Source organism: Aliagarivorans taiwanensis DSM 22990, assembly GCF_000429505.1.
Lineage (GTDB): Bacteria > Pseudomonadota > Gammaproteobacteria > Enterobacterales > Celerinatantimonadaceae > Aliagarivorans > Aliagarivorans taiwanensis.
Map to the genome: position 1 here is coordinate 1 of NZ_AUBZ01000017.1, position 57,671 is coordinate 57,671.

Consider the following 57,671-nt stretch of genomic DNA (forward strand, 5'->3'; position numbering starts at 1 on the left):
GAGTTCCCCGCACCCGCGGGGCTAAACCGCAATTAGGCAACTTCGCCTTCCAACGTAACGTGAGTTCCCCGCACCCGCGGGGCTAAACCGGTTCGTTAAGCTGCTCGCATTCGTCTTCGTCTGAGTTCCCCGCACCCGCGGGGCTAAACCCGATAAACAATACGTAGAAATGTCGCTGTTGCGTTTAGGGCAAAAAGTAAAAATACTTATATATATCATGCTCCTATGAGAAAGGTTCAGAATAGTCGTTCAAGTTAACACCCTTGTATTCGCCGGTCTCGCAAATAGCCGCGGCGCTATTATGTCGCAACTGATGCGCCTCTGTGCTTCATGATTGTCGACGCCCACAACTCAGGTAGTAACCAATTAGCATCAACCATGGTCGCATGGCTGTGCTCGTTCGGTTGCCGTGAGTAACCTGAATACTCAGCGCGCCGGCCGGTAACTTGCTACCCATAATGTTCAACTTGGGGAACCATTTTTGCCAGGTCGTGTGGTCAATGCGGGTGTTGCTGTTGTTATGGCACACCGTAGCGGAGATTTCAGTGTTGTCAGGCATTACCCGTAATAGCACGTTTAGGATCTGCCTTGCTTGCGTTGCGGTGGCGCAGATGCATCCTGCAGGACGCGCTTTGATGTCGAAACTGGCGACTACGGCGAGCAGATCAGACGCATTGGTGTTGCCTGATTCCAGTTGCTGTAGGGTTGATTCGAGGGTTCTTTCTAACCAAGCTCGCTCGATATCGCTGCGCGGGCGGGGGAGCTGAGGTTGCCCATTTTTGCTCAGCCCCGGGTAGCGGCGCAACATTGATGAAAAGCGCTCTTCAACAGGCGTCTTCAGTGTGTTCCATTCGGGTGTTGTGAACGGTTGAATTTCGGCTCTCAGTAGTTCAAGAAGAGGGACTGGGTTGCTGACAGGTGGTGTCGGGTGTTTGGGGCGACCGCTGCGCGAGCGCAGCGTTGTTGTGTGCTGAGAGTGGGCTAATGTTTCTACTAACATTCGTCTCTGGAAATCGTGTGGGCACTGAGTTTTGCAGTGCTGTTTGTATCTGCGCCCCGTCAGTTGAGCCATCGTTGCGTTGGCAATCAGTGGTGTCATTAGATTCAGGCGCTGAGATATGACTTCTGCTGCGTTATGGATGTAATGGAGCAGGGTCGTTTCGATGCTGCCATGCCCTACACGAGTCGCTAAATCGTCGAGTCGTTGATCCAACCTAGTTAGGCATGCCTTGTCGAACACTGGATCGAGTACTATGTCTGAGAATTTCTCGCAAACATAGGAGTGACGGAGACTGTGCGCTACAGCATCTTCATCATACAGAGTCCGTCTCATCTGCGCATTTACGTTCTGGGAGACTATGTTTTCGCTCCAGTTTTTGTCTGACGGCATTAGCAGAGGCTTGGACGTGTTTGCCATCCAGGATTTCAGAGCTACGAACAACTGTGTGTTGGTATCGCTGATTTGCAACTGCCGATCTGCATTGCGTGTTTTAGTGTGCCTATGAACATGCACATCCATCGAGCCATCCGAGCAAAACGTCGCGTCTGCTCTTCTGATTTGGTAGATCTCACCTTCTCGTAGCCCTGCCTCCCGGAGTAGGGTTAACCATGCCCACCAGTTTAGTTCGGTCATGTCATCTGCGGGTTGCTGCGACGTAGTCGCGAACTGAGATGGGAGTATACGGGAGGTGTTCACAAACTGTGCTGAGCGCCCGCGGCTGATGCGTTTGTTGTTCAGATCTGCAAGAACTTGGCACGCTCGGTCTATCGATAGTTGGTTGGAACCGTGTTCGTTCGGTTCGCCGTATATCGCACTTAATTGCTCGAGCAGTTGCTGTTTATCCGCCCTCGTTGCTAGTGGGGGAGGGGCACTCATTAGGTTGAGAAAGGCTGGGCCTAGCTGTGAGAGATACGCCTTGGCGGTACTGACTTTAATTTCCTTTCGTTCCATTTTCATGATTAACCACGCAACGATGGAATGGCTTGCTATAGATAGGCTTGGCAATAGCGCTTGGAGTTGTCGGCACGCCTGCGGGCGAGTCTGAGACGGTGTTGATAGAGCCTGTCGAATACGCTTGTAGTCTTGTGAGTAATGGTCGTCGGCAGGCTTATCCGTGACAGGCTCTGAGCCAAATCGGCGGGTTTCAATGGGGGCCTCAACGCCGCTTACCCAAACTCGATATCGTTGATGATCGAGACCAATAGTTTTGTACTGGCCTGAGAGTATACGGCTTAGATAAGGGGTAATACGACTATGCCGCTCGGTTAGCCAACTGTTGATTATCAGTTCGGAGAAGGCTTCAAAGGATTGATCCAAAGAGAATTCGCGCGCGACATCTGCCCAGTTTAACGGTGTGGTGGGGAAGGCTTCACAGTGACTAAACGCACATAGAAACGCCAAGGTGATTGTATCGGGGTAACATCTGTCTTCAGTGTGCTGGGTCCAACTCTTTGTGTTTCGCATGTTTGCTAACTCGTTGGCTCCGGGTTCCAGCTCATAAGGAAGCCAAATGATGTTGCCACAACGCTGGATAGCGCCTGTTTTCAGCAGGCGCTGACTTAACGCAAGCCAAACAGGCTCTCTAACAACACCTCCATACACAACCAATGACATTAATGTGCAGGCCTGTAGCTGCCATGGCGTTAACTGCTCGATGTTGGTCAGGCGCTCTAGCAATACCGATCTCACTCGGCTCAACGTCGTAACTGACATTACAGCATCGCCGCTAGCCACGTGTTTAGATGTGCGGCAATAGGTTCTAGCTCTGCGACCGTGCAGCAGTCAATCTTGTCATGATCTTTAAACGCGCGTACTACATCGGTCTCGCCAAAGTGTTGTGCGAGTTCGTTCAATGTGGCCTTGCGAGGCCAATTTCGAGGTAGATCGAGGTGTGGCAATAGATCTCGAATCGGCGTCGAAGCCGTCATTAGCGAGGTTGAGAGCATAAGAGTCTGCTCATCGATGGATATTGTCTGAAATAGTGGCACTTCTCCTGAAAGCGCGGGGTTTATCAATGCTGCTAGGGTGCCTGTCATTGCGTGGGCATGTTGGATGTAGTTTTCTAGAGCCTCATGTGCGACTGCCGCTAGAGGTAGTACTCGATATCCCGAACGGCTTTTTTGGCGGACCTGAACCGTGTGATTTAAGGAGTTAATGTCGCCGACGTGAAGCGATTGCTTCGTCAGATGCCTCGAGCCTGTTGCTAGTAGATAGAGCACCATAGCGTGTTGCCCCAACGCGTTGTGTGCGGTGACAACATTGTGAGTGGAACGACATTGTGAAGCGGCTTGCTGCGACGTCAATGCCCGCTGCTTCAATGTTCGTAGCAATTTACTCAAGACATCGGCTTGCAGGATGCCATCGGCTCCTACCGCGCGCTGTGGCGCTAAAACCAGCTCTGATTTCCACAAAATCCCGGCTTCGGCCAGCAGAGTCTTGGCGCTATCATTGAAGTTAAGAGTGAGCGTGTCCGCTGGTTCTGCGCAATAGCTAACCGCGTGGTCTGTCCCCCAGGCTTGCACACTTTGAGCGCCATAGTGTGCTAGCTCTTTGTGTGCAGCCATTGATAATTGCTTCCAGGTCACTCGTTGTGGCAACCCAATCGACTTGAGATAGATGTGTATCATTTTTCTCGCGCTCTGATGCGAGGAGAAGGTTTGCCAGTCCGCTTCCAGAGCCTTGGCTACCTCACGAGGTAGCAGAAACCGAATTGGATCACCTATAGCTAGCACCGCCCCCTCATTTTTCTGCGTATCGAGTCCTAGGTTTGGTGCTCGGCAATCAATTTCGAGATACAGCTCCTGGTTGCAGTAGACCAACCTAGCGGTGCGCGACTTAGCACACTCTGGCATCAATACATACGGGTTCAACCCGGTTAACAATGTGCTGATCAGTAGCCCATTTCCAGGGCTACTGGCCGCACTATAAGCGCGTTGGAGCACATGCAATAGTTCATCCCGATTGGCTCTCGATTCACTCATTTGGCATCTCGCTATCGTGCTGTATGGGCTGTTCCGTTGTGTTTTGGGATTTACTCTGGCGCCCACCACCACTCTGAACCGGTGCCTCGGGAGCGTTTAGGACGCTGTTAATCAGCTCAGTGATGAGAGGGAGCCAGTGACGTGTTTGTTTGGTCGGTTTGGCGTTGCTGCGTTTGCTATTGCCCATGCAAACGAATCCGCCCTGCTGTGTTAATTGCTGTCTCACATAGCCGGTTAGCTCGTGTGCACGGTTGCTGTTAGCTAGCCACAGGTCGAACGCTCGCTGTATTGCAGATGATTGAGAGCAGGGTGGGATTGACATAAACTCCAAAGCGATCACGTCTAAATTCGTCAGTTTTAGCTCAATTTCAGCTCTCCTAACTACTAACAAACCGCTTGTTCTAGCGACTGACGCTGCGTAAGCAAATCCCCCAATGTGCTGGGTGGTGGGTTTGGCTCGGCCTCTAGGCTGAGAGTGATATGCACCTATGCATGGGATTGAGTAGTTCTCGATTGAGTAGTCGTAACATATGTACCTGGAAGCAAATTCAGCGAAACTCTTGCTGATTGGGTCCAAATTGTCAGCAAAGGTCTTGTTGGTTTCAATCTTTAGCCCAATTAGATGCTCAGTAGGATCTGACGCTGTGGTGTTCATTCTTGTTTCCTCTTGAAATGTGCTCACTTACTAAGGGTTGGGTTTTTGTGAGGGGTGGCGTGCGCTGAGTCACAAAAAATGACTTTGTTTTTTTAGTGTCTCTGAATTGGGTGAGATTAGGGGATTTCTGATAGGTAATAACTGCTGGGAAACACATGTCTTGACTTCGTTTTGAAGATGCCAAAACTAGCACTATTTCCGTCGCTAAGAACCCAGGATTCTTAGCGACGGAAATAGTGCGTTAAAATTCTGTTTTTTAAAGCAAAATTAATTGTCGAAATAGCCCAAAAAACCATGGGTTTTTCAGGCTATTTCGACCGCGTTATGAAGCGAGACTAGGTGATACCAATCTACATAAGTAACTGATCATTCTTGCTGGTTAAAATCATCGATGACAGCGTCAACGCTTTTGTAATTAGTCCACTAGTTACGGCAAGCGCCTCCTTGTCCTCAATGATTTTCCCTGCGCAATATCTGATCATTAACTTATCCAGATTGGTGTGAGCCGCAGAGGTGCGTGAGTTTCTAGACCTAGAAAATGAGGTGAAAGCAGGCCTTTATTTGAACCGACCTAGCTATAATCTGTTCGGGTTGCAAATCAATTGCTAGCAGGGAGCTACATGCGAGTTATTATTCAAGAGAACGAAGACGGAGAGCCCTTCTTTGAAATACCCGAAGAGTATCTAAAAGAACTTGGCTGGAAGGAAGGGGATGAAGTCGTGTGGACCCATAACCCCGATGGGAGTTTATCTCTTTCAAAGCCTGGCGAGAACAAGGCGCAATAACGTCTGAGCCGGCTAATTGTGCGTGAACACTTTAGTAGACATAAGCGGCGATTAGCTGTGTTTTTTGTGCTTCCGAGTTAACAAGCTAAGTGTTTAGTGGTCTCGAAACTCCACATGTTTGCCACACAAGCTCGATGTTTCTAAAAGAAGCCTGTTTATCAAATAGACACCGCTTATGTCTTGGCTTCCTTCACAAATCTCAGCCCCTAAAACAATGTACCTTTGAGGCATCGAAGCAGTAAGAACGAACTGTCTGCTCGGGGCAGTAATCAACTTGGCTATCTGACCAACCATAGGTGGCTCAATACTTAGCACATTGCTAGTGGATTCCAAGCCGCGAGGGCGCATTGTGGTAACAGCGCCCAATACGTTGTGTGCAAGTGCTGTTGGACAATGCTCATTGTCAATGAGGTGAAGCATGACTGAGTGATCTAACAAAGATACCTCAATCCCTTTGTTGAGCAGTTTGCCTCGTAATGTGGGATCAACGTGTTTCGGAGGAATTGTTGTGGGGTAGAGCCTACCGTCGCTATCGTATAGAACAACATGTGGTTGCCCCTTATAGCTGCGTATCTGAACGAGTGGTGGGAATAGAATGGATGACAACCTTGTGCACTCATTTGCCAGTAGAGCGTTCATTTTAATTTGTCTGCCTGCTCAGGAAAAGCACGTAAATCCGTGTTGGATTTAATACATCTGAGGCAGGTTTACTAGATCTGACTCAGATTATGGTGTCTCTCAAGCATTTGATTTTGAACAGTTAAAAACTCTATGTTCACATCATTTTCCGCTTCCATACTTGGGCTTCTACAGGAGCAATCAACGGTTGCCGGTGGCCTACAAATTGTCAGTTGCGAGAACTGAGGTTTAATTGATGAGCCATATCAAAATAGGAGACTCTGTAATGGTTAAAGAGAATGAACTGACGAATCTGGAGAAGCTGCTGATATTTGCTTGTGTACATGACGATATGGACACAGCGAGGTCTGCTGCCAGGCAGATGTGGCCGAGACGTTTGCAATCGCTGCCTCGTCGCTACGTCGAATCGCTGACGTCTGATGAAGCCCTTGAGGAGGCTGGGAATCACTTTTCTATTATTGAGCAGAAATGCACTGCGCTCCTAGTAGAGATACACGCCTAAAGCCGCGCTGACTAATCACTACTTGGATAAAGTAACGCGACGGGTTTCACACCACGTCGCGTTTTCATTTCATTCAGGACTTTTGTTCCAATGCCGTTTGATAGTGGCTAGGCTCAAGCCTAAGCGCTCAGCGCTTTTAGACTGAGAAAGGCCGTCACTCTTGCACTGGCTTACTGCGATGGTGGTTTTATTTGAGGCCGGTCGGCCCAGCTTTTTCCCATCGCGCTTGGCACGCGCCAGTCCCTCTTTGGTTCGCTCCCGAATACGGTTGCGCTCAAACTCAGCGAAGGCGCTAAACATCTGGAGCATCAGGCGTCCTTCTGAGCTGTCGAGGTCTGCGATAGGTAAATCTAGGCAGCGAATTGATATTTTCCGCTCGAGCAGCGTTGCAATGGTTTGCTGAACATCGATGTTATCCCTGCCCAAACGATCCAATTTCAACACAACCAACTGATCTCCAGCTTCCATTCGATTGTCCACCAAGTTCTTAAACACCGGCCTGGCGAATGCCTGAACGCTGCCCGAAATTGTTTCACTGAATACGCGATCAGCGCGAACGTCGAACCCCTGACTTTTGATAGCGGTGATTTGGTTTTCGGTTGTTTGCTCGGTTGTCGACACACGGCAATACGCAAAAATCCTCATATAGCGCCTCTTTGGTATCAGAAATTGGTGTCAGCGTAAGGTGAGGTGTCAATACTGACAAATCCTAGGTTTTTGATACCAGTTTGGCGGGTAGGGGAGTGGTGTCGTTTAACGGTCTTTTTAGGTACTGAGGGATTGGGTCTTGCGGAGAGTGACGGTAGTAGCTTTATTCTAATGTTGAATACTCTTCTGTGGTGAATAATTGCTTGGTAGTATAAGCACGTTTCCATAACGTTAAGATTTTGCTTGTCATGACTTCGCCTTTACTCTCTTTTGTCACCTGGTTTTCCCGTTTGGTTTGGCTAAACATCGTTTGGCTGCTGTTGAGCATATTGGGGGGCGGAGTGTTGGGTGTGTTTCCGGCGACCGTGGCGGTGTTAAAAGGCATCGAGGGCTATCAGCAAAGCGGAAAAGCTCAATCTCTGCCGTTGTTATTTGGTCACTGGCGGGCGGCATTTGTCGATGCAAACAAAGTTGCGCTGCCGCTTTTAGTACTGCTGTTCTCCCTTGGCTGGTACTTCAATATGGCTGCGGGAAGCGATGCGCCGCTGCTTGGGCTGTTTAGCTTGGCGCTGCTGCCATTTATGCTGCTCACCTTGCTGTTGTTGGCGTCGGCGCTGTTGTTGGTTGCGATGCCGGTAAAGCCCGGCTTAGGGCTTGTGCGGGCGCTGTTGTTTACTCTGGTGACTCAGCCTGCACTGGCATCGGTGCTGGCGGCCAGTATGCTATTTGGCAGTGTGATGGGCTGGATATCGCCGCTTTATGGGCTGCTGTTGGGATGGATGCCGGGGCTGCTCGCGTTAGTGAGCTTGGCGCGTTGGCGCGGCCTTAGCTTTGCTGCCAGTGCTGACGATAAGGCTAGTTAGGCTGCGGTAGGCAAGCCTTGCTGAGTAGTGTTGGGGAAGTGGGTTGGAGCTTGTCCATGGTGAGCTGGTGGTCGCGCTTGTCTGGGCTTAGTGCACGGCTCAAGGCGCGGAAATCAATCCTGGACAAGGTCGCCATTGAGGCTGCCTGCGTCTGCCCGGGATGGCTGATTGCCAGATTGGCAAAGTTGCGGCTGTCGCTTTGAGGATCCGCACCGTTGGCGGCATCAAAGAGCTCGACCAAGGCATAGCTTGCCAATAGCACATGCCCACCTACGCTGGCACTGTACTCTCCCTTTTTGATGGCCTTCAGTGCGTTGGCTTGCCAGTCTATGCCTCCCAATGCCATTTGCTGGTGTGGTTTGATGCCCAGCTCCCCAAGCGCTTGCTGGGCGCCCAGCGCGCTTTTGTCGGAGGCCGCCCAGATGATGTTTGTCTCTGGGTAGCGCTTTAACAGCTTAAGCGTTTGGCTGCGGCTGCGCTCCGGATCCCAATTGGTGTAGATCAGCTGATTGAGTGTCACATCCGGCGACTCCCCCAAGGCCATATGCAGCCCTTTGTTGCGTTGTCTGGCGATCTCGATGTGTGCGCCGCTCAAGGCGATTAGCTGGTAGGGCGGCGCTTGCGAGGCTTTGGCGCGTTCAATAAGGGCTTTGGCCAATAGATAGCCAGCTTGCACGTCATCAAAGCTAAGGTGGGCGAGCCAGCGGGGATAACGAGATTTATGTGTCTCCAGGCTTGCCATCGCCTCTGGTGGCAGACTGTTCTCCAGCGTGATGTATGGCACGGCGTGTTGTTCAAGCTTGCTAAAGAGCACCTGATTGTCTTCGGTGGGCTGGGCCATAAAGATAACGCCATCAAGCGCTCTGTCTTGATCGATATAAGAAGAGATGGCTAGCCAGTTGCTGCGCTTTTTAGGGCTGACATAGCCCACTTGAAGTTCAACATTCAACTGACATGCCGCTTGCTGGGCGAGCATCACCGCGTTTTGCCAGTGAGGGTTGTCGGCAGAGCCGGGACTAACGAGTAGAAATCGCGACGTGGTAGCGTAGCTTGGGGTGGCGAAAACGAACAATAGCGGGGTTAACAGCAAAATCAAAAAACGCAGCACAACTAGCCTTATCAGAGAATTCCACTTCACAGAGTGTAGCTGCTAGAACATGGCCTGCTGTGGCTGGAATCGCTTGGCGTAGCGTTTTCGTGATCAGCTTTCGGTTAGTGGGAAAGATAACGGCCGAGCGACCGTTATCTTTGCTTTCAATGACTTGCTATTCCATCAATGCACGGTATTGCAGCGAGTAGTCTTTAACGATGTCACACACCGGTTCATGCAGATGCAGGTTGATGGTATCTCCCTCTACATTGTTGCCAGGTGCGCCAATGCCGGTAATGGAGTACTCTCCATCGTTGACAACGCAGTAGTACTGGAAGCCATCGTTGTTAGCGGTCCAGCCTCCGGTGAAGACGCCATAGGGGCCTGAACACCACTGGCAAGAGCCAACGCTGCCACTGCCGTTCCCCCATTCCAAACCCGATAGTTGCCAACCCAGCACACCACCGATGGCATCTTGCAGACTCCAAGCTTTCTCATACCACCGGGCAAACATCTCGGTACGCTTGGCCAGGCCTTGTTCTATCGTGCCAGTGGTGGAGCCGCTGGGGTTACCCTCTTGACGAATGACATTGGCCGGCCAGCTAAATTCGCCAATATAGCCCGGCTTGTCCAGCTCTCGTGCTAGCTGGGCCAGATAGTCAAAGTTATCTAGGCTCTCTTGGTCGGTCATGCTCCACCAAGTGGGGTAGAGGTGAGCGCTGATAGCATCGATGTTGGGATGATCGTTGACGTATTTTAAGTTGTCGTAATCATCGCCAGAACCCGCGTGGCCGAATGAGGACTCCATACCGATGGAGATAAGCTGTTGCGGCGCTTGCTCGCGGATATGGTTGGCGATGTCATCCACCCAGCCGTAAAAACCTTGTAGATCACCGTTGATGCGCGGCTCGTTGGCCAGCTCCCACATCATGATCGTTGGGTCTTCGTTGTACTTATTGCCAGTGAGCTGATTGGTGTGGTTGAACAGGTTGGTGATAAAGCGTTTGAACTGCTCACGCCCTGCCACGTTGGTATAGCCACCATAGCCATCGATATTGCCGAAGTAGTTCCAGTGATCGGCCAGCGATAGCACCAACTTAACATCGTACTGTTCGGCCAGGGCTACATAGTTATCGAACAACTCAAAGCTGCGGTCGATGATCGCCTGCTGCTCTGCACTGCGCTGTGCGGGGTCCATGCTCAGGATAAAGTCATTGCCCACCTTCATATTGATGCAGACACCGTCATGGGTCTTGGTGTCGTTACAGAACATCCAGGTACGCACCGCATTCATCCCGGTATGGGCGACGCGCTTGAAGAAGTCTTCGGCCATTTGTTCGGGCTTGTACATCAGGTAGTACTGGTTGGTACCGTTGAAATAAAACGGTTTGCCGTCGAGCCAAAACTGGCTGCCGTTGGTGGTGACAAAGCCGCTTTGCACTTGCTCACCGACAGTCACCCGCAGTGGCATGCTTATGCTGCTGCCTTCCAGGCCAAAGTTGAAGCTATAGATGCCATCGCCTTGGTTGGCAATGACCAAGGGGCTCTCGCCTTGGTAGTTGATGGCAGCGCCGCCGTTGAGGCTATATACCAGCGCCTGCTGGCCAGCTTTGTTGAAGTGAATCTCAATGTCACTGCCGCTTGGCAGCTGGGTGAGGTTGGCTGGGCTGGTGATCTCCAGGCCACCGAGTAGCGCTACGCTGATACCTTTGAGCCACATATATCCCCAGTCACCGCTGCGCACCTCTACACCGATGCGGTTTACGCCGGCATCGAGTTGGGTGGTGGTGCTATAGCTGTTGTCGCCGCTAGCCTCGAAGCCCATCTTGGTGGCTTGGTTGTTGATTACCAGATGGTTCTCTTTGTAGCCATTGGTGCCGGTGGTGTAGTGCAGGGTAATCTGATATTCGCCTGCACTTTGCAGGTCAAACTCCCAGATACCGCTGCTACCCGCACCTTGTAGCAACACGTAGTCGCCATCGAGGCTCGCACCGCCTGAGAGAGTGGCATCATTGGCTGAGAGATCGATGCTATCGCCCACCGGTGGCGGGGTGGTGCAGTTGTCGGTGCAGCCGCCGTTGTCTCCACCGTTATCGCCGCCGCTGTTATCTCCACCATTATCGCCGCCGCTGTTATCTCCACCATTATCGCCGCCGCCAGTGTTACCACCGCCAGTAAGCTGCTCAATGGTCACCGATTTCACGAACACATAGCCCCAGCCGCCATTGTCGGCGGTGATGCCAAAGCCGGTGTTGCCGGCACCCAGTGTGACGGTGCGTTCAATGCTGACGTCTTGGCCAAGCCCTTGCTGCATGGTGTAGCTTTCTTGGCGATCGCCAATGACCAGGGTATTGGGTTTGTCGCCATCGTTGCCGCCATAGACAAAGGTGACCTTGTAGCTGGCATTCTCCGGCAGGTCGACGTTCCACATTACCGAGCCATGCTTGAGATCGGCGTAGCCGTTGCCCAAGTCCTCAGCGCCACCGCTTAACACTGCATCGCTAATGCCAAGCGTAAGCGACAGGCAGTTCACGCTACAGGGCTCGGGTGTGGTGGTGGCTTCACCGTGCCAGTAGTTATACAGCGAGGTAGCCGCTTGCGGGTTGTATGGCTTTTTCCCAGGATAGCCGTGGCCAGCATCGCCTACATCCATGCCTGCGCCATCGCCCTCGTAGAACTCAATCAGGTCGTAAGGCGGGCCACCTTTCCAAATCAGCAGGGATTTGGCCACGGTTTGAGAGTCCTGCATATAGAGCATCAGGCCGTCAATGGCGATGCGCGCATGTACCTGGTGGGCGTCGTAGCTGATTAAGTCTTCGGCGGGGTTGTTGACGCGATCCCATACATTGGGGGCAATCAAGCCCTTAATGCCCATGCCGTATTCACCTAGGTGAAAGGCGGGAATATCTACCTGTGCCAGTCCGAGCTTACCCATTAGCACCTTCTGCAGGAAGTTCTGTTCATGCTGTTGCAAGGCGTCTTTTACTTGCTCCGGGGTCACGCTGACATCGGTAGAGTTGTGCTGATCGGCACTGATGGGCTCATACACATCCAGCGGCATGTATTGCGACACAGTGATCGAATCAAGCGCTTTGATGTAATCGGCCAGATCGCTACGCTGCTGGGCGTTCATCTCATCGACAAACAGCAGTTGCTTGTTGTTCTCGCCCAGAGGTTGGTTGAGAGCAATCCGCGAGAACCACTGCGCATGCTGTTCCAGCTCGGCCAGATACATCACGTGGTGGCTAAAGTTGTGGCTGAGAATAACGTTCTCCGCCAATAAGGGATCGGCGGCTATTTGACTGCGCACATAATCAACCAGTTCTGCCCAGCGATGGGGGAAGTTCTTGGTTGAATCCATCAGTTCGGCGCCCAGATCAAAGCGTATCGGCTCAGCCAGCGGAAGCGTCGCCTGCGCCAGTGATTGAGCGACAATCTGCAGGCCTTGGTCGATTACGCACAGGTAATCGCTGGCCATCGGGTCGAGCTCATCGAACTCGCCGCGCCACCATTTTGCCCCGGGGTTGGGGTCGATACCGGGTCGGTAGCTGCTGCCAAACAGGCCTTCATCGGTGAAGCGAATGGGGTCGATATGCGGGCGGTAGTTGACCCGCACGTCGCGTTTTAGCAGCTCACTGAGTGAGTAAACCTGATCCGCCACCGTTGGGGTGTTTTCATGTTCACAGTAAATCCCTTCTTCGTAGCTGGTAATGAAGTAGGTGGGGATAAACGAGACTCGCTTGATGTTGTACTCGTCAATGGTTGCCCACTTATGGGCGGCGTTCTGCCCAGTACCGTAGTGATCCGGGTGCCAGCCTGCCCAGACGATACCGACGTTCTCAAACTGACTACGGCCATAGACCTCGTGGTCGTAAAGATCGCCGTAGCCGGGGAAGTTATGGCTTTGCTGTTGTTGGTTGATGTACTGGCTGCTATCTACCCAAGGGGTTGTATCCAGAAAATCCAGGTAGTTGCTGTTGGTACTGTCGTTAACGTAGCAGCCTGCTCCGGGGCTGCTGCAATCGGCAGAGGCATTGTGGGCGCTTAGGCCCAGCGTGAGCATGACCAAGGCTGATAAGGGATATCGGCGTTGCCTATTCACGGTGTTTCTCCTTTGGTTGGTGTTCTTCCATGCTGTATCGCCACCGCTGTGCATTGATCACAACGTTACATGTTGTGATCAATGGTTGGTTTAATGTTGCCAAGCGGTAGCTTGCGGATAGATTAGTTAATAAATGCCTATGTAAATAGTGTAACGTTACGATTTTGTTGGGTGAGAGATGCTTAAAACTGCACCAAATTGAGGCGGTGTGGGTTACATTTTTGCGGTAGGGTTTAGGGCGGTGAAGTGCTCACTCATCGTCGGAGCTAAGGGTGTCGTATGAGGGGGGATATGCGCAGCTTGCCACTTGGCATGGTTAATCCAGCTGGCAGCTAGATGCACTGATTTGCTAACTTGCAAGTTAGGTCACAGTTTGTTCTAGACCGCCCTGGCTGGCAAATAATGCTTTAGCGCGCCTAAGGCGTAGTGCAAGTGAAAAGTGCCGTAGTGCAAAGTGAAAAGTGCAATGCCGAGAAACGACGCTAGCGACGGTATTCGGAAGGGGTGAGTCCAGTTTTATTTTTGAAGACGCGGCAGAAGTAGTTGGTATCTCTATAGCCACAGCGCAATGCTATTTCATCGAGGCGAAAGTTGTAGCGCCGCAGCAAGAACTTGGCGCGTTCCAGCCTGACCCAAGCGACATAATCGGCAAAGCGCATATAGCCTTCTTTGCGAAACAGTCGTGATAAATGATTGGCGGAAATATTGAAGTGCTCGGCAACGCTATCGCGGCTGATAGTCTCGTGAAAATGCTGCTGAACATAGATGCAGATGGTGCGGAACAGGCGCTGCGAGCGTTTCTCAGGCTGTGCCTCAGTGTGCTTTAGCAGATCGCAGCAACTGCCCACAATGCAGCGAACCAGATCCTTTGCCACCTGTTCAGAATGGACGCTATGGCCAATGCTGGTCATCGCCATGGTGAGGTAATCGAGGGTTTGCTCGCGCCCCAAGTTGACACTGAACTTGACCACATCGAAGGAAGTCTGCTCTACGGCAGGCTTGCTGACAAGTGACAAACCCAGATGCTGCTTGCCAAATAATAGGCTTAGCACCGAACACTCATGGCGCCAGTCGGGCTTGTTCCAGGCGTTGGCAGGAATGTACAGAGCGTCGCCTCGGGTCAGCGAAAGCGGCTCCGATTGTTGGTCGCTGATTTGGCTCTCGTAGTTGCCGCTAAACACCAACTCTAGCCGTGGAAAGTTAACCTGATAGCTGGCTGGTGGCGGAGGCGATTGATCACTGGCAAAGCATACTCGGCTATTGCCATGCAGTTCGTTCAGGGCGCCATCCATTAGCTCAAGGAAGTGATCTTTCATCCAGTTGTCGCGGGTCGTTCATGTGAGCCGTAACGATACGAAACTCACTTTGGTGAAACAAGTGTGAAACCCGGGAAGTGTTAACTGTCCCGGGTTTATTCGTTGCTACTTAAGGTGTTCAGCAATTTTTTCCATAATCTGCGGCGCTTTTTTTACCGCATCACTGACGCTGACTCGCACCACTTTCTTATTGGAGAAACGCTGTTCGTTCTTAATCGCCAGGTCGCGGGTAAGGATAATCATATCCGCACTGTCGACCTCGGACTGGCTTAACTCGTTCTCGATGCCAATAGAGCCTTGGGTTTCGATCTTCACCTGCCAGCCTTTGTCTTTGGCCGCTTTTTCCAGCGCTTCTGCCGCCATGTAGGTATGTGCTACGCCAGAGGGGCAAGAGGTGACGCCTAGTATTTTCATGTTGCTTTTCCTTAATCAAATTCCAGCTCTAAGCCGTTGTTGGCTTCACTGGCTGGGGTCTTTTCGCGTTGGTCTACCGGTTTCTTCAGTGCATTGACCATCAGCGCGGTGGCCAGTGAGCCTGCCAGCGTTGCCAGTAGGTAGAACAGACGGCCATCCACCACCGGTAGTACGATCAATCCCCCCCATGGCGCGTGGTTCGCGACGTTGAACATAAATGCCACCACGTTACCGACGATGCCGCCTACCACGATGGATGGGATGACCCGCAGCGGATCGGCAGCGGCAAAGGGAATGGCCCCTTCGGTAATACCGATGCAACCCATGATGGCTGCAGCCTTGCCGGCTTCGCGCTCTTCTGGGGAGTAACGTTTAGGGGAGAGTAGCGTGGCTAGGAACATGCCCAGTGGCGGTACGCAGATCGCCACGCCCACGCCACCCATCAGCTCGGGGTGCTCAAACACCTGGGTTTGGGCAAACAAGGTGGCCACTTTGTTGATTGGACCACCCATATCGAATGCGGTCATGCCGCCCAAGATAGTACCCAGTACCACTTTTGACGCGCCGGCCATACCATTTAGCCACTCATTCATCCCCGCCATTGCCATGGCAATTGGCGTTCCGATCACCCAAATCACCAATGCTGCCACGATAAAGGTGCCGCCGATGGGCAGGATAAAGTAGGTGGAAACGGCGCGTAAGCGTACCGAGAGTGGAATACGCTTCAGCTGATTGACCACGTAGCCGGCCAAAAAGCCGACAATGATCGCCCCCAGAAAGCCAGTGCCTACTTGATTGGCCAGATAGGCGCCAATCATACCCGGCGCCAAGGCTGGCCGGTCAGCGATGGAGTAGGCGATATAGCCGCCCAGTACCGGGACAAACAGGGTAAAGCCTGCAATCCCCATATCCCAGATCCCCGTGAGGAAGACCCCTTCTGGCTGCGCGCCTTTACCATTGAGCATGACCGAGAGTGCTAACAGCACCCCGCCCGCCACAATAAAGGGCAGCATATGACTGGTACCTGTGAGCAGGTGCCGTTTGAGTTCGAGTATCTTGTTCTTCATCGTTCATTCCTGTGATGGTGTTTTATTCCCGGATGCCTCACCGGGTGCCTTCGACGTCCTTGGAGCATGCAGGATCATTATTAGAAGCGATGATGGCTTGAATAAATGGGACTATTCGACCTGAGGCTGGAGTTTTGTAACCACTATAAACGGCTGTGAGAAAGCTCACGTTGAAACCCGCAGATTGAGTGTCTGGCACTCAGCGGATGTGAACTCAATCAAGCTTTGGCTGGATGGTTACAAAACTCCAGCTAATGCCGATTTAATCCTCTGACGCGCGGTGGCGGCGGCTTTGTATATTGGCTGTAAGTTTTTTGTACAAGGAAGCACAATGAGGATTGTTGCCGTTACTGCGTGCCCCACGGGCATTGCTCACACTTACATGGCTGCCGATAAGCTGATCAATGCAGCCAAGCAATTTAAAGTGGCCATCAAGGTCGAGACTCAAGGGGCGATGGGGGTAGAGAATCGCCTCAGTCGTCAGGATATCGATGCGGCGGAGTTGGTGATTTTGGCTGCCGATATCCGTATCGAGCAACCGGAACGCTTTGAAGGGAAGCCCTGTCTGCAGGTTTCAATCAGTGAAGCGCTCAACCAGACCGAGCAGCTGCTCCTCTCCACCATGAACGGGAGGACGCCACAATGACCGATTTCCAACTGAGTTTTATCTGTCCCTTACCCAATGGCCTGCATGCGCGTCCAGCCACCGAGTTGAGCCGTCGCTGTCAGGCCTTCGAGTGTGACATCAGCCTGCTTAATCACCGCTCCGGCGAGCGGGTGGATGCGAAGAGTATGTTGGCGCTGGTAGGGAGCGATACCTTACATGGTGACAGTTGTGTGATGAGTTTTGCCGGGCCACAGGCCGAGTCTGCCTGTCAGCGGATTGGCCAATTTGTCGAGCAGGAACTGGCGGATAGCGACGCTCCCTTAGATAAACTGTCGTCGACCGCGCTGGAGTTGCCGCCTTCATTAACCCGCCTACAGCCGCAATACCATCGTGGCACGACCGTGGCCAAAGGCTTGGGCGAGGGGCGCGTGTGCTTCTCGCATAGCCGCCAGCTCGAGGTGTTTGTTTGCCCCGCCGACACACAGGAGTGGGCACGCTGGCAACGTAGCTGGCGCAAGCTGGAGCTGGATTTGCGTGAGAAGTTGGATAACAGCAGCCAAGTGGCCAGCGAGCAGGCGCAGATCCTCGACGCGCAGTTGGCGATGTTGCTCGACCCCGGCTTGCAAGCAGAGATCGAGCAGCGGCTAAGTACCCAATCGCTGGGCGAAGCCTTGGTGGACTACTACCAGCAACAGCGCCAACAGCTAGAGCGCTCGTCCAGTGCTTATCTGCGCGAACGGGTGCTGGATATTGAAGATCTGTGCTGGCAGCTCCTGTGTATCGCCTATCCGGAACAGTCGCAGAGCAGCACCCTGACTCTCAGCGAGCCCTCGGTGCTGGTGGCACAACACCTCACCCCCAGCGAGTTTATTGCGCTGGATAAAACCAAGCTGCGCGGACTGGTGCTGGTGGACGTAGGGCCAACCTCGCACACCGCCATTCTCGCCAGAGCCTTCGATATTCCCTGCATCAGCCTCGATAAGCTGGAGGGGGTCGCGCTGCAAAGCGGTGAGATGGTGCAGCTGCTGGCCGATTATGGGGTGCTGATCTATCAGGCATCAAAGGCGGTTCGCCAGTTCTACCGGCGCGCGCGCAAACTGCAGCAGGCTGAGCAGCTACGGCAAAAGCAGCAGATAGACTCCTTGGCGGGCAATTTGTGTTTGGAGGTCGCGGCCAATGTGGCCAGCGACAAAGAGGTCAAGCCGGCCATTGGCAAGCAGGCCGATGGGGTGGGGCTGTTTCGCTCCGAGCTGGTATTTATGGAGCGAGATTGCGCGCCCACCGAACTCGAGCAGGTGGCGATCTACAGCAATGCCTTGAAAGTGGCCAAGGGCAAGCCGGTGATCTTTCGAACCCTGGATGCCGGCGGCGACAAGCCCATCGATTACCTGCCGCTGCCCGAGGAGACAAACCCCTTCTTGGGCTACCGGGCGGTGCGGATCTACCCGCAATACCGAGAGCTGTTTGAGACCCAGTTGCGAGCGCTACTGCGGGCGGCCCTACACGGCAATGCCCGGATTATGATCCCGATGGTTAACTCGCTCGAAGAGCTACGTTGGGTGAAACAGCTACGTTGTCAGGTGGAGCAAGAGCTGTTGGACGAGCAGATCGAGTTTGCCCACGATGTACCGCTGGGGATCATGCTGGAGGTGCCCAGCTGTGCCTTCATCCTCGATGCGCTATGCGCTGAGGCCGATTTCTTTAGCATCGGCTCCAATGATATGACGCAGTATCTGCTGGCGGTCGACCGGGACAACCCGCATGTGGCTGGCCTGTATCAGACCATGGTGCCAGCGTTTATCAACCTGCTGCAAACGCTTAGCTCGACTTGCCAACGTCATCAGCGCTGGCTGGGGCTGTGTGGCGAGATTGCGGCCAACCCACGTTATCTGCCGCTGTTTGTGGGAGCCGGGTTAACTGAGCTCAGTATGAGCGCCGGGGCGATTATGCCGATTAAAGCCACGCTCGCGTCATTGGATGTTTCCGACTGTCAGATGCTGTTCACGCAAGCCTGCCAGTGCGCGACCCAGGCGGAGCTGGAGGCCTTGCTGAGCGAATGGCACAACACTCAGGCGCAGCGAGGTCTTATGGATGAGGGCTGTGTGTTCGACGATGCCGACTTTACCAGTAAGGAAGATGCTATCCATGCCTTAGTGGGCAACTTAGTGGTTGAGCAGCGTTGTGAGCAAGCGGTTGCCTTGGAGCAAGATGTGTGGGCGCGCGAGATGGTGTTTAGCACTGGGCTGGGCAATGGCTTTGCCATCCCCCATACCAAGTCGGAGCATATCGCCAGCTCAACCATCTCCATTGCCAAGCTGGCCAAGCCCATCGACTGGCAAGATGATGGCCCAGCCATTGAGATGATCATCCTGCTCACGCTGAATAAGCAAGACAGCGATCGGCATATGCAGATCTTCTCTAAGCTTGCACGTAAGCTGGTCCACGAGGAGTTCCGTCAGCAGTTGTTAGCGGCGCCTTCCGCCAGCGAGATCCTCGACATCCTCTATACCGAACTGGGTGAGGTTCTTGAGCCTGCCTAGCTGGTTGCTCGGTAAGCGCCAGGCAAAGAAAAGGGGTGTTAGTGAACACCCCTTTTACTTAGCGAGCTAGCCGCTGTTTATAGCGTTTTTACTAGCAGTACACCCGGGCCACCGCACCGCCGCTGCTCACCCAGTAGCTGCGTGCATAAGCGGGGATGAATGCCGATTGCCCTTTCGCCAGCACTAAACGCTCACCATGTTCGTGGGTCAGTTCAACCGGCGCGTCTACCGAAATCACAATCTCAGCTGAGTGTACCTCTACCGCCTGCTCGCGCGGGCTTTGGTACAAGCTGAAGTTAAAGTCATCCACTGGGATTGGGTAGTGCAGGGCACAGCCATCGACTTCCGGGCGGGAGGTTAGCCAAAACTTTAGCGAAGGCAGAAATAGCGTACTGGTCACCAGCTCATCGATGTCGATATGTTTTGGCGTTAGACCCGCGCGCAACACGTTGTCAGAGTTGGCCATAATCTCAATGGCCGTGCCTTTGATATGGGCATGTGGGGTACAAGCTTCCAGAAACATTGCTTCGCCCGGCGCTAAGGTGATCACATTTAACAGCAACGGGGCGAAGATGCCGATATCGTCGGGGTATTGCAGGTGCAGATCGCCAATTAAGCCAAACAAGGCATGGCCTTGTTTATCATCGATGTACGCCAGTAGTTGGGTAATCGCCGTCCGTTTGGCTTCTCCTTCTAGCGCCAGCAGGGCGCTGAAAAAGCACTCCAAGCCCTTTTCATTGCTCGGTGCTTGGGTTTGCTCAATCAGTTGATTAATGGCCGGCAGGTTGATGAGCTCCAGCAGCTCGAGGATTTCGTCGAAGGGGCGGAAGCCATTCATTGCCAGGAACGGAGTAAGTGCGTATACCAGCTCCGGTTTGTGGTTTGGATCTTTGTAGTTGCGCTCGGGCGCATCCAGCGCGATGCCTTGTTGGTTCTCTTTATGGAAGCCGTGGTGCGCCTGATTCTTGCTCGGGTGCACCTGAATCGACAGCGCCTGATGGGCTGCCAGAAACTTGGCTAAAAAGGGCAGCTCGCCAAAGCGTTCACTGGTTTGCTGGCCCAACACGGCCACTGGGTTTTCGCGAACGAACTGGTTCAGGCATTGCTTCTCACCATGGATCTCGATGCGAGAACTGGCTTTAGGGTGGGCGCCCATCCAGATTTCAGCCTGTGGCTTCTGGTCTGGATTGGCAAGCTCAAACAGCTCGGTAAAGGCATGCGGGCTTCCCCATGCGTAATTTTGGACAGCATTATCCATCGTGAAAAACACGGGAAGTGTATTCATCGTTCGGGCTCCGGTTAGGGATAAGGTGGCGACGTAAGAAAATGCCCCTCTTGCGAGGGGCTGCGGTATGAATTAGGAGCTCAAGACCGCAAAAGGGTTAGGCCAGTTCAGCGCTCGGCTGACGGCGGAGTTTTTTCAGGGCGATGGCAACCAGGGCGGTGGTAATCGCGCCGGCAGCCATGGCGAACAGCGCCAATAGCGGCTTGTTGATAGCGCCGACTAGGGCAACCACTGGGCCACCGTGTGCCACGCTGTTGGTGATGCCAAAGCTAAAGGCCATCACGGCGGCGACCATCGAGCCAAGTACGTTGGCCGGGATAATCGCAAAGGGGTCGCGGGCTGCAAACGGGATAGCGCCCTCGGAAATACCCACCAACCCCATGGCGCCGGCCGCTTTACCGGTTTCAATCTCGGCATCATCGAACAGCTGCAGGTGACGGCCGAGTAGGGTAGCCAGAGACATACCCAATGGCGCAACCGGGATGGCGCAGGCCATCGCGCCCATGAACTGGGTTTCGCCGCTGGCAATCATGCCCACTGAGAACAAGAAGGCGACTTTGTTAAATGGACCGCCCATATCAAAGCCGGCCATGCCGCCCAGTACGATGCCCAGCAGTACCACATTGCCGCTGCTCATGGAGGTTAGCATTGCCGTCAGGCCTTCCATCAGGCCGGCGATCGGGGCACCGATTACGAAGATAAACAGTCCTGAGATAAACAAGCTGGCGCTGATTGGCGCAATCATGATGGGCACCAAGGGCTGCACAAACTTGTGATAGCGGCGGGTGGACACCCATTTCACAAAGTAACCCACCAAAAAGCCCGCTACGATGGCACCGATAAAGCCGGTGCCGGCTTCGGCGTCGTAGAAGCTGCCGGTGTTAGCAATCCAGCCACCGATGAGGCCGGGGGCCAGTGCGGGGCGATCGGCAATGGCATAGGCGATATAGCCGGCCAAAATCGGGATCATCAGGGTGAAGGCGATGACCCCCACATCGAGGATCTTGTTCCAGCCGCTACCGTCTGGGATCTGCATGCCGGTAGGCGTTGGTTCGCCGCCGATGGCTAAGGCAAGGGCAATCAGCAGGCCACCGGTGACCACGAAGGGAATCATGTGTGATACGCCGTTCATAATGAAGCGGTAGATATCGCCGCGCGCCTTGCTGATCGCGCTTTCGCTTTGCTCGCCCTGCTGTGGGCCCTCGGCTTGATAAGTCGGCGCCTGTTTTACTTCGTCAATGAGCTGCTTGGCGTTACGGATCGGCGCTTTTACCCCGGTCTTCACCAGGCGTTTACCGGCAAAGCGGCTCATCTCTACTTGGCGGTCACTGGCTACGATAATCCCCTCGGCGCGGGCGATATCATCAGCACTCGGGCTGTTTTTTACGCCAATCGAGCCGTTGGTTTCAACAATTACCTCATAGCCCATCTCGGCGGCGGCTTTCTCCAGCGCTTCTGCGGCTAGGTAGGTGTGCGCTACGCCAGCAGGGCAGCCGGTCACACCAATAATCAGCCCTTCGGTAGCTTCTTGTTGGTTTTGCTGCTCTTTTTTCCCTAGCAACAAAGTCAGGGCTTGCTCAGGCGTTTCGGCGTTATAGAAGGCCTCAATAAAGCCCTCTTCAATAAACTTGGAGGAGAGCTCAGTGAGTACCTCAATGTGGTGGTTAGCACCGCCATCCGGTGAGGCAATCATAAAGAAGAACTTGGATAGCTCGCCGTCTTCTGCGCCGTAATCGATACCCTCGCGGCTGATACCAATGGCAACCGCCGGCTTAGTCACCGCTTTGCTCTTAGCGTGAGGCAGGGCAATACCCTCTTCGAATCCGGTGTTGCCCAGCTCTTCGCGGGCCAGGATATCATTGAGGAAGGCATGTTTGTCACTGATGCGCTGCTGTTGATACAGCACCTCGATCAGCTCTTCAAACACCGCTTGTTTAGTTTTGGCTTGTAGGTTGAGGCAGATTAACTGCTCATTGATCAGCTCGGTAATCATCCGTATTGCTCTATCAGTGGTACGTGTTGTGAGTGGCAATTGTGCGTGTGGCAGACCTCTGTTGATAGTGAACCAAAGCGGCAATTACTGGACATTTGTGACATCTGTACTTAAATGTGATCTGCATCAGGTAGATATCAAGTATTGATGAAATTGTCTACTTGTGCCAAAGTTTCCAGCTTATCGCCGTTCCATCAATAGTAGAACGCATAGCTCAGTAGGAACAAACGAAACTCAAACTGGATTATTATGGCATTTACTGGATTTAAGTATTGAAACGTTACACCCAGGTCGTCGGGGAGCTACTCGCCAACCAGCGACAATTTCAGCAGATTGTATTCGCTGGCGACAAGCAGACACCGCCGAGCTTTAGCTATCAGGTCAACTTTCCGCGCATTGAGTGGGTGCTCGAGGGAACTTACCACTGTGAGATAGATGGCCAAGCTGGATTATCACAGCACTTAAAACTGCTGCGTGATGACGCGCTGTATATCCCGCCTAACTGCTGGAACAAGCCTGACTGGCAGCAAGATTGTGAGGTGTTGTCGATACTGTTTGGTCGCCGCCAGCTAGGTATCAGCTTGATTGCTTATAGCCAAGAGCAAGGCGAGTTCAGCCACATCGAGAAACACAGCACCCCGGCGCGCACTGGTCATGCCATCGATAATATGCTGGGCGCGATGAATGGCCTGGCTAGTGAAACCCAGCAAGCCCCCATGGCAAGCTATCAGTTGAGCGCACTGATTAGCTATGTGCGCTCGATGCAGGTGGTGCCGGAGCCGACGTTGGAGTCGCGCAGCAGCAACCTGTATCAGTCGATGTGTATCTTTATTCAGGAAAACTACCAGCAGCCGATCAGTCGTGAGAGTATCGCTGCCCAGTTTCACATCACCCCCAGCCATGTATCGCGGCTGTTTCGCCAGCATGGCTACATGCGCTTGGCCGATTACATAACCTGGGTACGTATCGACCGAGCCAAATTCATGTTGAAAAAGTACGCCCTCCGCCTTGAAGAGGTTGCCTTACGCTGTGGCTTTCAAGACCCCAACTACTTTTATCGGGTGTTTAAGAAGAAAACCGGGATGACGCCGTCGCAGTACCGGGGCACCCGCGCTTAATCACTGATCAGGGTGCGGCGCAACAGGGCTTGCAGCAGTAGCGGGCTATCGCAGGTGAGAAGCTGCTGGCAAAACGCTGGCACCAAGGTGGCTTTTGACAGCCTGGCGAAGGCCTGCACCATCTCACGACTTGGGCGCTTGGGCAGAGACAGCGCGAGAATCAGGCTAACCGGCCCGAGCCTTGAGCCCCAATCACAGGCTTGGGGGAGTGGGATCACCGCTAAAGCCGGCTGGGGTACCCATTCGTTAATCACATGGGGCAGCGCAATACCATTGCCCATGACGGTGGCGGATACCGACTCGCGTTTCTCAAACTCCTGCAGCAGCTTGCTAGGAAAGTTAGCGGTAATCAGCTTGCTGGCGGTGGCAAGGATGGTGGCTTTGTTTTGGTAGAGCGCATCTTGGCGATAGCGGTGGTAGTGGAACTGCAGTTCAAAAGGTGGCGTTAAGGTAGTGGGCAGCGCGGGGGCTTTCGGCTCGCCAATAAAGCTTCTTCGCAGGCAGCGCAGCAAGCAAAAGTGCTCGTTGATGAACTCGGTGAGCACCATCTCTGCCAGCTCCGAATCGGGGCCTTCTATCTGCAGTTGACAGATATCCCAGGGCTGGCTGCCCACACTCAGTAGCTGTAAACGATGCTGAGCATCGCCGCGCTTGCGTCGGCTCAGGTTGTAGAGCACCACCACTGAGCGAAAGTAGCCGCAGAGCTTGCGCAGTTCACCCAGTGCTTGGATGGGCAAGGCTTGCTCACCCAACATAAAATCGATACTGCGTAGCTTCACTATCCAAGCAGCCCTTGCAGCACCGAACGGGCATCCAATAACACTTGCTCAATGGATACCTGTTTGATTTTGGCGCTGTTAAAGCGCTCCATATGCTCCACCTTAATGTCTGAGGCGATAAGCACTAAATCGGCATTGCTGATGTCATTGGCGGTAAGTTGATTCTCAATGCCCATGGCCCCTTGGGTTTCCACTTTTATCTGGATCCCCAGCTTAGGCGCATGCTTGCTCAATTGATCAGCAGCCATGTAGGTGTGGGCGATACCGGTGGGACAGGCGGTGACGGCGACAATATTCATGCTAATTTCGCTGACGGAACAAATGGTGGCGCGATTATAGCGCATCAAATCTGAATCGCATGCCTTTAGCGATCAACTGCTGCTGCGAAGAACCCAATGCCAAGGCTTAGTTTTTCAAAAAGGTCTGTTAACTAAGCGCATCGATGCAATGACAAGCCGCTCGCCAAACACATCAGCCAAAAAGGCGTGACTAGGGCAACAAGTGGTCCTGGCACGAAGAGGGCGATGCGCTGAACGCTTCTAAACAGTAACGTCGGATTAATCCTGCTTCTTTCATTGCCAGAATCTCGATCTCCATCGCGGGCTGTAGGTGGGCATATTGCTCATGGATGTAGTGATACATGGCAACGGTTTGCATCTTCCCGGCAGACACAACCTCATTGGCAAACTCTTCGCTGTTGATAAAGGGTAAGGCGCCAACGTCGGCTTGCACAAATACATCAACCCGTTTGCGCTTAACCTTTAGCAAGCCATTGCGGATATTGGTGATGGTGGACAGTCTGTCGGCACTCACTGTGCGCTCAAGGTTTTGCTGGGCAACTAGTACACCACGTCGGTACTCCACGCTTAGCGGGGTATTGTGAAAGCTTTTCCAACCTTGTTTGAGGGAGATGCCAGAGTCGGCATGAACATAGGCAACGAGGGTGACCTGATAGAGCGGTTCGTTGATGCGGATCTGGCTGTTATGGCGATAGAGGTACTCCCAGACTCGGCCAAACTGGCCATCTATCGTCCCAGTTTCTGCCAGAATCGACGCCCTTGCCTCGGGGACCGATACGATAGTGACATCGATGCCCAAACGTCGATACAGCTCGCGATAGGCCTTGGATAACCAGATATAGCTTGGCGAATCGCTGGGTTGGTTGGAGTAAAGAGTAAATACCCCCTGCGTTGGCGTTTGGCTTGCGAGGGCATTGCCATGAAAGGCTAAGAGAGCGAGTAGCAGTTGAATAGTTTGCCTTTTCATATACCCCGGCAGACATGTTTGTTGAATATCGCTACTCAGTATAGAAGCTCTCTTGGCGTGAGCTTTGAAGTGCAGACCAAGAAGGTGTGAAATGTGCTATCCGCTAGGACGAGTGGGCTGCCAACATCAAGCGGCATAGGGAACGCCGCTTGATGTTGCGTTGGGAGGCACTAGCTTAGGCTAACCCCGCTTTTTGCTGGGCCTGTTGGCTGTAGGTGAGCGCATCGTTAAGGGCGGTAAACTCAAACACCTCAATGGGGGCGGGGCTGAGTTGCCCGGCAGCGACTTGCTCGAGTAGCTGTTCGCCTTGCTGCATCAGCTGCTGCCAATCATCGCTATCGCCAAACTCGTGCAGGCCACCCAGTGCGACTTCATGGTAGGAGATAGCACGGGTAAACGGCGGGTCGATAGGCGTGGGGACTCGGCCCAGAATTGCCACAATATGCCCGTTAGCCTTCAACAAGCTCGCTAGCTTCGCTGCGCCTTGCTCGCCACGGGCGTCGATGGCGGCGTAGTACTGGCGAGTAAGCGAGTGCTCGTCGCGATAGACCTGGCGGATATTCAGCTGCGCTGCTTGTGCGTCACTTAAGCTGCCCGAAATCACATCCACCTCAAAGCCGCGTAGATGTGCCAGTTGGCAGGTTAGCTTGTTCACTGCGCCCATCCCCGCCGCCAAGATGCGGGCGCCGCTGCTGCTTGGCACTTTGCTGATGGCTTGCCAGGCGGTGAGCAGTGGGCAGGGAAGGGCCGCCGCGGCGGTTAAGGCCACGTGTTCGGGGACGCGCATCACTTTGCTGGCGGCAATGTTGGTAAAGTGGCCAAAGCTGCCGGGTTGGGATAGCGCATGATGATAGGCGACCCGTTGACCCACCAAAGTGGGGTCGACATCGGCGCCAATAGCCTCAATCACGCCGGCCCCGTCAACGCCGGCCCCGTCAACGCCGGGTACGTGGCCTGCGGGCCAATTAAGGGGGTTGCCTTGAATAAACTTCCAATCTACTGGGTTGATGCCTATCGCTAGGTTGCGGATCTGCACCTCGTCGGGGGCGGGGGCTGACAGAGTGGTCTGATTCAGTGCGACGCTGCGCAGCTTGGGATCGCAGGTCCATGCGTGTTGGGTAGAGCTTGTCACGTTCTCTCCTTAGCTTAATGAGCAAAAAGCCAGCCTCACTGAGGCTGGCTGTAGCGTGTTGCTATCGCGGAATGCGACTAGTCGTAGGTGGCCGACAAGAAGTGAATATTGTCGAGGTAGACCGAGCCATCTAATGGCAGCATATCGCCGACCACACAGATGAACAGGTCAGGCACCTTGCTGCTGATATCACCCAGCTCAATCACCACTGACTGCTTGTAGTACTCCTTGCCGTTCATTGTCACCTTCTCTAGCTCACTAACTGGCTGGCGGTACTTGTCTACGTCCAGTTTCACCCAGCCGTCACCGAGAGCGGCGTATGGGCGTACACCGCCTTGGTCATTGGCATTAGCCGGTATGTACAGGTCGAAGGCGAAGCGGTTGTGTTGCTTGAAGTTCGGCAATAGCTGGTTGCGCAGTTTCAGCTCTTCCCAATCGTTTTTGCCCGACCATTCCAAGTTCAATTTAAGCATTGGGCTGCCCAGCTCGCTGCTCACTTCCAGTGCATTAGCTTTCCACTTGGCCTGCCAGGAACCTTCTTTTACCCAGCCCTGAAGGGTACCGTCGCTGAAGTCAAAGGCGTGCGAGACCTCATAACCGGTCACGGGACGGTCGATGGTGACGTTAATTTTATCGGTGATGCGCTTGCCGTTATCCAAAGTGGCAACGGTAATTAGCGTGTGTTCGCCAAAGCCTAGTGCTTCGCTGTCGATGCTGGCTTGATAGTAGCCATCGGCATTCGGGCCGAGCATATCCACATTGCCTGCAGGAGTGCGTAGCAGTACCGATTTGGTTTGCTGCTGCTCGTTTACCACGTAGCTGCTGATGGTAATTTCTGGATCGGACAGGGTCATGCCATCGATGGGGAAGGCAAAGTAAACCGCGTCATCGACCTGCGCACCATTGAGGAGGCGCTGGGTGTGGGCCTCCAATACCTGCTGGGTGCGTCCACCGTCGGCCAGTACCCGGAAGCCGTCGTAGTTAGGGTAGAGCTTGTCGGCGGCATACTTGTCGTAGCTGGTAAGGATCCAGAACATGGTACCGGCCGCGCCACCCTCGGTCGCGACTTTATTCCACTTATGGTAAATCAAGTCGCGGTTGAAGGGCTCTGCCGCGCCAATACCATACTCTTCCAAGACCACCGGCTTGTTGGCTGCCGCAGCGGCCTCAAGGTGCTCGGTAATCCACTGATTACCCCACTCCAGCGGTTCATGGCGGCCCCAATGCTCGGGGTAGAGGTGGAAGGTGCCGTAGTTAATCTCGGGCAAGCTAATTAAGCGCTCCCAGTCGACACCTTCGTTGCCGTTGTAGGCCCAGTCATCGCTGCCTGGACGGGTGAAGAAGCCCTCATCACCGAGCGCGATCAGTTGGTTTGGTGCCAGTTCGCGGATGTATTCGCTCATCTCTTTGGCCCAGTCATAGAGCAGCTCGCCGCTCTTGTCTGACTGTGCGCGTGGCTCGTTGGCAAGCTCCCAGGTCATGATGGTGGGATCTTGGTTGTAGGCTACGCCAGTGTAGCGGTTGGTGTGGGTTAGTAGGTATTCAACATAGGCTTTATAGGCTTCGCGGGCCTCTGGCATTCGGTAGAAATCGTCATGGTGCTCGCCGCCTAACCAGCGTACGTATTGCGGCATACCACCGAAATCGGCCCAGTTGTTGGTCAGTGCTATGACCAGGCGAATACCACGCTTTTGCGCTTCGCTGATGGTGAAGTCCAAACGCTCCAGCGAGCTCTTGGCCTCGGCGCTGGTATACACGCCCAGTTCTGATTGGATGCTATGGCCGTGCTTGATGCCATCCATAAAGCCCCATATCCGCAGCGCATTTAGCCCCATGGCTTGGGCGTCGTCGAGTACCGAAGTAATGGCTTTGTTATCGCCATAGTGCATGTAGTAGTTGTTGCTGCCTGAGAAACGGAAAGGTTGTCCATCCAGGAGCAGTTGTTCACCCTGTTGGGTAATAAAGCTATCCATTTTGGCAATGTTGTCAGTGGCTTGGGGGGAGCTGATGGTATTAGCCCCGCAGCCTGCCAGGCCCAAGGTGGCTGCAGCGATATAAAGCAGCGATTTATTCATGGAGTTGCATCCCTATAACAGTTGTTTGATTCCCGCTAAGAGTAACCCTTAGCAAGTTAATGAAAACGATACGATTCAACTATTTCGATCGATGTATCGTTTTTGTAAGCTTGCCTTAATCATTGTGTGCTGCAGATCACAATAGCGCTTGGTTGGCGCGGTTAATGCTGACTTCATCCGCATTGAAGCGGGATTCATCAACAGTCTTACTGTGATTCTTATCGAGTAAATCTGCTGAAAGAGGCCCGTAAGGTGATAGCCTTCACAGATATTAACGTTTCGATTATCAGGGATCTTGTCATCGATAAATCGTAACGTTATGGTTTGTCGGGTTGGTGAGGGCCAGATAGTTGTAGCTCCGCCATTGCGATAAGCTACCTCTAATAATATGAAGGAATGAGAATGATGAAATTGCCGATGCTAGCTAAGACAGCTATTGCCACAGCGCTTGCGTGTACAACCTTAATCGGTACTGCTCAGGCACAAAGTCAGGATGTGAAAGGGGAGATTACTTTTTACACCAACCGTACCGACTTGGTTGAGTCCGGCGTTTATGACCGCTATGCCAAAGACTTCAAGGCGCTGTACCCTGAAGTGACCGACATTAAAGTAATTGGCTTTGCTGATTACCAAGGCGGTTTGCGTCCACGTATGAATACCGGTGACTACGGTGATATCGTGTTGATTCTGCCGTCAGTTCCCTCTGAGCAGTACGGTAACTTCTACGAGCCACTAGACTTGTATGCTGCTGATGAGATCTACTTCCATGATGCTTGGTCGCACGATGGCAAGAACTACGGCATCTCCATGGGTAACTCGGTAGAGGGCCTGGTATACAACAAAGAAGTGTTCGCTGAAGCGGGCATTGAAGTGCCTTTTAAAACCCTCGATGAAATGTACGCCGCAGCTGCCAAACTAGCGGCCATCGATAAAATTCCGTTCTACGTAAACTTCGGTGCCCAGTGGCCACTACAACAGTGGGATAAGTTCCCGATTGTTGCTGAAGGCGACGGGAACGTCTATGAAATGATGCTTGAGCAAGAGCAGCCGTTCTCCGGTGATACAGCCTATAACGCGTCGCTAAGTGTGTTGAAAACTCTGATCGACAACCAGTGGACCGAGAAGGATCTGATGACCAACTCTTGGGAAGAGTCTAAGACCTTCCTGGCCGAGGGTGATGCGGGTATGTTCTATCTGGGCAACTGGTTTATCCCACAGGTTATCGACCGTGGCATCGACAGTGACAAGCTTGGCTTTATGCCAATCCCGGGTGATAACTCCGGCGAGCTGCGCGCACAAATGAACCACGACTGGGGCTATGCCATCAGCAAGCACTCAGACAATAAAGCGACCGCCAAGGCCTACCTGCAGTTTATTCTGGAGCAGTCTGATTTTGATACCGTGGCTGGCTTTATCCCAACGGTGAAAAGCCGCGAGCCGTCGCTGCCACAGCTGAATGAATACATGTCTTACCAGCCACGCGTTATCCAAACGCCAACCAACTCTTCGACCTTCATCGAAGTGACCAACCGTTCGCAGATCGACTTCTACTCCGGTGGTTATATCCAAGACGTAATGACCAGCCGTGACTACAACGGTGCCTTGGAAGCGCTGGATTCACGTTGGAACCGTGCTAAGAAACGTGTACTGAAATAGTGTTAGTTAAGTAACGGCGTCACAAACACGCTTATCCCGATAAGGCTGGCATTTTGCCAGCCTTTTTTTGGTTGCTAGCGAATGGCCTGAATTGGCTAGCCGCCTGCGTGTTGGCAGTCTGTCACTGGCATGCGGTAGCTAATCCGATCTCTGTCACCGCTTTAGCAGGGGATGCCTGAGCCACGACTGCCCATACTGGCTTGACAGATCCCGCTGGCGGGCAGCAGGTAAACACGATTAATGATTTGATAGTTACCTTCCTCTTTTTAACGATACCTGTCCCTAACAACTGTTTTCTCCCGGTGATTCAAATTCGAGTCGAGCATTACTTATAGAAATTTGACAACAAATAGAGGCTTGCTTGGGTGGAGGTTTAGGGCACAAGGACGCGCTTAGGGAAGTCCGCAAAAATAGTGTGACTAAGAATCATTACTATTGATAGCCCACCTGAATAGCTAACGAGACATATAAAAGCATGACTTGGCAAGTCGAAACTCGGAAAGTGATCGTTTTCACACTTCTCTGGTTGAGAGTAGGAAATATCTTGTCTGAAAAAAATCGTAACGTTACCATTTTGGCGTTTTCACTATTCTCCGCTTATCGCTGTTATCAGACTGCAGGTAAGTGGGAAATGATGAACAAGGAAGAGAGCCTGCACTAGCTCTTCTCGACGAAATGCGAGTTCTTGGTTGACGTGTGGCCAAGGACCTTACTGGAGAAAGCATGTTCAATTTGACCTTAAGGCAGCAGCAGCGTTTGATTATTGTGGCGTTCCTCGCCATTCCGCTGACCCTGTTATTTACGCTGTCCTACTATCCGGCCAGCCAGTTGTTCTACATGAGTGTGACCGACTGGGATGGCTATGCCCCTGTCAAAAACCTCATTGGCGTTGAAAACTACCGGTACCTGGCGGAAGAGCCTGCGATTTTGGCTCCGTTGCTGAATACCCTGTACTACTTCGTGGGTGCAGTCATTCAGCTGGTATTGTCGCTATGGTTTGCAGTGTTGGTGAACTCCAAGCTGGCCGGGCGCAACTTGTTTAAAACCTTGCTGTTTATTCCCTTCGTATTGAACGCAGTAGCAGCATCGATGGTGTTCCAGATCTTCTACCAAGTCGACGGCGCCTTCGACAACTTCCTGGCAGCGATTGGCCTTGATGCCTGGATCATGCCCTGGCTGATGGACGCCTCGGTGGTCAACTGGTCGCTGGTGGCCGCATCGGTTTGGCGTTACCTTGGCTTCAACCTGATTCTTTTCTACGGGGTGTTGCAGAGTATTCCTCAGGATCAATATGAAGCGGCACGCATTGAAGGCGCAGGCGAGTGGCAACAGTTCCGCTTTATCACCCTGCCGTCCATCAAGATGGTGATCGGCTTGCAAGTGCTGCTGGCGTTTGTGGGTTCACTGTCGGTGTTCGAAATTCCGATGATTATTACCAAAGGCGCCAATGGCACCAAAACCTTTGTTATGGCGACGCTGGAAACGGCATTCAACTTCAATGACTTCGGTTTGGCATCTGCGATGGCAGTACTGCTGCTGGTGATTGTGGTGTTCTTTATGGTGCTGCAAAAAATCTTGTTTGGAGAGAAGTAAACATGGATACAGCCAATCTTTCTACCCGTGCTGTTAGCAACAACCCAAACAAGGTTGTCCGTAACGAAGCCGAGATCCGCAAAGCGCGCTTTATGAACAAGTTGGGCCAACCCCACTGGTTGTTCTGGACCGCTTTTAAATACCTGACTCTGATCCTGGCGGCGATTGCAGTGCTGGTTCCGCCTTATGCGGTATTGCTGGCCTCGTTCAAGACCTCGCGTGAGTACTACACCACCAGTAAGGTATCGCTGCCGGAGTCGTTTATGAACTTCGACAACTACGTACGAGTATTTGCCGATGGTGACCTTGGGCTGGCGTTCACCAACACCGGCATTATCTTGGCCGCATCGCTGTTCCTGACCGTGGTGTTTGGTACTCAGGTGGCCTATGTGCTGTCGCGCTTTGAGTTTCGTGGCAAAAAGCTGGTGCTGTTGGCCTACGTGATTGCCATGGTGATCCCTGCGGTAACCACTCAGGTTGCGACCTTCGAGGTGATCAAGGCGCTCGGGCTGATTAACCACAAAGGCTCGGTTATCTTGCTATACATCGGTGCCGACGTGGTGATGATCTACGTGTTCTTGCAGTTTATGAAGGGCATTCCCTTGGAGCTGGATGAAGCCGCCAAGATTGAAGGGGCCTCCTACTTCCTTATCTACCGCAAGATCATCTTGCCATTGCTTAAGCCGGCGATTGCCACGGTGATTATTCTGCGCACCATTTTTATCTACAACGATTTCTACTTCCCGTTGCTTTATCTACCCGAGCGTACTCAGGTTACGGTCTCCACCGCCTTGTACAAGTTCACCTCGGTGTTTGGTACTGAGTGGACCACTATCTCGGCCGGTATCGTGATTATTCTGGTGCCTTCGATAGTAATTTTTCTCACCCTGCAAAAGCAGATCTATGCCGGCGTAACCAACGGCGCGGTGAAGGGTTAAGTTTTACCTTATTGGGAATATCAAGATTATGATGAAGTTTACTCAATTCAAACATGCGCTGGCAGACGAGGTTCAAAGCAACATTCTGAACTTCTGGCTGGGCATGATCGACACAGAGCGCGGCGGTTTCCACTGCTTCGCCGACTTCGATGGCAACATCGATAAAAGCCATGACAAAGCAGTGCTGCTGCATTCGCGCATCCTCTGGAGCTTTGCGGCTGCCCACCGGATCATGCCAAACCCAGAGTATCTTGCGGCAGCTCGCCATGCCTATGAGTTTCTAAGCGAACAGGCCATGGATAAGCAACACGGTGGCGTCTATTGGCAGCTAGACCAAAACGGCGCAGTGGTAGACAGCCAAAAGCATGTCTACAACCAAGGCTTTGCCATCTATGCCTTTAGCGAGTACTACCGCGCCTCGGGCGATGAGGGTGCGCTGGAGCAGGCCAAGGCGCTGTTTAAGCTCGTTGAGCAGTATGCCCACGATGAGCAACACCTTGGCTATTTGGAGGCCTTCGACCAGCAATGGAACAGCATCGATAACCACTTGGTATGCGATACCGCCGAAGAGGTGCTGGCTGAGAAGTCGATGAATACCCACCTGCACATCCTGGAAGCCTACGCCAACCTGCATCGGGTATGGCCGGACAAGCAGGTTGAGGCGCGCCTCGAGGAGCTGTTGCTGCTATTAAAAGATCAGGTTATTGATGACAGCTTGCACTTTGGACTGTTCTTCTCACGGGACTGGCAATGTGTCTCGCAGGACGTGTCCTATGGCCACGATATTGAAGGCACCTGGCTGCTGGACGATGCGGCTAACTGCCTGAGCAATCGAGCGCTAGCTAAAGAGATTTACGCGCTGACCAGCAACATGGCCGATGTCACCCTGCAAGAGGGAATAGACCACGATGGCGCGGTGTTTAACGAGCTTCAACATCACAAGATGCTCGACAGCGACCGGATCTGGTGGGTGCAAGCCGAGGCAATGGTGGGCTTTTTCAACGCCTTTGAAAAAGACTTCGCCCCGCAATACTGGCAAGCCGCGCAAGATTGCTGGCAAGTGATTCAAAAGCAGCTTATCGATGGCGACAACGGCGAGTGGCACTGGAAGACCGACCGCTTCGGCAAACCTTACTCCCAAGAGGCCAAGGTCGAGCCATGGAAGTGCCCGTATCACAATGGCCGCGCCTGCTTAGAAGTATTTTCAAGAATCAACCAATATGAGGAACACGTCGATGCACGCTGTTGAAGTTAAATCCCTGAACAAAACCTACGGCAAGAACGTGATTCTTGATGACATTGACCTGGAGATGGAAGCGGGCGGTTTTACCGTGCTGCTGGGGCCATCGGGTTGTGGTAAATCCACCCTGCTGCGTCTGATTGCCGGGCTGGAAGATGCCACCGCCGGCGGTATCTTTATCGGCGAGCGGGATGTCACCCTGGAAGACCCGAAAAACCGCGACATTGCGATGGTGTTCCAATCTTATGCACTGTTCCCGCATATGACCGTGGCGGAGAACATCGGCTTTGGTATGAAAATCAACAAAAAGCCTAAGGAGCTGATTGAAAAGCGGGTAGGGGAAGTGGCTGACCTGCTGCAGATCAGCCATTTGCTGGATCGCACACCTGCTCAGCTCTCTGGTGGTCAGCGCCAGCGTGTGGCGATCGGTCGAGCACTGATGCGCAACCCGAAGGTGTTCTTGTTTGACGAGCCACTGAGTAACCTTGACGCCAAGCTGCGTGGTGAGATGCGTATGGAGCTGAAGAAGCTGCACGACAATCTTAATGCCACCATCTTGTACGTTACCCACGATCAGATTGAAGCGATGACACTGGCCACCAAGATCGTGCTACTCGACCGTGGCGAGATCCAGCAGATTGGCACCCCGAACGAGGTCTACAACCAGCCGACCAACGTGTTCGTTGCCAAGTTTGTCGGTGCGCCACAGATCAACTTACTTAAAGGGATTCTTGAGCAGGCCGAAAGCGGCTGGCAGGTTAACATTGGTGGCACTCAAATCCCGCTGGGTGACTACCAATTTACCCAGGTGCCGAAAAAGGGCATGGAAGTGCTGTTGGGGATCCGCCCGGAGCATATCACTATCACCTCAGAGAACAGCGGTTTTGCTACTGAGCTGGCAGTGACGGCCTTTGAAATGACAGGATCCGAAACGCTTGCAGAATTCAGCCTGCAAGGCCAAGCGCTGCGCGCCAAACTCGAGGCAAATATCGACATTGCCAACGGTAAAAACTTTAACTTGCACTTTAACCTGCAGAACATCTCACTGTTCTCAGCTCACGATGAGTTTAGAATCTAATTGAGCTTCAAGCGCTTAGCTGCTCAATAGCGAGTGGCTAAGCGGGAGATACGTCAGGTTTTACTGAACTGAGAATGAAAAAAATACAGGCTTGAGTTTACAGGTGTAAGCTGAGAGACTGGCTCATCTAATCGTTACGGTAATAGAGGTTATTTACAGGTAGGTTATGGCAAAAGCAACGTTGAAGACCATTGCGGAGTACACCGGACTATCAGTCACGACAGTTTCCCGCGCGCTTAAGGATGGGGATGATGTTAAAGCGCCCACCAAAGAGATCGTAAAAGCGGCAGCGAAGAAGCTTGGCTATCGTCCCAACCCCTCTGGCGTGGGTCTGCGAACAGGTATTAATTACAACATCTGTGCGGTGCTGCCGGTGACCAAGCCTGGAGATATCGTCGGTGATATTGGCACCTTGGCGCTGATTGAAGGGTTAACTGCCGCATTGGAAGGCACCCCCTACCACCTGACGGTACTGCCGATGGAGCCCGACTCCGACCCACTGGAGCCGGTCAAGTACGCGGTGGAGAACAACCTCTGTGGCGGTATGATCTTCAACCTGACCAAGACTCAGGACGAGCGCGTTGCCTATCTGTATGACAACGAGATCCCCTTTGTTACCTTTGGTCAGACTGAGATGAGTATCGACCACGCCTTTGTGGATATCGATAACCGCGACGCGGCTTACCGGGCCACCCATCAGTTGATTACCCAAGGGCGTAAGAACCTGCGTTTGCTGAGCTCGTCGCAGATCTACACCTACGCCTGGCACAAGTACTACGGTGCTCGCCGAGCGGCGATGGAGTTTGGCATCGACTTCGATATCGAGAACAACATCATCTTTGATACCGACGTGAATGGCGGCTACCGCGAGCTGGGAGCACAGATTATGCGCTCGGATAATCCGCCCGATGGGATTGTCTGTGGCTCTGAGATCAGCGCCTGTGGCATTCTCGCCGGGGTGCAAGACGCTGGTGCGGTGATTGGCAAAGACATTGATGTGGTGGTGATCGAGACCTGTGATTTCCCAAGCTTCTTTATGCCGCCGATCCCCGGCTACCGTCAGGATTTTCATCAGGTCGGTCGTCAACTGATTCAGCACTTGCTGCGTCTGTTCAATGGTGAGCCGATTAAGAACCTGCAAACCCTGCAGAAAACCGTGTATTTCGAACGATAGTTTCGCGGTTTTAGTAAATAATTCTACCGACATCACGTTCATGAGTTTTTAATCCAAAAAACCTTGCATGTGATTTCGGTTACTTTAAAAATGGTAACGTTACGATTTTCGCATGGATTTGACTATGTATAACACAGACGCCTTTAAGGCCTACGATATCCGCGGCAAGTTGCCGGAACAGCTTAACCCTGAGCTGGCCTACCGCATTGGTCGTGCTTATGCCCACCAGCTAAAGCCTCAACGCGTGGCCGTGGGCTACGATATCCGCTTGAGCAGCCCAGAGCTTGCGCAAGCTGTTAGCCAAGGCTTGATTGATGGCGGCGCCGAGGTCCTGTCGTTGGGGCTGGTAGGTACCGAAGAGGTTTACTTTGCCACCGCCGAGCTAGATCTAGATGGCGGTATTATGGTTACAGCCAGCCATAACCCTAAGGAATACAATGGGATGAAGCTGGTAACCAAGGGCGCACGGCCGATCAGTGGTGACACCGGTTTGCGTGAAATTGAGGCTTTGGTGGCCAACGCTGAGTTTGACCAAGTAACGCAGGCTTCATTTGAACAAAAATCGAAACGTTACGACATCTCGCCGGCCTATACCCAGCATTTGATGGGCTACCTCAACGCCGCTGCGTTGCGCCCACTCAAGGTGGTGGTAAATGCTGGCAACGGCGCGGCGGGCCATATGCTGGATGCCCTTGAACCGCTGCTGCCGTTTGAGCTTATCAAGGTTCACCACCAGCCCGATGGCAACTTCCCCAACGGCATTCCTAATCCACTACTACCAGAGAATCGCCAGGACACTCGTAACGCGGTGCTTGAACATGGTGCTGACTTTGGCGTGGCTTGGGACGGCGATGTGGACCGCTGCTTCTTGTTCGATGAAAAGGGCAACTTTATTGAGGGCTACTACATCGTTGGTTTGCTCGCTCAGGCGTTCCTGCGTAAGCAGCCCAAAGCCAAGATCATCCATGACCCGCGTTTGACCTGGAACACCATCGACATCGTCGAGCAAGAGGGTGGTGAAGCGATCATGAGCAAGACCGGTCATGCCTTCATCAAAGAACGGATGCGCCTGGAAGATGCCGTGTATGGCGGTGAAATGAGCGCCCACCACTACTTCCGCGACTTTGCTTACTGCGATAGCGGCATGTTGCCGTGGCTGCTGATCGCCGAGCTGCTTTGCGCACAAAACTGCAGCCTATCCAGCTTGGTTGAGGCACAGCAGCAGGCCTACCCGATCTCCGGTGAGATCAACCGAAAAGTCAGCGACCCAACCGCGGCCGTCGACAGCCTACTTAATCACTACCGCCAGGACGCGCTGAACATCGATCGCACCGATGGTATCAGCCTCGAGTTTGAAAACTGGCGCTTTAATCTGCGCAGCTCCAACACCGAGCCAGTGGTTCGTTTGAACGTGGAGTCCCGCGCTAACCCGACTTTGATGCAACAAAAAACCAGCGAGTTGCTGCAGTTGCTCGAGCAATTTATCTAGTCTTCAGGAGAGAAAAATGACTGTAAAAATTATTGGTAACGCAATACCAAACATGCCTTGGGAAGATCGTCCAGAAGGTTGCTCAGACGTGATGTGGCGTCACAGCGCCAACCCCATCATCGGTTGGAATCCATTCCCCGCCGCTGCCCGTGTTTATAACAGTGCGGTGGTTCCTTTCGGTGAAGGCTTCGCCGGCGTGTTCCGTAGCGACTACAAAAATGGCCGTGCTCACCTGCATGTTGGCTTCAGTGAAGACGCGCTGAACTGGGAGTTCGACCACCAAGTTATCAAGTGGCAAGACAAAGACGGCAATGACTTCCAGCCTAGCTACGCCTACGACCCACGCGTTGTAAAACTCGATGACACCTACTACATCACCTGGTGTACCGACGACCACGGCGCCACGCTGGGCATGGGCATGACTAAAGACTTTAAAACCTTTACCCGCCTGGAAAATGCTTGCGTACCGTTTAACCGTAACGGCGTACTGTTCCCACGTAAGATCAACGGCCAGTACGTGCTGCTAAACCGTCCATCTGACAGCGGTCACACCCCGTTTGGCGACATCTTCCTAAGCCACTCCAACGATTTGGAGTACTGGGGCAAGCACCGCCACGTAATGGGCAAAGGCGGCGAAGGCTGGTGGCAGGGCACCAAGATCGGTGCAGGTCCAATCCCAATTGAAACCTCAGAGGGTTGGCTGATGATCTATCACGGCGTATCGGGCACCTGTAACGGCTTCGTCTACAGCATGGGCGCTGCGCTGCTGGATATCAACGAGCCGTGGAAAGTGCTTTACCGCACCCGCGATTACATCCTGACCCCAGAGAAAGAGTACGAGACGGCGGGCTTTGTACCGAATGTTGCTTTCCCATGTGCTGCACTGGCTGATGCCGATAGCGGTCGCATCGCGGTCTACTACGGCGCGGCAGATACCTACTCGGCAGTGGCTTACACCCAAGTGGATGAGCTGGTTGCCTACATCAAAGCCAACTCAGAAGTTTTTTAAGGAAGAGTCATGTCTGTATTTGAACAACGCCTGGCGATGCTGCAAGCCGAGCACTTGCAGCTGCACGCAAAAACCAACCAAGCAGAGCTGCCGGGTAATGGCATCTTCCTGCGCTACCGCGATCCGGTGCTGACTGCGGCGCATGCACCGCTGACCTGGCGCTATGACTTGAATAGCCACAGCAATCCTTATTTGATGGAGCGCTTGGGCATCAACGCCGTGCTTAACCCGGGCGCGATTGAGCTTGAGGGTAAGTACTATCTGGTGGCGCGCGTTGAAGGGCACGACCGCAAATCCTTCTTTGCTGTGGCCGAGAGTGACAATGGCGTAGAGGGATTCCAGTTCTGGGATAAGCCTTGTGTTATCCCAGAGACTGACGAGCCAGATACCAACATCTACGATATGCGCCTGACCAAGCATGAAGATGGCTGGATCTACGGTCTGTTCTGTACCGAGCGCAAAGACCCCCAAGCGGCCCCGGGGGATGAGTCTGCCGCGGTAGCGCAGTGCGGTATCGTACGCACCAAAGACCTGCAAAGCTGGGAGCGTTTACCTGATCTGAAGACCAACTCAGCCCAGCAACGCAACGTCGTACTGCACCCTGAGTTTATCGATGGCAAGTACGCGCTTTACACCCGTCCGCAGGATAGCTTTATCGAAGCGGGTAAGGGCGGTGGTATCGGCATGGCCTTCGCGGAGTCGATGGACAACTGCGTGGTAGATGTTGAGCACGTGATTGAGCCTAAGCAATATCACACCATTAAAGAGTCAAAGAATGGCCAAGGTCCTGCGCCGCTGAAGACAGAGCAAGGTTGGCTGCACGTTGGCCACGGCGTGCGCAACACCGCCGCAGGCCTGCGCTACGTGCTTTACTGCTTTATGACCGACCTCAACGATCCGATGAAAGTGACCCACCGCCCGAGCGGTTACTTCCTGGCGCCTGAGGGCGAGGAGCGCGTCGGCGATGTATCTAACGTGGTGTTCTGTAACGGTATGGTCGCCAAGGATAACGGCGAGGTGTTTATCTACTACGCCTCCTCTGATACCCGTTGTCATGTACTAACCACGACCATCGAGCAGTTGGTGGATTATGTGGTGAATACGCCTGAAGATCCGCTGACCTCGGCAGGCTGTGTGGCTCAGCGCATCGCGCTTATCGAGAGCAACCAGTCGCTGTAATGCCTTAGGTTTGCACCAGCCCCTCCCTGTGAGGGGCTTTTTCGTTTACAGGGAAGTTTATGTCTGAATTATCAAAACCAAGTCTGGGCCTGTCTCAATGGTCCTTTCATCGCGCCATTCTTGGCGATAGCCGCAGCGACTACGAGTGGTTTCTGCGCACCCTTCACTCGGCAAGCCCCGAGCGCATCTTACGTGGTGAACTCGCCCCTGAGCAGGTGTTGCAATACGCCGTGCAGCTTGGCGTTCGCTGTATCGATCCGGTCAATATTCTGTTCTTTTCTCGGGTTCAGGATCATCAATGGTTGGCGCAGTGGCGGCATGACGCTCATCGCCAAGGCATCACATTTAGCTGTCTGATGTGTGATGAGCTCGGCTTGCTGGGCGCGCGCAACCGGGCCGAGCGACAACAAGCGATTGCCCGCCACCTTCCCTGGCTGGAGGCCGCTCAGCGCCTTGGCTGCAACATTTTACGGGTTAACGCCTATGGTGAGGGCAGTTATCTGCAGCAGCTCAATCAGTGCAGTGAGAGCCTTAAAGAGTTGGCCGATTACGCCGCTGGGCTTGGGCTGCAGTTGGTGGTGGAAAATCATGGCCATCCCACCGGAAATGGCGCGTGGTTGGCGATGCTGATTGAGGCCTGTGAGCGGGATAATCTGGGGGTATACCTGGATTTCGATAACTTCTGCATGGGCGGCTGGAACCTCGACCCAGAGCGTCGCTACGACCGCTATCAGGGCTGTATTGACCTTGCCCCTTACACGCTGGGTGTGAGTGCGAAATCCTATGCGTTTGACCCACAGGGGCGTGAAACCCGCATCGACTATCAGCGCTGCCTGGATATCTTGGTCGATCACGAATTCTCTGGGGTGATAGCGGCCGAGTATGAAGGGGAGGCGGATGATGAACTGGGCGGTACTCGGGCAACCTTAGATCTGCTGAAAAGCCTGCTGTGAGCCCAGAAATGCCGCTGATCTGCCAATGACCCATCGTATCCGCTAAAGGAAAACCATGATCAACTTCACAATCGAAACGTTTTGGTTGATTTTTAATGAACCTTTAAACTGGGCTTAAATCCCTTGATATCATTGGGTTTGTGTTGATCTTGCTGATGAAAACCTGTTTTTAAAGATGGGTTCCTTATCTGAAATGTGATCAATGATCGTAACGTTACCATTTTTAATTGTTAGTATTCTCCTGCAGTTAGCGTTTGGACAATATAACAAAGAGATGGCGCTGGCTAGCTAGGGAATGAAACTTACTAATAACGTTAAGATGGAATGATATGAAAAAGAATCTACTCGCGAATAGCATTTTGGTTGCACTGGCGTTTTCTGCAGGCTCAGCCGCTGCCATGTCGACTGACTTCAGCATGCACGGCTACGTAAAAAGTGGCGTACTGATGACCAAAGACGGAACCCGCGGTAAAGCGCTGGCTCCACTGACCTACGGTAAGTGGCGTCTGGGTAACGAACAGAACACCAAAATCGAGCTGCTACCAACCATTACCATGACCACCGACGACGGCGTGATCGCCCGTGTTCGTGCCAATATTACCCACGAGACGGATTGTACTGCCGACTGGAACTGTATGGGCGAGAACGGCACCCAGTGGCGAGAAGGCTACGTGGAGCTGGAAAACCTCAGCTTTGCTCCTGGCTCGGTATTCTGGGCAGGCCGTCGCTACAGCTCTAGTAACGCCTCTAACCACCAGTATGACTGGGAGTACATTCAATACAACGGTACCGGTGGTGGTGTAGACAAAGTTGATCTTGGCTTTGCCCGTTTGGATGTGGGCTTGTACGCCTTCTCGCCTGACAACGCCGGTGACGAGGCCTGGGTACCAGAAGATGGCACCAAGATTGGTTACTCGGAAGACTACTCACTGAACGTATGGCTCAAAGACATCGCGGGTGCCGGTCTGGATCTACAAGTGACTGCGCACACCATGGAAAAAGCTGGCTGGCGTCCAGAGCAAGCGGAAAGCGGCTTGGGCTTCACTGGTGTGTATAACTTCGATGGTTTCTACAACCTGGCGAACGGCTACTCACGTGCGGTATTCCAGTATGGCCAAGGCCTGGCTGCAGGTGACTCCTTGGGTAAAAACGGCTGGGGCTATGCTAACAGCAAGGGCACCAAGTCATGGCGCTTCGTGCTAGATGGCATGGCCAGCTTCGGTGCGTGGGATGTATCAACCTTCGCCTTCTACCAAGACGACAGCGACTACGCACCATGGCAAAACGCGGCTAAGGGCGAGGGTGAAGACCGCTCTTTGTGGGCTGTTGGCGTGCGTCCTTACCACCAGATCAGCAACAACTTCGCGATGCAGTACGAGCTGGGCTACGAGTACCTCGATACCGAGAGCTCTGACACTAGCGGCGGCATGGTGAAAGCGACTATCGCACCAACCTTGACCTTCTCGCAAGGCTTCTGGGGCCGTCCACAAATCCGCTTCTTTGCCACCTACGCCAAGTGGGACAAAGAAATCAATGGCCGTCTGGATGAGAGCTACAGCCGCGATGGCAACACTGACACGCTGAACTTCGGTGTTCAGGGTGAGGTGTGGTTCTAAGCAACCTTCGTTAAGCCTATTGGGGAGCTTTGGCTCCCCTTTTCCCCTTTGTAGAAAGGAGTTGCCGATGAGGATCACCACTCAGATTATCGTTGCCTTTGTAACGATTCTCGGGTTGTTCGTACTATCCAGTGTCGCTGCAATTTATCAAGTTTCCTCCGGCAGCCAGACGGTCAATCAACTGGTATCACAAAGTTCGCAGGTTGAGCGTGCCTCCGGACAACTTCGCAATCAGTTGTCTGCTTATCAACAGTCTGTACTCGCGCTATTGCAAAGCCATCAGCTAGCCCAGCAAAACGAATTCCAAGCCAGGCAAAGCGAGCTGCTCAGCGAGTTGCAGCAGCTGGCCGATGACCCGGTGCTTAGCCCTTACTTTGAGCAACAGGGCGCAGTGATTCAACAGCAAGTCCGCCAGCTTAGCGTGCTCAACCAAGATGTCGCCACTGCCCACTTCGACGGCCTGCGCCAGCAGCAGCAAACCATTGAGCTGCGCGACGAGCTGATGAACTTGGTGGCCAGTGCCAATACTGCCCTGGAGCGGGTCAGCAATCGCTATGTGCGCGACGATTACTATCTGCGCAAGCAGCTCGAAGAGTATCTGATGCTGCGTGATGGGCTCCTTACCAATACCACTCGGGCTTTCTTCGCCCAGCATAGCCAGCAGGTTAGTCATCTCAAAAACGTGATTGAGTCAGGTCAGGACAACTACCTGGATATGTTTGAGATCTTGATGGAAGACATTCCTCCACTGACCGGCGAGCTCGATCTGCAGCATGCCGAAGAGCAGTTCCGCGCGTTGCTGTTTGGCGAGAACAGCCTTCCCAGCCAACTGCTGGAGCATGCACAAAACCGCGAACGCATCGCCCAGGATCTGGAGCTGCAAAGCCAGCTGCTGTCGGCCATCGATAGCCAGGTGCGCGCGATGAGCCACGCGGCACAGCAAAATATGCAAGCCAACAGCGATCAGGTGCGAAGCAGCTTTGCCTTAGTGCTCAAGGGACAATTGGCAGTGATCGCATTCTGTGTGTTGTTGGTGGCGGGTATTGGCTATTACCTGCGGTCGCAGATTATGGCGCCGCTAAATTACTGCCTCAAAGCCATGGGCCTGTTGGCCAAGGGCGACTTTAGCCAAAACATCACCACTCGCTGGCCTCAGGAGTTTGCCCACCTCACCGAGCAGCTCGAGCAGGTGATCCAAACCAACGGCGATCTGTTCGACAAGATTAAGCGCCACAGTGAAGAGATCTATCAGGCCTCGCTAGAGACGGCCAAGCAGACCACCAGTGTCAAACAGGTGGGGGACCAGCAGCTCGACGCGGTCTCTACCATTGCCAGCGCGGTCTGCGAGCTGGAGCAAACCAGCCGCCATGTACAAACCTTAACTCAGCAGCACCTGACCAACAGTCAACAGATCAGCGCAGGCTCCAATACCGCCATGGAGGCAATGCAGCTATCTCACCAAAGTAACCAACAGCTCCAGCAACGGGTCGCCGAGAGCACTCAGGTTATTGCCGAAGTCTCGACCCACAGCCATGAGATCTCCGGGATCTTGGAGGTCATCGAAAACATCGCCAGCCAAACCAACCTGCTTGCGCTGAACGCAGCCATTGAAGCAGCGCGTGCCGGCGAGCTGGGGCGTGGTTTTGCGGTGGTCGCCGATGAAGTACGCGAGTTGGCGGGGCGCACCGCCCGGGCCACGGCAGAAATCCAAGAGATGATTCAGCAGCTACAAACCGCGTCGCAGCGAGCGGTTAGCAGCATGGACAAATGCAGCGAGAACATGGCGCAGAACTTTCGCTATGTAGAGAGCAGCAAGCAGAGCATGGAGCAGATCAGTCAGCAGATTCAGCTGCAAGAGCAAGAGATGAACCAGATTGCGCTGTCCTCGGAAGAGCAGCATCGCGCTTGCGCCGATATCTCCACCTCGCTGGAGGGGATCACCAGTGCCTTTACCCAAGGTAATACCACCTCTGCCGAGGTGGCCAGGCAAAGCCAGCTTTTGGCCGAGCAAACCCTGGAACAGCAATCCGAATTAGAACTTATCAAAACCCGGGCCGTGGCCTGACAACATTTATGGAGTAAACAATGCTAGAGATTCAAGGTGTGCAGCAACACTACGACTGGGGTGGCCGTTGCTACATTCCGATGCTACTGGACTTGCCGGAGGCCTCTGCTCAGCCAGTGGCGGAGCTGTGGTTTGGCGATCACCCAAGCGGTGATGCGCGCATTGCTGGCGACCACGCTTTTTCGGCGTGGCTAAAAGACTCGCCGGTAGAGCGCTTAGGGCAGGATTCGGTGGCGCGTTTTGGCCAACGTTTGCCTTATCTGTTAAAAGTGCTGGATGTGCGTCAGCCGTTGTCCATTCAGGTGCATCCATCCCTCAAGCAGGCCAAACAGGGCTTTGCCAGCGAGCGGGTACAAGATCTGCCCGCTGAACAGTGTAATTACAAGGACGACAACCACAAACCAGAGCTGATGTTAGCGCTGTCCGACTTTTGGCTGTTACACGGTTTGAAACGTCCTGAGCAGCTCGCGCTCATCTTCGATGACAACCCAAGCCTGAAGCGCTTGGAGAGCGTTTGGCAACACACGGACAACGCGGGCCTGGTGCAGCACTGCTTTTCGCTCAATGCCGATGAACTGGCTGAGGTGCTAGAGCCGATCATCGAGCGCCATTTGGCGAGTTATCTGGCGCGCGAGCTGCCTAAATCGAGCCCCTATTTCTGGCTCTGTCGGGCCTACCTACGCGCCCAGCAATCGGGGCAAGGCTTAGAAGCAGGGCTGCTGATGGTGCTGTTTCTGAACTTGGTGTATGTGGCGCCGGGGCAGGTGATCTTCCAAGATGCCGGTATTCCCCACGCCTATCTGGAAGGGCAGAACATTGAGCTGATGGCCAACTCTGATAACGTGCTGCGCGCTGGCCTCACCAGCAAGCGGGTGGATGTCAACGAGTTGCTCAAAGTAGCCGATTTCTCCGCCGCTGAAGCGACGCCGATTGAGCCGATCGAGCTGGCTGATGGCGGTTTGGACTTTCCGGTGCCAGTGGATGACTTCCAGCTGATTGCCTATCAGCTCGAACCAGGTCAGCAGCTGGTGCTGGAAGCGGCTGAGAGTGGTAGCGTGTGGTTCTTACTCTCCGGTGAGCTTAGCCTGCAGCAGCAAAGTAAGTTGTGGCGTGAGGGCGAGGCCTACTATCAGCTTCCGGGTGAAAAGTCGCTGGTAAGTGCCCACTCATGCTGCAAGCTTTATCGAGCCAAGGCCAAGACCGAGTAAATTCAAGGGGATACTATGAAAACTCTCACCCATATCGTGGTTGCCAGTGGATTGGCGTTAAGTGGCAACCTGTATGCCGAGCCCTTGGCTGAACAACTGCTGCAGTGCAGTCAGGTGACCAGCCATATCGCTCGGCTTGAGTGCTATGACAATCTGGCCTCGAACTTGACGACTACCGCAGCGGCGGGAGCAGGAGCAAGGCCAGGGCAAGGGCGCGACACCGTCGCGGCGAGTGCAGTGGTCACTGAGCCGGTCGATAACGCCAGTGACAAGCAGGACGCCAGCGATATTGTGGCGAGCGTGCTTGGACTGAGTGATGCAGAGCCAAGCGGTGAGATTATTCAGCAGCAAGGCGCATGGACCGTGCAACAGCAAGCGCGGGACGGGCAGGCGCCGTCGCTGCTGTTCTCCGCGCCACTTAACCAAGCGCGCTCCAGTGCCAGCCCCGCAACCAAGCTGCAGCTTCGCTGCGAGGACGATCAGGCGAGCCTATCGATTAACTGGCGAGTGCACCTTGGGACCGATATCTATGTGACTAGCGGCAGTGCCGACAGCCGCGGTAAGCGCGAGAATTGGCGAGTGGCCGCCGACGAGCGCACCACGATTTACCCAAAATTTAATCAAGGCAAGCTGGCGGCTTTGCTGGCGATGGATCAGTATAAGGCGCAAACCCGCGCCCGCGCCGATGGCGTATTGGTGGCCATCTTCGATATCGATGGCCTGTCAGATCTGCTTGATCAGTTCCCGGGCCGCTGTGGGCTGGGTTAGCTCAAGGCTGCGTGTCACTGCCATAAAAAAGGACTGGTTTGCGCCGGTCCTTTTTTATGGGATGCGCTGCAGAATGGAAGAAGCGTTTAGCAATCTTGCTTCAATAGCTATCAAAAGCCCCATTCCCCGCTAATACTTGATTGAGCTGTTGCGACTGTTAATTGCCTGTCGCTACAGCATGCACGATATGTTTTGAGTCTCTGTCGTTGAGCTGGTCTCCCAAACCAGCCCAGTAGTTTTAGGGGATGACCTTTCCGCTTTTTTCGCTACAACACAATCTTCGAGCGAATCTAGCGGAAGTTCACACGTGCCATTGCGCACAATGTAACTACGGAGGACGTTCATGAAAAAAGTGCAGGTTTCACCTTATAAAACCGGTCTGGACGAGGGAAACGCCTATTGGATGGCACGCCTGTCCAAAGAGGTTTATCGCAAGGTTTCCGAGGGCAACGCCATTCCCGATGAAGACAAGATCTTGGCGTCCCTCAAGGCCGACGACCCCAAGTTTTGCAGCGTGTTTGGGGTGGATAAGAACAGTGCCCAAGCGGCGCTAATCGAGCACGAAGACTACCTATGCATGGCGTTTCGCGGCACCGATGAAACCCTCGATTGGTTAGATAACCTCAATGCCTTTGCCACCAAGCAGTTGTTTGGCGAGTTTCATCGCGGCTTTTGGCATTCGGTGGAGGATGTGTGGCTGCCCATCTTTGACAAGTACCAACGGCTACTGGCCCAGCGCAAGCGTCCGCTGTTTATTACCGGACATAGCCTGGGCGGCGCCATGGCGACAATCGCCGCCGCCAAGCTGGTGCACGAAGACAAGCCCTTTACCAGCGTTTACACCTTCGGTCAGCCGCGCGCGCTGACCCGCGACACCGCGCAGTTCTTCAATGTGGAGTGCAAGTCTCGCTTTTTTCGGTTTCACAACAACAACGACATCGTTACCCGCGTGCCGGCCAGGGTAATGGGTTACAGTCACGTGGGCAGTTATCTGTATATCACCGAAGAGAAACAGATCCATCAAGAAGTGGGCTTCTGGTTCAAGTTTGTCGACTACTTCGATGGCGCGATGAGCGCGCTAAAAGAGAAGGGCTTTGATGGTGTGGAAGACCACGACATTGATCGCTATTTAGAAGCGGTGGAGGCTTGGGAGCTGAACTAGCCAGATGCGCTGTGACGAATAAATAGAGAGACAAAAAAGGATCTGGGGCTCTACCTCAGATCCTTTCCTCGTTTAAGCGCCAGGACTTAGGCCGCAGCAAGCTGCTGCTGGCTTTTCAGCGCCGCATAGCCGACACCAGTAACCAGCGTACCCGCAACAATCGCACCCAGATACAGCAGAACTGGACTAATCGCATTGGGGATAAGCAGCACAAACAAGCCGCCGTGCGGAGCCAGTAGCTCTGCGCCGATTAGCATGCTGAGCGCGCCAGTTAATGCGCCGCCGGCCATACAGGCTGGGATAACTCGCATCGGGTCTTTCGCGGCAAACGGGATCGCACCTTCAGAGATAAAGCACCAACCCAGCGCAAATGAGGCCTTACCGGCTTCGCGCTCGCTGTCGCTAAACTTGGCTTTGGCGATAAAGGTCGCGACGCCCATGCCCAACGCTGGCACCATGCCTGCCGCCATCACTGCTGCCATCGGCTCATAGGTTTGGCTGCCGAGCAGGCCCACACCGAAGGTATAAGCGGCTTTGTTCACTGGGCCGCCCATGTCGAAGCACATCATCGCGCCGAGCAGGATGCCTAGCAAGATGGCGTTGGCATCGCCCATGTTGTTGAGGAAGGTGGTCAGGCCGTCCATCACCGAGGCGACGGGCTTGCCGATGATGTAGATCATCACCAAGCCGCTGACCAGGGTTGCCAGGAAGGGCACGATCAAGATCGGCTTCAAGGCCTCCATGGAGCTGGGGAGCTTGATGTTATCGACCATCCATTTGGCTAAGTAACCGGCCAGGAAGCCAGAGAGGATCCCGCCGAGGAAACCCGCGCCAATGCTGCTGGCTAGCATACCGCCCACCAAGCCGGGTGCCAGACCCGGGCGATCGGCAATCGAGTAGGCGATGTAGCCCGACAGTACCGGTACCATCAAGGCAAAGGCCGACGCGCCACCGATGCTCATCAGCGCGGCGGCCAAAGTGCCCTCTTGTTGGAAGGCCTCGATACCAAACACAAACGACAGCGCAATACACAAACCACCAGCGACCACCAAGGGCAGCATATGCGATACCCCGGTCATCAAATGCTTGTAGACGCCGGTTTTCTCCTGCTTGCTATCGCTGGGTTGACTGGTGTTGCCCTGATGCTGATACACGCTGGCTTGTTGCGTGGCGGCGGCAAGGGTCTCTTGGGTCTTCTTCAAGGCGTTGCCGGTGGAGGTTTTGTACACGCGCTTGCCGTCGAAGCGGGCCATGTCTACCTCGATATCGGCGGCAATAATCACCAAATCTGCGGCGGCGATCTCTTGCTCGCTCAGGGTATTCTTAGCGCCCACTGAGCCACGGGTTTCAATCTTGATCTGATGACCTTGCTTGCTGGCGCCTTCCTCCAGCGCTTCGGCTGCCATAAAGGTATGGGCAACCCCGGTTGGGCAGGCGGTAATGCCCACGATATTTAGCGCATCGCCAGAGTTGCTTGGCTGAGTTGTTGGCATCTCGCTAGCTGCGGGCGCGCTGGCGGTAAAGGGGGCGAGCTTGCTAAGCGCATCGCCCAAGAAGGCTTTCGGGTTGGCCAGCAGTTCGCTCATCTCCGCCACATAGACCTGTTTGCCGTTAAAGCGCTGCAGTTCCAGTTGGTTGCGAATGCTGGTATCGGCCACCACAATCACCTTATCGACGGTAGCCAGTTGCTTTCCGTCAATCAAGCTGTTGCTGTCTAAGCTGCTGTGGCATTCCAGCACGATATTATGGTCTTGTTCCTTGGCTGCTCGTGTCAGCAGTTTCGCGGCCAACAGACTGTTGGCTACACCGCTCGGGCAAGCTGTTACGATGAGGGTAGTCATAGTCTTATCCTTCTGTTTTGCTTAATTTGCTGAATGTGGTGTTGTCCAGAGTGGCTTGCAGCTTGTGCTGCGGCGGCACGCCAACGCCAACCTGGCTGACTGCTAGCGCGGAAAGCGCGGTGGCAAAGCGTAACTGCTCGGCCTCAACGTGGCCTTGGCTCAGCCCCCAGCAGAAACCAGCGACAAAGGTATCGCCTGCACCCACGGTGCTCACCACTTGCATCAGTGGCGGCTGTGCTTGATACCAGTTGCCTTGATGCAGCCACAGCACGCCTTGTTCTCCGCGGGAGATAACCACGTGGGCAATCCCGAGAGCTGCCAGCCGCTCGCCTTGTGCCTGAATCGCTGCGATATTCTCGAGCGGTTGACCACACCATTGTTCCAATTCTTCCTGGTTGGGCTTGACCATGTAGGGGCCAGCCTGCAGCGCCTCCGTGAGCGCCTCCCGTGAACTGTCGACCAGTACCTTGGCGCCGGCCTGTTTGAGCTTGCTAACCAGCTGGCCAAACTGCGCCGGGCTTACCCCCGGCGGCAGACTACCGGCCATCACCACCCAAGGGTGGGTGTCAACCAGACTCAGTAGCTTGGCTTCTAAGGCTTGCAGCGCTTGTGCGTCGATGGGCATACCCGGGAAGTTAACATCGGTGACCTGCTGCGAGGCTTCTACCAGCTTAACGTTGGTGCGGGTCGCGCCGGGAACACGGATAAAGTGATCCTCGACCTCCAGTTGCTTGAACAGCTCTTCGAACGCCGAGGCATTGTCGAGCCCAAGAAAGCCGCTGACGCTGACATTAGCGCCCAGCTCCGCCAACACTTTCGCAACATTGACCCCTTTCCCGGCGGCGTGCAGGCTGGCGTAATCCACCAGATTCACGCTGCCGCGGCTTAGCTGCTCCAGCGTGCCGGTAAGGTCCAGTGCGGGGTTGAGGGTGACGCAGAGAATACGTTGAGCAGTCATTAGCCTTCTCCCAAGCCGCTATCAATGGCGGCGCCAATGGCGGCTAAGGCATCTTGTGCGTCGGGGCCATCGGCGGTGAACTGCAGGCGATGTTGGGCTTTTACGCCGAGGGTCATCACCTTCATCAGGCTCTTGGCGTTGACCGCTTTGCCTTCGCCATCGAGATTGCTCACGCTGATCTTGCTGGTGAATTTCTTGGCCTCGGCTACCAGCAGGGCGCCGGGACGGGCGTGCAGGCCATGGGCGTTGCGGATCTGGAACACTTGGGTGTTGCCATCGGCAGTGTCGGCGGCGGGGCTTTCCTCAGCCAACCCTTCCTGACCTAATAAGGTCTCAACCAGCGCTTGTGGCGCTAGCTGATGTAGTTGCGCTAAGTCGCCGTTAAAGCACAGCTCGGCGAGCTGCTCGAGTAGGGCATCGCAGCTACGATTAGCGATCGCCAATGACAGCAACACCCGCATCGGTTGTGGGCTGTCTGCGTCGATGGCGGTGTCGGGCCGAATCACCGCAAGCGCTGACTTGCGGGCGCTGCTCTGCAGTTGGCTCAGCCATACGCCTTCGCCCAGATAGCTCTGCTGCGCACTTGCCGCTTCGCTCACCGCAGCACCGGTGACCAGTCCATGATTTTTCAGCAGGCCTGCAGCCAGTACCCGCGCTTGCAGCGCATCGCTAATGGGTAAGTTATCCAGCACCAGTTGCTGGTTAAAATCGATCGCTAACTGAGTTTCGCCATTGAGCAGGGCCAAGACAGCGTTGGTGCTATCGGCTTGTTTTAATGCCTGCTCAACGCCATCGGCACTGAGTACCCGGGTGAGTTGCTTGAGGATGGCCAGATGCTCATCTGATTTGGCGGCAATGCCAACGGCCAGATAAACGGTATTGCCATCGCCCCAATCCACGCCTTCGGCAAAGTGGTGCACGCTCACGCCGGTTTGCTTAACTTGGTCGCGGGTATCGGTGGTGCCGTGGGGGATTGCGATGCCGCTACCCAAGTAGGTAGAGGTTTGCGCTTCACGCGCCAGCATCCCCTCGACATATCCGGCAGCAACATTGCCAGACTGTTGCAGTGAGGCGGCCAGTTGGCGGATAGCCTGCTGTTTGTCGCTGGCCTGTTGGCCAAGCTGAATATTGTGTTCCTGTAAATCTAACATCGGAGTCTCAACCTTTTTGGGGCGGTCTGCATGGCGTCTGAGCCTGCTACTTCGGCCGCTGTGTTCACTGTTTTCCCGCCGTGTTTTGCCTGGTCTTTACTGTTATGCGCGTTTCGCTGATTGCCATCTTCAACTTACTTTACCTTTAAGCTGAAACGATTCAGCAGGCTGCGCTAAAAAAAGCCGTGATGGTTAAGGTCAGGGCTAAACATAAGGGATAATGACAGGCTGAACCGTTTCAGCTAATATTGCAAATTGCTTGGAAAAGAACTTTCCGCTTAAGTGATCCTGTTCACATTTGATCGCCGAAAAGGATCGTTTCAGCGGCGAGGAGTAGAGATGAAACTGGATGAAATCGCCAAGCTGGCGGGGGTGTCAAAAACCACTGCTAGCTACGTTATCAATGGCAAGGCTGACAAGTATCGGATAAGCCAGAAAACCCGCGACAAGGTGATGGCGGTGGTGGAGGCGCATGGCTTCCAGCCCAATCATGCCGCCAGTGCCTTACGCGCCGGGGTAAGCAAAACCTTTGGCTTAATCGTGCCGGACTTGGAGAACAGCTCCTACGCTAAACTGGCCAAGCTGATGGAGCGGGATGCCCGGGCTCAGGGCTACCATATGCTGATTTCTTGCAGCGATGATCTACCCGACAACGAGCGTGAAGTGGCAAACAGCCTGATCTCCCGGCGTATCGATGCCTTGATTGTTGCGTCCTGCCTGCCCGGTGACGATCCCTTTTATCTAAACATTCAACAGCAGGGCGTGCCGGTTATTGCGGTGGACCGGATGTTTAACGATGAGCATTTTGCCTCGGTGATCAGTGAAGACTTTGAAGGCGCACTGGCACTGACCAACAGCTTGCTGGAGCAAGGCTGCAGCTCGCTGGGATTGATCGGTGCGGTGCCCACATTAGTGGTTTCGCGGCAACGGGAGCAGGGCTTCACCGCGGCTACCTCCAAGTATCCGGGCGTTGCAGTGCTGCAAGGCTACGGTGAGCGATTTAGCCGCGAGCAAGGCGCGCGCTTGGTGGAGCAGTGGCTGGCGGCCGATCAACTGCCGCAGGGGCTGGTGGTAACCTCATACATCTTGTTTGAAGGGGTGCTGGATTGCTTGAGTCGTCATCCAGATGTGCTTAGCCGGGTCAAGATAGCCACCTTCGGTGATCACCGCCTGCTGGATATGTTGCCGATTAAGGTGCAATCGCTACCGCAGCAGTTTGAGCTGTTGGCCAGTCAGGCGATTGCGCTAGCGTTTGCCGCCGCCCGTGGCGATTATCAAAGCGGAGTTGAGGTAGTGCCAAGAAAGCTGGTTACTCGTGGGTAAGGGCGGTTGTACGAGATAGCCGGAGAGGTGAGCAGGGCAAGCCGGCAGCGTGCCCTGTGTTGGTGGCTTAGTAGTCTAGATCGTCGATATAGACATCAATCTCAGCGGATGCCACACCATTGCCAGCGTATAGCTCCAGACCAAAGGCTTGCACGTCCTCAAGCGCTGTATCGGGTTGCCAGCTAATGCTATGCCATTGATTATCCTCTAGGCTGATCCACTCACCGCTTTGGTAATCCCATCCAGCTCCGGTTTGAGCAAACAGTTTGCCGCCGCTGATCCCGGCCGCGATGGCCTGCTCGGACAAGCGCACCGTCATCGACAACGCGCTCAGACTTTGCTGACTCGCTTCTTGAATATACAGTACGATTTTCTTCTCGCCGCTAGCCTCATCGAATCGGGCCAGCAGGGCAGTGCTGGCATCGCTGCCTTGGCCCTCGCTTAGCGACAACGCGCCGCTGCCGCCAGACCACGATATTGCAGATAACACCGCGGGTACAGCATCGAGACCCTCAAAGTCGAAGCGCACTTGTGGCTCCGGCTCACTTGGTCCGCTATCAGACTGCTCTGCGGCAATCTGCACATCGTCGATGTAGACACTACCATCGCTGATGGCGGCGGATTGCTCTCCGGCATAGAATTGCAGGCCCAGCTCTTGTAGCGATTCAATCGGGCTATCTGGGATCCACACAATCGGGTTCCAGCTATCACCTTTCAAGCTGATGTCAGCGGTGCTGCTCCAGGTCCAGCTGCTACCCGCTTTGGCATAGGCTTTGGCTATGTTCAGGCCGCTGTCGACCAAAGACTGTGGAACCCATACCTGGGCACTAAGGCTGGCCATCTTGGCTTCGGTGGGCATCGGCAGGCTCAGGTAGACTTTCTTCTCGCCGGCATCTTCGCTGAAGTTCAGCGCCAGAGAATAATCTCCAACAAGACTGACTTGATCAGAAATGGAGAGCGCTCCGGCAGCGCCGGTATTAGAGCTGGCGGCAAAACCGAACGGCAGCTGCCCATCTGCGAAATCAAAGCTTAGGCTTTGCTCTGGGTCACTGGGTTCATTCCCCGAGACAGCGCGGATACAATCGAACACCGACTCCCGGTAGTTGGCGTTGGCCCACTGCCAAGGGAACCCGCCGGCATAGCCGTTGCTCTCGAGTCGCGGGCACAGCTCGGCCAGTCCTACCTCATCACCAAAGAAATCATGAACCCCGGGTTTGTAGGCTTGATCGGTTGCGAAGAACTCACCCAGTACCACCGGTTTATCTAGCTCCCAATAGCTGGCCATGTGGTGATAGGGCGACCACGCGCCTTCTTTTTGCATATCGTCGTAGTAGTGAGGCGCATAGAAATCCAAGGGCGCGTCTTCACCGCCAAGGTTGATCATCCGCTCGTCGGAGTAGTAGTTGTTACCACCAAAGCCATCGGTGTTATACAGGCCAAGGGATTTTGGCCCAGTCGTGACCAAGATCTCCTCACCGAGTTCGTCGGCGCGCTGGTGGATCGCTGCGCTAAACAGTGCGGTGGTGGTGTGAATATCATTGATAGCAGGCACTAGCGAGCCGGGGAGTGACTCACGGTCGATAAACCATTGCTCGGTCATATTTTCCGGTTCATTGAACAGGTCGATGGCAATCAACGCCGGGTGACCGGCGGTTTGCTCGATTAAGGGCAGCAAGAAGTTGTCGATATAGCTCTGTCGAGTTTGGGCTTCGCTGAGGATCGCGTAGTTGCGCTCCGCCACTGCATCCACCCCTTGCTGGGTGATGGCCAACATATCGAACGACCATAGGCAGGGCATCAGGTACACCCCTTTCGCCTGCGCCAGATCGAGCGCCCGCTTGATATCATCGATTACCGCTTGCTGGCTGGTTGCATCGGCAACTAACTGACTGTTCTCGTCCCAGATAGGGCTTGCGCTGCCGTTAACATGCACCCACCAGCGCAGGCTATTGCCACCGGCCGCGACCAGCTGATCGAGTATGTGATTAAAGGTGGTTTCATCCAGTCCTTGACCAAAGTCTTGCGCGAAGCTTAGCCACGCGATGTTCGCACCATTGAGGTAGACCTGTTTCCCTTGGTACTCCAGGTAGTTCACGCTACTGCCATTTCCCGATGGCGGTACGTAGCGTTCTTCGTTCTGCGAGTCTCCGGAAGAGGAGCCGCAGGCTGATAGGGCAAGCGTAAGCGCCAGCAAACCCGCTGGTTGTAACCAAGGACGACCATATCCTTTCATTGTTATTCTCCGTGTGGATAGTTAAGTGGCTTACTGCTGTCTATAAAACAGACGCATGGGCATGCTAACGAGCTTTTCACTCCAGTGAAATGGCAACGTTACGATTTCGTGATCTGGCTCTTTGCTGTGACTGGAGGCGCGTGAGCGGATTACTGAACGAGGTTTTGTAGTGTTGGGAGCGGTTTTTGTGACCTGAATAACGATTTCTCCAATAATAAATCGCAACGTTACGAATTTTGGTGCTAGTCTTATTACGAGTCTGTTTTTCTTGCCAGATACAGGTTCACGCTTTTCAGTTTTGAAAGCATCCTTTTATCCTTTCCTTAAATGGGTTTTTTAACGCCGCGCATCTCCTGCGCGGTTTTTTTTGCCTACTTTCCAATGTATGGCACAATTGTTTGAGCCTGCTCCAGTGTTTAATTGTCATGGTTAGTTTCGGCCCTGCGCAGTGCAGCCAAGCTGAATGGTTTGTCATGTCAGAAGTTCAGGATCTTAACAGAGCGATTGCCGGATATTTAGAGTGGCACGGTGTTTTAAGCTTTTATAAGCTTATCGGGCGGATGAGGCTCAAAGGGGTTGAACACACTGCTGGAAAAGTTGCTACTTTCGAGGAACCTTAACTCAAAAACTTAGGCGTGTTGTTGGTAAATATTGAATGTGAAGTCAATAATCGAGGATATGTCAGCCGCTACCAGATTCGTTCCGTTACCTCGTCAAGAGCGCGATAGCTCAAGATAATGCAGTCTCATAGGGTTAGGTTGCACAGTTCGACATGACTCTAAACGCCATCAAATGCAGAGTTACACAAGATAGCTAGGAAATTCTTAATACTCGGGTAAAACAGCAAGTTAAGTGTTTGATTTGATTGAGGGCATAAACTGCTACTTGGTAGCTCTTTACTTTGTAAGTCACTGTTTTATAAGCGTTATGGTTTTTCCGTTGAGTCATGGCCAGACGCCAATCCTGTGCGAAGGTCTTCTCATCCAGATAGTTGTTCCACTCATAGAAATCTGAGGAACGGATTGGGTTGCCGCCAAAGCGCAGCTCAGGGTCTGGCTAGAAGGGCTCAACCGTTGGGGTGTAGTTGGAGGTATTGGTCACGAAACCGGCGACACTGTTCCAGCCGGTATCGCTGCTCTCAATCACATCGCCAATCAGCGTGATTGCCTCGGCAAAGTTATCCGACCAACCCAGCCAACCCGAGTGGGCGATATCCAGATAAGCATAGACGTTGTCCAGCTTACCCAGTTCGTTGAGGGTGTGGCGAATACCGTCGCGATAGCCGCCCGGGCCATTGGCCTCGGCGCAGTCAGGTTCGTTGAGGTTGGTCACCAGGTTAGGCAGTGAATCGACCTCGACAATAGCCACGATGCGCAGATTGGCGTATTTCGGATCGGAGATAATCTCCATGATCGGCGCAATATACTCATCTTGGTAGCGGGCCAAGCCATCTTCGCTGATCCGCAGCTCGCCGTTGGAGGCTAGCGCCGCGCAGTCGCGGTTGGGCAGATCGTATACCACAAACATAAGCATCCCAGCTTGCTGGGCCAGCGCCTCATCGAGGTGGCCACGTAGGCCAATGCCGTCGGTGATCGCGCCGATGCGGTCCATCCATACCGCGGTGTTGTAACCGGCTATCAGCTCGCCATTAGGCTCTGCGGCGGCCTTGGCCGACCATAGCGGATCGACGTAGTACTTAACGCCGACGAAGGGATTATCGACTCGCTCTGCGATATCGCCCACCAAGATATTTACCACCGAGCTGGCGCTGGCTTCGCCATCGCTCACCGTGAGTGTGGCTTGGTAGCTGCCCTCTGCGGTGTAGGTATGGCTTGGATAGAGCCCAACGGCGCTATCCAAGCCAAAGTCCCAGCTATAGCTAAGATTTTCTGGGCCATTATCGGGGTCGTATGAGCCGGAGCCATCGAAGTTCACCTCGATCGGGGCTGGGCCCTGCGTTGGGGTAGCGCTCGCCGCTGCGATGGGGGCTTCGTTGCCAATGGCGGTGATGGATACGCTGGCTGAGCCCGCTGCGCCGCCTTCATCAGTTACGGTGACGGTTGCCACAAACGTGCCAGCACCTTGGTAGGTGTGGCTGACCATGTCGCCTTGGCCAAGGTTGCCGTCGCCAAAGTCCCAACTAAAGCTGAGCCCGGCGTAGCTACCATCGGGGTCTTCAG

42 protein-coding genes (1 of these 42 running past the window's edge) are annotated in these 57,671 nt (G+C 53.9%); 22 read left to right on the forward strand and 20 right to left on the reverse strand.

Annotated elements, in window-relative coordinates; genetic code table 11:
- Positions 1-328: 328 nt before the first annotated feature.
- Positions 329-2,677, reverse strand: a complete 2,349-nt coding sequence (locus G462_RS0109110) for a site-specific integrase (RefSeq protein ID WP_169720155.1) — start codon at positions 2,675-2,677, stop codon at positions 329-331.
- A gap of 35 nt (positions 2,678-2,712) precedes the next feature.
- On the reverse strand, positions 2,713-3,981 hold the full coding sequence (locus G462_RS0109115; RefSeq protein ID WP_026958726.1) for a site-specific integrase: 1,269 nt from the start codon (positions 3,979-3,981) through the stop codon (positions 2,713-2,715).
- 1,275 nt (positions 3,982-5,256) lie between these two features.
- On the opposite strand from G462_RS0109115, the gene G462_RS24655 reads away from it, so the two are divergent.
- Together G462_RS24655 and G462_RS0109140 are read left to right on the forward strand one after the other, a co-directional pair.
- Positions 5,257-5,421 (forward strand): AbrB/MazE/SpoVT family DNA-binding domain-containing protein, encoded by a 165-nt coding sequence (locus G462_RS24655; RefSeq protein ID WP_169720156.1) that lies wholly within the window; start codon positions 5,257-5,259, stop codon positions 5,419-5,421.
- Between the two features lie 904 nt (positions 5,422-6,325).
- The gene (locus G462_RS0109140) at positions 6,326-6,562 is read left to right on the forward strand and encodes a hypothetical protein (RefSeq protein WP_026958729.1); all 237 of its coding nucleotides are present in this window, start codon (positions 6,326-6,328) and stop codon (positions 6,560-6,562) included.
- Positions 6,563-6,631: 69 nt separating this feature from the next.
- Here G462_RS0109140 and G462_RS0109145 read toward each other — a convergent pair whose 3' ends face one another.
- Positions 6,632-7,207 (reverse strand): recombinase family protein, encoded by a 576-nt coding sequence (locus G462_RS0109145; RefSeq protein ID WP_026958730.1) that lies wholly within the window; start codon positions 7,205-7,207, stop codon positions 6,632-6,634.
- A 251-nt stretch (positions 7,208-7,458) separates the two neighbouring features.
- Between G462_RS0109145 and G462_RS0109150 the strand changes: the two genes are divergently transcribed.
- Entirely contained in the window at positions 7,459-8,073 is a 615-nt protein-coding gene (locus G462_RS0109150; protein ID WP_026958731.1) for a DUF624 domain-containing protein, read from the forward strand.
- Here G462_RS0109150 and G462_RS23900 read toward each other — a convergent pair.
- From G462_RS23900 to G462_RS0109175, 5 genes are all read right to left on the reverse strand, one after another.
- Positions 8,066-9,211: an ABC transporter substrate-binding protein gene (locus tag G462_RS23900; RefSeq protein ID WP_157378591.1), complete on the reverse strand. Its 1,146-nt coding sequence runs from the start codon at positions 9,209-9,211 to the stop codon at positions 8,066-8,068. The genes G462_RS0109150 and G462_RS23900 overlap by 8 nt on opposite strands.
- 127 nt (positions 9,212-9,338) lie before the next feature.
- Positions 9,339-13,265, reverse strand: coding sequence for a CBM35 domain-containing protein (locus G462_RS0109160; protein ID WP_169720157.1), 3,927 nt, complete (start codon positions 13,263-13,265; stop codon positions 9,339-9,341).
- 482 nt (positions 13,266-13,747) lie between these two features.
- Positions 13,748-14,581, reverse strand: coding sequence for a helix-turn-helix domain-containing protein (locus G462_RS0109165; RefSeq protein ID WP_026958733.1), 834 nt, complete (start codon positions 14,579-14,581; stop codon positions 13,748-13,750).
- A gap of 105 nt (positions 14,582-14,686) precedes the next feature.
- Positions 14,687-14,995 carry a PTS fructose-like transporter subunit IIB gene (locus G462_RS0109170; protein WP_026958734.1) on the reverse strand — a complete coding sequence of 103 codons (309 nt, stop codon included), beginning with the start codon at positions 14,993-14,995 and terminating at the stop codon, positions 14,687-14,689.
- A gap of 11 nt (positions 14,996-15,006) precedes the next feature.
- Positions 15,007-16,062 carry a PTS fructose transporter subunit EIIC gene (locus G462_RS0109175; RefSeq protein WP_026958735.1) on the reverse strand — a complete coding sequence of 352 codons (1,056 nt, stop codon included), beginning with the start codon at positions 16,060-16,062 and terminating at the stop codon, positions 15,007-15,009.
- A 331-nt stretch (positions 16,063-16,393) separates the two neighbouring features.
- Between G462_RS0109175 and G462_RS0109180 the strand changes: the two genes are divergently transcribed.
- Both G462_RS0109180 and ptsP read left to right on the forward strand, forming a co-directional pair.
- Positions 16,394-16,708: a PTS fructose transporter subunit IIB gene (locus tag G462_RS0109180; RefSeq protein WP_026958736.1), complete on the forward strand. Its 315-nt coding sequence runs from the start codon at positions 16,394-16,396 to the stop codon at positions 16,706-16,708.
- Positions 16,705-19,209, forward strand: a complete 2,505-nt coding sequence (gene ptsP, locus G462_RS0109185) for a phosphoenolpyruvate--protein phosphotransferase (RefSeq protein WP_026958737.1) — start codon at positions 16,705-16,707, stop codon at positions 19,207-19,209. The genes G462_RS0109180 and ptsP overlap by 4 nt, the downstream gene beginning before the upstream one ends.
- Before the next feature lie 91 nt (positions 19,210-19,300).
- On the opposite strand, the gene manA (G462_RS0109190) is transcribed toward ptsP, so the two are convergent.
- Positions 19,301-20,494 (reverse strand): mannose-6-phosphate isomerase, class I, encoded by a 1,194-nt coding sequence (manA, locus tag G462_RS0109190; RefSeq protein WP_026958738.1) that lies wholly within the window; start codon positions 20,492-20,494, stop codon positions 19,301-19,303.
- A gap of 97 nt (positions 20,495-20,591) precedes the next feature.
- Positions 20,592-22,487 carry a PTS fructose transporter subunit IIABC gene (locus tag G462_RS0109195; protein WP_026958739.1) on the reverse strand — a complete coding sequence of 632 codons (1,896 nt, stop codon included), beginning with the start codon at positions 22,485-22,487 and terminating at the stop codon, positions 20,592-20,594.
- A 272-nt stretch (positions 22,488-22,759) separates the two neighbouring features.
- Here G462_RS0109195 and G462_RS0109200 point away from each other — a divergent pair, with 272 nt between their 5' ends.
- Entirely contained in the window at positions 22,760-23,605 is an 846-nt protein-coding gene (locus G462_RS0109200) for an AraC family transcriptional regulator (protein WP_026958740.1), read from the forward strand.
- Here G462_RS0109200 and G462_RS0109205 read toward each other — a convergent pair.
- The 5 genes from G462_RS0109205 to G462_RS0109225 all read right to left on the reverse strand — a co-directional run bounded on the left by G462_RS0109205 (position 23,602) and on the right by G462_RS0109225 (position 28,857).
- Positions 23,602-24,384 (reverse strand): PTS sugar transporter subunit IIA, encoded by a 783-nt coding sequence (locus G462_RS0109205; protein ID WP_026958741.1) that lies wholly within the window; start codon positions 24,382-24,384, stop codon positions 23,602-23,604. The two genes, G462_RS0109200 and G462_RS0109205, sit on opposite strands and share 4 nt — an antisense overlap.
- Complete coding sequence (locus G462_RS0109210; RefSeq protein WP_026958742.1) at positions 24,384-24,683, reverse strand: PTS fructose transporter subunit IIB; 300 nt, start codon at positions 24,681-24,683, stop codon at positions 24,384-24,386. The genes G462_RS0109205 and G462_RS0109210 overlap by 1 nt, the downstream gene beginning before the upstream one ends.
- A 190-nt stretch (positions 24,684-24,873) precedes the next feature.
- Complete coding sequence (locus tag G462_RS0109215) at positions 24,874-25,650, reverse strand: hypothetical protein (RefSeq protein WP_026958743.1); 777 nt, start codon at positions 25,648-25,650, stop codon at positions 24,874-24,876.
- 175 nt (positions 25,651-25,825) lie between these two features.
- Positions 25,826-26,782, reverse strand: coding sequence for an alcohol dehydrogenase catalytic domain-containing protein (locus tag G462_RS0109220; protein ID WP_084405000.1), 957 nt, complete (start codon positions 26,780-26,782; stop codon positions 25,826-25,828).
- Positions 26,783-26,859: 77 nt separating this feature from the next.
- The gene (locus G462_RS0109225) at positions 26,860-28,857 is read right to left on the reverse strand and encodes a cellulase family glycosylhydrolase (RefSeq protein WP_051326644.1); all 1,998 of its coding nucleotides are present in this window, start codon (positions 28,855-28,857) and stop codon (positions 26,860-26,862) included.
- A 402-nt stretch (positions 28,858-29,259) separates the two neighbouring features.
- On the opposite strand from G462_RS0109225, the gene G462_RS0109230 reads away from it, so the two are divergent.
- From G462_RS0109230 to G462_RS0109300, 15 genes are all read left to right on the forward strand, one after another.
- The gene (locus tag G462_RS0109230) at positions 29,260-30,513 is read left to right on the forward strand and encodes an ABC transporter substrate-binding protein (protein ID WP_211234203.1); all 1,254 of its coding nucleotides are present in this window, start codon (positions 29,260-29,262) and stop codon (positions 30,511-30,513) included.
- A 723-nt stretch (positions 30,514-31,236) separates the two neighbouring features.
- Positions 31,237-32,106 (forward strand): carbohydrate ABC transporter permease, encoded by an 870-nt coding sequence (locus G462_RS0109235; RefSeq protein WP_026958747.1) that lies wholly within the window; start codon positions 31,237-31,239, stop codon positions 32,104-32,106.
- 2 nt (positions 32,107-32,108) lie between these two features.
- Positions 32,109-33,044 (forward strand): carbohydrate ABC transporter permease, encoded by a 936-nt coding sequence (locus G462_RS0109240; RefSeq protein ID WP_051326645.1) that lies wholly within the window; start codon positions 32,109-32,111, stop codon positions 33,042-33,044.
- Positions 33,045-33,072: 28 nt separating this feature from the next.
- Positions 33,073-34,293: an AGE family epimerase/isomerase gene (locus tag G462_RS22290; protein WP_035477376.1), complete on the forward strand. Its 1,221-nt coding sequence runs from the start codon at positions 33,073-33,075 to the stop codon at positions 34,291-34,293.
- Complete coding sequence (locus G462_RS22295; protein ID WP_051326646.1) at positions 34,280-35,362, forward strand: ABC transporter ATP-binding protein; 1,083 nt, start codon at positions 34,280-34,282, stop codon at positions 35,360-35,362. Before G462_RS22290 ends, G462_RS22295 begins: the two co-directional genes overlap by 14 nt.
- A 166-nt stretch (positions 35,363-35,528) precedes the next feature.
- Complete coding sequence (locus G462_RS0109255; protein WP_026958749.1) at positions 35,529-36,536, forward strand: LacI family DNA-binding transcriptional regulator; 1,008 nt, start codon at positions 35,529-35,531, stop codon at positions 36,534-36,536.
- Between the two features lie 124 nt (positions 36,537-36,660).
- The gene (locus G462_RS0109260; protein ID WP_026958750.1) at positions 36,661-38,025 is read left to right on the forward strand and encodes a phosphohexomutase domain-containing protein; all 1,365 of its coding nucleotides are present in this window, start codon (positions 36,661-36,663) and stop codon (positions 38,023-38,025) included.
- Positions 38,026-38,041: 16 nt separating this feature from the next.
- On the forward strand, positions 38,042-39,034 hold the full coding sequence (locus G462_RS0109265; protein WP_026958751.1) for a glycoside hydrolase family 130 protein: 993 nt from the start codon (positions 38,042-38,044) through the stop codon (positions 39,032-39,034).
- A 9-nt stretch (positions 39,035-39,043) separates the two neighbouring features.
- Positions 39,044-40,213 (forward strand): glycoside hydrolase family 130 protein, encoded by a 1,170-nt coding sequence (locus G462_RS0109270; RefSeq protein WP_026958752.1) that lies wholly within the window; start codon positions 39,044-39,046, stop codon positions 40,211-40,213.
- A 59-nt stretch (positions 40,214-40,272) separates the two neighbouring features.
- A complete protein-coding gene (locus tag G462_RS22300) occupies positions 40,273-41,166 on the forward strand; it encodes a sugar phosphate isomerase/epimerase family protein (protein ID WP_026958753.1) in 894 nt (297 codons plus the stop codon).
- Between the two features lie 329 nt (positions 41,167-41,495).
- Positions 41,496-42,782: a carbohydrate porin gene (locus tag G462_RS0109280; RefSeq protein WP_026958754.1), complete on the forward strand. Its 1,287-nt coding sequence runs from the start codon at positions 41,496-41,498 to the stop codon at positions 42,780-42,782.
- Between the two features lie 67 nt (positions 42,783-42,849).
- Positions 42,850-44,847 carry a methyl-accepting chemotaxis protein gene (locus G462_RS0109285; RefSeq protein WP_026958755.1) on the forward strand — a complete coding sequence of 666 codons (1,998 nt, stop codon included), beginning with the start codon at positions 42,850-42,852 and terminating at the stop codon, positions 44,845-44,847.
- Positions 44,848-44,867: 20 nt separating this feature from the next.
- Positions 44,868-46,055: a mannose-6-phosphate isomerase, class I gene (gene manA / locus G462_RS0109290; protein ID WP_026958756.1), complete on the forward strand. Its 1,188-nt coding sequence runs from the start codon at positions 44,868-44,870 to the stop codon at positions 46,053-46,055.
- Positions 46,056-46,070: 15 nt separating this feature from the next.
- The gene (locus G462_RS0109295) at positions 46,071-46,823 is read left to right on the forward strand and encodes a type VI secretion system-associated protein TagO (RefSeq protein ID WP_026958757.1); all 753 of its coding nucleotides are present in this window, start codon (positions 46,071-46,073) and stop codon (positions 46,821-46,823) included.
- Between the two features lie 343 nt (positions 46,824-47,166).
- Complete coding sequence (locus G462_RS0109300; protein ID WP_026958758.1) at positions 47,167-47,985, forward strand: lipase family protein; 819 nt, start codon at positions 47,167-47,169, stop codon at positions 47,983-47,985.
- Between the two features lie 86 nt (positions 47,986-48,071).
- Here the strand turns inward: G462_RS0109300 and fruA are convergent, their stop codons facing one another.
- Genes fruA through fruB form a run of 3 tightly spaced genes read right to left on the reverse strand, consistent with a single transcriptional unit; the run spans position 48,072 to position 51,935 of the window.
- Entirely contained in the window at positions 48,072-49,826 is a 1,755-nt protein-coding gene (gene fruA / locus G462_RS0109305; protein ID WP_026958759.1) for a PTS fructose transporter subunit IIBC, read from the reverse strand.
- Positions 49,827-49,830: 4 nt separating this feature from the next.
- Positions 49,831-50,784, reverse strand: coding sequence for a 1-phosphofructokinase (gene pfkB / locus G462_RS0109310; protein WP_026958760.1), 954 nt, complete (start codon positions 50,782-50,784; stop codon positions 49,831-49,833).
- Complete coding sequence (fruB, locus tag G462_RS0109315) at positions 50,784-51,935, reverse strand: fused PTS fructose transporter subunit IIA/HPr protein (protein WP_026958761.1); 1,152 nt, start codon at positions 51,933-51,935, stop codon at positions 50,784-50,786. Before fruB ends, pfkB begins: the two co-directional genes overlap by 1 nt.
- Before the next feature lie 339 nt (positions 51,936-52,274).
- Here fruB and cra point away from each other — a divergent pair, with 339 nt between their 5' ends.
- On the forward strand, positions 52,275-53,258 hold the full coding sequence (cra, locus tag G462_RS0109320; RefSeq protein WP_026958762.1) for a catabolite repressor/activator: 984 nt from the start codon (positions 52,275-52,277) through the stop codon (positions 53,256-53,258).
- Between the two features lie 67 nt (positions 53,259-53,325).
- On the opposite strand, the gene G462_RS23905 is transcribed toward cra, so the two are convergent.
- On the reverse strand, positions 53,326-55,491 hold the full coding sequence (locus tag G462_RS23905) for a cellulase family glycosylhydrolase (RefSeq protein ID WP_051326647.1): 2,166 nt from the start codon (positions 55,489-55,491) through the stop codon (positions 53,326-53,328).
- A gap of 1,056 nt (positions 55,492-56,547) precedes the next feature.
- Positions 56,548-57,671 carry the 3' portion of a glycoside hydrolase family 6 protein gene (locus G462_RS24765; protein WP_211234205.1) on the reverse strand. 484 nt of this gene lie beyond the right edge of the window, so 1,124 of the gene's 1,608 nt are visible here — the last part of the coding sequence; the start codon falls outside the window, past its right edge — the gene reads right to left on this strand; its stop codon occupies positions 56,548-56,550.

Excerpts from the sequence above, each read along its gene's own strand:
- G462_RS22290 (WP_035477376.1), top strand. The coding sequence starts at position 33,073 with ATGATGAAGTTTACTCAATTCAAACATGCGCTGGCAGACGAGGTTCAA.
- ptsP (WP_026958737.1), top strand. The coding sequence starts at position 16,705 with ATGACCGATTTCCAACTGAGTTTTATCTGTCCCTTACCCAATGGCCTG.
- G462_RS22295 (WP_051326646.1), top strand. The coding sequence starts at position 34,280 with ATGCACGCTGTTGAAGTTAAATCCCTGAACAAAACCTACGGCAAGAAC.
- G462_RS22300 (WP_026958753.1), top strand. The coding sequence starts at position 40,273 with ATGTCTGAATTATCAAAACCAAGTCTGGGCCTGTCTCAATGGTCCTTT.
- manA (WP_026958756.1), top strand. The coding sequence starts at position 44,868 with ATGCTAGAGATTCAAGGTGTGCAGCAACACTACGACTGGGGTGGCCGT.
- pfkB (WP_026958760.1), bottom strand. The coding sequence starts at position 50,784 with ATGACTGCTCAACGTATTCTCTGCGTCACCCTCAACCCCGCACTGGAC.
- G462_RS0109265 (WP_026958751.1), top strand. The coding sequence starts at position 38,042 with ATGACTGTAAAAATTATTGGTAACGCAATACCAAACATGCCTTGGGAA.
- G462_RS0109175 (WP_026958735.1), bottom strand. The coding sequence starts at position 16,062 with ATGAAGAACAAGATACTCGAACTCAAACGGCACCTGCTCACAGGTACC.
- G462_RS0109150 (WP_026958731.1), top strand. The coding sequence starts at position 7,459 with ATGACTTCGCCTTTACTCTCTTTTGTCACCTGGTTTTCCCGTTTGGTT.
- G462_RS0109140 (WP_026958729.1), top strand. The coding sequence starts at position 6,326 with ATGGTTAAAGAGAATGAACTGACGAATCTGGAGAAGCTGCTGATATTT.
- manA (WP_026958738.1), bottom strand. The coding sequence starts at position 20,494 with ATGAATACACTTCCCGTGTTTTTCACGATGGATAATGCTGTCCAAAAT.
- G462_RS0109270 (WP_026958752.1), top strand. The coding sequence starts at position 39,044 with ATGTCTGTATTTGAACAACGCCTGGCGATGCTGCAAGCCGAGCACTTG.
- G462_RS0109165 (WP_026958733.1), bottom strand. The coding sequence starts at position 14,581 with ATGAAAGATCACTTCCTTGAGCTAATGGATGGCGCCCTGAACGAACTG.
- G462_RS0109115 (WP_026958726.1), bottom strand. The coding sequence starts at position 3,981 with ATGAGTGAATCGAGAGCCAATCGGGATGAACTATTGCATGTGCTCCAA.
- G462_RS0109280 (WP_026958754.1), top strand. The coding sequence starts at position 41,496 with ATGAAAAAGAATCTACTCGCGAATAGCATTTTGGTTGCACTGGCGTTT.
- G462_RS0109170 (WP_026958734.1), bottom strand. The coding sequence starts at position 14,995 with ATGAAAATACTAGGCGTCACCTCTTGCCCCTCTGGCGTAGCACATACC.
- G462_RS0109300 (WP_026958758.1), top strand. The coding sequence starts at position 47,167 with ATGAAAAAAGTGCAGGTTTCACCTTATAAAACCGGTCTGGACGAGGGA.
- G462_RS0109215 (WP_026958743.1), bottom strand. The coding sequence starts at position 25,650 with ATGAAAAGGCAAACTATTCAACTGCTACTCGCTCTCTTAGCCTTTCAT.
- G462_RS0109240 (WP_051326645.1), top strand. The coding sequence starts at position 32,109 with ATGGATACAGCCAATCTTTCTACCCGTGCTGTTAGCAACAACCCAAAC.
- G462_RS0109295 (WP_026958757.1), top strand. The coding sequence starts at position 46,071 with ATGAAAACTCTCACCCATATCGTGGTTGCCAGTGGATTGGCGTTAAGT.
- G462_RS24655 (WP_169720156.1), top strand. The coding sequence starts at position 5,257 with ATGCGAGTTATTATTCAAGAGAACGAAGACGGAGAGCCCTTCTTTGAA.
- G462_RS0109225 (WP_051326644.1), bottom strand. The coding sequence starts at position 28,857 with ATGAATAAATCGCTGCTTTATATCGCTGCAGCCACCTTGGGCCTGGCA.
- G462_RS0109255 (WP_026958749.1), top strand. The coding sequence starts at position 35,529 with ATGGCAAAAGCAACGTTGAAGACCATTGCGGAGTACACCGGACTATCA.
- fruA (WP_026958759.1), bottom strand. The coding sequence starts at position 49,826 with ATGACTACCCTCATCGTAACAGCTTGCCCGAGCGGTGTAGCCAACAGT.
- G462_RS0109210 (WP_026958742.1), bottom strand. The coding sequence starts at position 24,683 with ATGAATATTGTCGCCGTCACCGCCTGTCCCACCGGTATCGCCCACACC.
- G462_RS0109230 (WP_211234203.1), top strand. The coding sequence starts at position 29,260 with ATGATGAAATTGCCGATGCTAGCTAAGACAGCTATTGCCACAGCGCTT.
- G462_RS0109235 (WP_026958747.1), top strand. The coding sequence starts at position 31,237 with ATGTTCAATTTGACCTTAAGGCAGCAGCAGCGTTTGATTATTGTGGCG.
- G462_RS0109180 (WP_026958736.1), top strand. The coding sequence starts at position 16,394 with ATGAGGATTGTTGCCGTTACTGCGTGCCCCACGGGCATTGCTCACACT.
- G462_RS0109195 (WP_026958739.1), bottom strand. The coding sequence starts at position 22,487 with ATGATTACCGAGCTGATCAATGAGCAGTTAATCTGCCTCAACCTACAA.
- cra (WP_026958762.1), top strand. The coding sequence starts at position 52,275 with ATGAAACTGGATGAAATCGCCAAGCTGGCGGGGGTGTCAAAAACCACT.
- G462_RS0109145 (WP_026958730.1), bottom strand. The coding sequence starts at position 7,207 with ATGAGGATTTTTGCGTATTGCCGTGTGTCGACAACCGAGCAAACAACC.
- G462_RS0109285 (WP_026958755.1), top strand. The coding sequence starts at position 42,850 with ATGAGGATCACCACTCAGATTATCGTTGCCTTTGTAACGATTCTCGGG.
- G462_RS0109260 (WP_026958750.1), top strand. The coding sequence starts at position 36,661 with ATGTATAACACAGACGCCTTTAAGGCCTACGATATCCGCGGCAAGTTG.
- fruB (WP_026958761.1), bottom strand. The coding sequence starts at position 51,935 with ATGTTAGATTTACAGGAACACAATATTCAGCTTGGCCAACAGGCCAGC.
- G462_RS23905 (WP_051326647.1), bottom strand. The coding sequence starts at position 55,491 with ATGAAAGGATATGGTCGTCCTTGGTTACAACCAGCGGGTTTGCTGGCG.